The following is a 57113-nucleotide window of genomic DNA, read 5'->3' as shown; positions in this document are numbered from 1 at the left end:
CGCAGCCGTTTCTTCGATGGCCGGCCGGTGCTGCGCGGTCAAGGCGACAAGCTCCCGGACATCGTCTGGCTGAACGTCGATGGCCGGGAAATGCTGCCCGACGACTGGGACAGCGGGTTCGGGCGCACCATCGGAGTCTTCTTCAACGGTGACTCCATCAGCGGCGTGGACCGGCGGGGTCACCAAATCACGGATGTGAATTTCCTGCTCTACTTCAATGCCCATGACGATGTGGTGGAACTGACGCTCCCGTCGAAGGATTACGCTCCTAAATGGGACGTCGTGATCGACACCGCTGGAGTCCATGCCGATGATGCCGTGACGTTGGGCAGCTCCGCCAAGATCGCTATCGAAGCCAAGGCTCTGATGGTGCTTCGGGCACATTCCGCGCAGGAGGAAGAGCCGGACCATTCAGTGGCCGCTTCATTGGCCGAACGCGTCAGCCCCATGCCGGGATTGAGCAGCGAACTCTAGAGCCGTGTCCCGCGTCTTGCGTCAAGGCAACGCAAGGCGCGGGACGCCGTTGTGCAGCCATTACGGAGGAACCCGCAGATGAAAACACCCGCTTCCACCTACCGACTCCAGATCCACGACGGATTCACGCTGTGGGATGCCGCCGGGCAGGTGGATTACGTGGCCCGGTTGGGCGCGGACTGGCTCTACCTGTCCCCCCTGCTGAAGGCGGAGGCCGGATCGAACCACGGCTACGACGTCGTCGACCCTTCGCTGCTGGATCCGGCGCGCGGCGGCGAGGACGCGCTGGCCGCACTGGCTGCCAAGGCGCATGCGGCGGGGATGGGAATCCTGCTGGACATTGTGCCCAACCATATGGGCGTGGCCACGCCGGCTGCGAACCCCTGGTGGTGGTCGTTGCTCAAGGAGGGCCGGGAGTCCCGCTATGCGGAGGCGTTCGACGTTGACTGGGATGCCGGTGGCGGCCGGATCAGGCTGCCGGTGCTGGGCTCGGCGGCGGATCTGGACGCGCTTGAGGTGCACGGCTCCGAGCTGCACTATCACGAGCACCGTTTTCCGCTGGCGGACAGAAGCTGGGGAACGGTCGACGGCGCTGAACCAGACGGCGCTGAACCGGACGACGGCGCCCGCGTTCCCACCGTCGCTCAGGCCCGAGCGGTACACGACCGGCAGCACTACGAGCTGGTCGACTGGCGCCGCGCCGACCACGATCTGAACTACCGGCGGTTTTTCGCCGTCAATTCGCTTGCCGGCATCCGGGTCGAGGTTCCCTGGGTTTTCGACGAATCCCACGCCCGGATCCTGCATTGGGTCCGACAGGGCTGGGTAGACGGGCTGCGGGTGGACCACCCGGACGGCCTGGCCGATCCGGCCGGATACCTGCGGCGACTCAAGGACGCCACGGACGGCGCTTACCTGCTGATCGAGAAGATCCTCGAGCCAGGGGAAACGCTGCCGGACTCTTTGCGCTGCGAGGGAACCACCGGCTACGACGCGCTGGCGCAGCTGGACCGGATCTTTGTGGACTCGGAAGGCGAGGCACCCTTAAGCATGCTGGATGCCCGGCTGCGCGGCGAAGAATGCGGTTACGCGGAACTGATCCACGGGACCAAACGGGCAGTGACCGACGGCATGCTGAACTCGGAAATCCGCCGGCTGGCCCGTCTGGTTCCTCCGGGCAGCCCGCTGTCCGCTGCGGATGCCGAGGATGCGCTGGCGGAAATGATTGGTAATTTCGACGTCTACCGGACTTATCTGCCGATCGGTCTCGAGCGTCTGGAACGCGCCGCCGGCCGGGCCCGCACGCGGCGCCCGGAGCTGGGGCCGGCATTGGATATTCTGCTGCCGCTGCTGGGTGGCCGACCCGGAGCCGCGCCCGATGCGGCCGCGGAGGGAACGCGGACCGGGGATCAATTGGCCATCCGTTTTCAGCAGACCTCCGGAATGGTGATGGCTAAGGGTGTGGAAGACTGCGCGTTCTACCAATACACGCGGCTGACCTCGTTGACGGAGGTCGGTGCGGACCCGGCCGTCTGGTCCGTCGGAACGGACGAGTTCCACCACTTCATGGCTGCCCGGCACGGTCGGGAGCCGCTGGGCATGAATGCGCTGAGCACCCACGACACGAAACGCGGTGAGGACACCCGCGCGCGGATTTCCGTGCTTTCAGAGCTACCGGCGGAGTGGGAACAGCTGCTGGAACGGCTCCGGGAGCTGGCCCCGCTCCCGGATGGACCGCTGGAGAATCTGCTCTGGCAGTCGGCGGTCGGCGCCTGGCCGCTCAGCCGTGACCGGCTGCAAGGGTACGCGCAGAAGGCGGCCCGGGAGGCCGGGAATTCCACCACCTGGACTGCTCCGGATGAGGCCTTTGAACGGCAGCTGGCATCGCTCGTGGATGCGGCCTATGACAATCCGGAGGTGACGGCGCTGATCGACGGCTTCGTGGACCGGATCCGGCCGTACTTCCACGCGAATGCCCTCGGTGCCAAACTGCTGCAGCTGATGATTCCCGGGGTCCCGGATGTGTACCAGGGCAGCGAGTTGTACGAGCAGTCCCTGACCGACCCGGACAATCGCCGGCCAATCGATTTTGACGAAAGACGGCGGCGGCTGGCAGCGCTGGACGCCCGCACCGCGGGTGCCGGCAACGGTGAAAGCAGCGGTGACGGCGCCGGCGTTTTCGATGCAACTGCCGACGGGTCTGGCGGCCTCGACACCGGGATGGCCAAACTGCTGGTGACCTCGCGTGCGCTGCGCCTGCGCCGGGATCGGCCGGAACTGTTCACCGGCTACACACCGGTGCAGGCCAACGGCCCTGCCGCGGGCCACCTGCTGGCGTTTGATACCGGCGCGGCGATCGCTGTGGCTACCCGGCTGTCCCGCGGGCTGGAGGCCGACGGCGGCTGGCGGGGGACCGCCGTCGTGCTTCCCTACGGGTGCACCGATCTGCTGACTGGGCGCACTCACCCGGCGGAGCCGGTACCCGTGGCGGAAATTCTCACCGACTTTCCGGTGGCGCTGCTGGCGCGGACCGGCGACTAAACCACAACGACCGAGGAGAACCATGATCGACCGGGACACCGCCAGCACGCGTTTTGATCTTTGGGCACCCGATGCCGAATCCGTCACCCTGCTGGCCGAGGGCCAGCGGCTGCCGATGACGCGCAGCGCGGACGGCTGGTGGGCCGCTGCCGGCGCGCCCCGCGGTGCCGACGTGGATTACGGCTACCTGCTCAACGGCGAGGACACGCCGCTGCCGGATCCGCGCTCGCGGCGCCAGCCGGGCGGCGTGCACGAGCTGTCCCGGACCTTCGACGCCGGAGGCTACCTGTGGGGCGACGGCGCGTGGACCGGGCGTCCGCTGGCCGGCGGGGTGATCTACGAACTGCACATCGGCACGTTCACGCCGGAGGGCACGCTCGATGCCGCCATCGCCAAACTGGATTATCTGGTCGACCTGGGTGTGGACTTCGTCGAGCTGCTGCCGGTCAATGCGTTCAATGGCACGCACAACTGGGGATACGACGGCGTGCTGTGGTACGCGGTGCACGAAGTCTACGGCGGGCCGGAGGCCTACCAGCGGTTCGTCGATGCCTGCCACCGGCGCGGGCTGGGCGTGATCCAAGACGTGGTCTATAACCATCTGGGGCCCAGCGGCAATTATCTTCCGCGGTTCGGCCCGTACCTGGCGCAAGGCTCCTCCAACACCTGGGGAGACACCGTGAACCTCGACGAGCCGGGCTCCGATGAGGTGCGCCGGTACATCGTGGAAAACATGCTGATGTGGTTCCGTGACTATCATGTGGACGGGCTGCGGCTGGATGCGGTGCACGCGCTCCAGGACAGTCGGGCGGTGCACATTCTGGAGGAACTGGCCGTGCGCGCCGACGCGGCATCCGTGGCGCTCAGCCGGCCGCTGTCCCTGATCGCGGAATCCGATCTCAATGACCCCCGCCTGATTTACCCCCGCGCGGCCCATGGCGACGGGCTGACCGGGCAGTGGAGCGACGACTTCCACCACGCCGTGCATGTGAACATCACCGGTGAAACCGATGGCTACTACGCGGATTTTGCCTCCGTCGGGGCGTTGGCCAAGGTTCTCGCCAACGGGTTCTTCCACGACGGCACGTACTCAAGCTTCCGGGGCCGGCACCACGGCAGGGTGGTTGACCCGCGGGCCGCCGCACCCTGGCAGCTGGTGGTCTGCATTCAAAACCACGACCAGATCGGCAACCGCGCCATCGGAGACCGGCTCGGCGCCGCCGTCGGCTTTGACCTGCTGGCCGTGGCAGCGGTGCTGAATCTGGCCTCCCCCTTCACCCCGATGCTTTTCATGGGCGAGGAGTACGGGGCCGGGACGCCGTGGCAGTTCTTCACCTCGCACCCGGAAGCGGAGCTGGGAAAGGCGACGGCGGAAGGCCGGATCCGCGAATTTGAGCGGATGGGATGGGATCCGGCCGCGGTGCCGGACCCGCAGGACCCGCAGACGTTTGCCCGCTCCAAGCTCGACTGGGACGAGGCCGCCGGCGGCGCGCACGCATACCTGCTGGAGCAGTACCGGCAGCTGATCGCCCTGCGCCGAAGCACTCCGGCCCTGACCGACCCGACGCCGGGCGCAACGCGGGTGGACTTCAGCGAGGCGGACCGGTGGCTGCTGATACACCGCGGCAGCGGTCCGGAGGCGGTGAGCGTCGCGGTGAACCTCGCCGACGAACCGTGCGCCATTCCGAACTCTGCCGGCGTTGCGCAGATTCTCTTCAGCACCCGGGACGGCGCGGTGCTCTCCGCCGGGCAGCTGGAACTGCCGGGCCGCAGCGCCGTGGTCTTCCGCAGGGTTGGTGGCATGATGAAGGCATGACCTATTCCGCTGCCGAAGATCGTTATGGATGGATGCCGTACCGCCGCGTGGGGAAGAGCGGGCTGAAGCTGCCCGCCATCTCCCTGGGACTGTGGCACAACTTCGGCGATGACAAGGGCTTTCAGGAGCAGCGGGCCATCCTGCGCCGTGCCTTCGATCTGGGCGTCACACACTTCGACCTGGCCAACAATTACGGGCCGCCGGACGGATCCGCGGAGACCAACTTCGGCCGGCACCTGGCGGATGACTTCACGCCGTACCGCGATGAGCTGGTCATCTCGACCAAGGCCGGCTACTACATGTGGCCGGGGCCGTACGGCGAATGGGGATCCCGGAAGTACCTGCTCTCCAGCCTTGACGCGTCGTTGCAGCGGATGAGCCTTGACTACGTGGACATCTTCTACAGCCACCGGCCGGACCCCGACACCCCGATGGAGGAAACCATGGGCGCGCTGGACACCGCGGTGCGCTCCGGTAAGGCCCTGTACGCGGGTATCTCCTCCTATACGCCTGAGCAGACCCTGGAAGCGGCCCGGATCCTCAAGGATCTGGGCACCCCGCTGCTGATCCACCAGCCCTCCTATTCTCTGCTCAACCGCTGGACCGAAGACGGGACCCCGAACCTGTACGAGGCATTGGACCAGGTCGGCGCCGGCTCGATCGCCTTCTCGCCGCTGGCCCAGGGCATGCTCACGGACCGCTACCTCGACGGGATTCCGGCCGACTCCCGGGCCGCGAAGGAGCGTTTTCTGTCCGGGGAGGCCCTCACCGAAGACAAGATGACGCGCGTGCGGGAGCTCAACAGGATCGCCGGCGGACGGGGCCAGTCGCTGGCGCAGATGGCGATCGCCTGGGTTCTGCGGGACCAGCCCAAGGGGTCGCCCGTCACGTCGGCACTGGTCGGCGCTTCGAGCGTTCGGCAGCTGGAAAACAATCTGGCCGCCGTGCAGAACCTGCAATTCAGCACGGATGAGTTAACTGCCATTGACGAGTTCGCCGTCGAGTCCGCCATCAACCTGTGGGCCCAGCGGTAAGCCAGCCTCACGTTTTAGGATGCCCGCCCGGGGGTGTTTATCAGGACAGGGAACAACTTCAGCCGGTTCCCTGTTGGAATATAATGATCAGGCGCCTCTGGACGCCGCCCCGCCTTGCCCCGCCAACAGCTGCGGCCGCAGCGGGCCAGGTCTGTTGCACCATTGAATTGCAGAATATGAATTGCAAAATTAATAAGGAGTTCCGTGTCTTCTCATCCAATTCGGGTAGCCATTGTCGGAGTCGGAAACTGCGCCTCGTCACTGGTGCAGGGCGTGCAGTATTACCAGCACGCGGACCCCGCCGCCGCTGTGCCCGGTCTGATGCATGTGGAGTTCGGCCCGTATCACGTCAATGACGTGCACTTTGTGGCCGCTTTCGATGTCGATTCAAAAAAGGTGGGACTGGACCTTTCCGAGGCCATCGGCGCGAGCGAAAACAACACCATCAAGCTCGCCGATGTGCCCAACTTGGACGTGCCGGTGCGCCGCGGACCGACGCTGGACGGGCTTGGAAAGTACTACCGCGAGACGATCGTGGAATCCGATGAGGAAGCCGTCGACGTGGTCGCGGTTTTGCACGAGGTGCAGGCCGATGTCCTGGTTTGCTACCTGCCCGTCGGTTCCGACGCCGCCGCCAAACACTACGCACAGTGCGCCATTGATGCCGGCGTGGCCTTTGTCAATGCGCTGCCCGTCTTCATCGCCGGAACAAAGGAATGGGCAGACAAGTTCACCGCGGCCGGGGTGCCCATCGTCGGTGACGACATCAAGAGCCAGATCGGCGCCACCATCACTCACCGTGTGATGGCAAAACTGTTCGAGGACCGCGGTGTGGTGCTGGACCGGACGTACCAGCTCAACGTGGGCGGAAACATGGACTTCAAGAACATGCTGGAGCGCGACCGGCTGGAATCCAAGAAGATCTCCAAAACGCAGGCCGTCACGTCCAACACCTCCGCCGTACTGGCGGCAGACGACGTGCACATCGGCCCGAGCGACTACGTGGCGTGGCTCGATGACCGCAAATGGGCCTTCGTCCGGCTCGAAGGCCGCAACTTCGGGGATGCACCGGTGTCGCTGGAATACAAGCTTGAGGTCTGGGATTCACCGAACTCGGCCGGTGTGATCATTGACGCCATCCGGGCCGCCAAGATTGCCCTGGACAGGGGCATCGGCGGGCCCCTCCTCTCCGCCTCCAGCTACTTCATGAAGTCCCCGCCGGAGCAGTATGCCGATGACCTCGCCCACGAAAAGGTCGAGGCCTTTATCCGCGGAGACGTGGACCGTTAGTCGTTCGTGATCGTGCTGCGCCCGTTCCCGCAGGGAACGGGCGCAGACTTATCTGCGTCCAGGGAGTGGACCCGTCGAAACCGGGTTACGGGGCCAGCCAGAGAGTGGTTTCGGCCGGGATGCAGGCGCCGGCAGCCCACGGGGCGCCGCTGCTGAGCACCACCGTGGCGGAGTCGACGCCGGCAGGCAACGGTGTGGGAGCGTCGCCGAAGTTGGTGAGCACCTCCCAGCCGTTGGGGCGGCGGTAATGCGTCAACGTATCGCGGGGCGCGGAAAGCCATGCCAACGACTCGTCGCATTGCAGTTTGCGGCGCCAGCGCAGCGCGACACGGTACAACTCCAGGGTGGACCCGGCCACGCCGTCCTGGACAGTGACGGCATTGTCCGCGAACCAGGCGGGTTGGGGCAGCCACGGGGTGCCGCCAAACCCGAAGTTCTCAGCAGTGGCATCCCACGGCAGCGGGACCCGGCAGCCGTCGCGGCCCTTCACCTTGTGCTTTGTCCGGAACCAGGTGGGGTCCTGCAGGGAGGCCTGCGGCAGGTCGGCCACCTCGAACAGGCCCAATTCCTCACCCTGGTACAGGTAGGCGGAACCTGGCAGCCCAAGCATGAACAGCGTGGCAGCGCGCGCCCGGCGCAGGCCACGAGCCAAATCGGCAGCAGGTGCCTCGCCGTCGGCCAGCAGCCAGGCTTCCAGGTCGTCCTCCGTGCTGCCGTCGGGCAGGGCGTAGCGGGACGGGTGCCGGATCACGTCATGGTTGGAGAACACCCAAGTGGAGGACGCGCCGGAACCTGCCGCCTCCGCCAGGCATTTCTGCACGATGGCACGGAATTCGGCGGCGACGAACGGGGCCTGCAGCAGGTCAAAGTTGAACGCCTGGCCCAGCCCGGTGGGCTGGGCATATTTGAGCCGCCGGTCGGTGAACGGCACCCACGCCTCGGCCACGGCTGTGCGCGGCGGATTGTATTCATTCAGGACCGCCCGCCAGCCTGCAAACACTTCATGGACCGCATCACGGTCGAAGAGCGGGTCGGTGCCGTCATCCACCAGGACTGCCAGCGCCGGTTTCGACCGCAGCGGCAACGACATGTCCTTGACCAGGGCGTGGGCCACATCTACCCGGAACCCATCCACGCCGCGGTCGGCCCAGAAGCGCAGCGTGGTGTGGAAGTCCGCACGCACCTCGGGGTGATCCCAATTGAAGTCCGGCTGCTCCGGGGCGAACAGGTGCAGATACCACTGCCCCGGTTTACCCGCATTGGGGCCGGCCTGTTCCACCACCCGGGTCCAGGCACCCCCGCCAAAGTGGGACGGCCAATCGGAAGGCGGCCGGGCGCCGTCGTCCCCCAACCCGTCAAGGAAGTGATAGCGCGCCCGCGCGGCAGACCCGGGCGCGGACGCGAGGGCCTCCTGGAACCAGACATGCCGGTTGGAGCTGTGATTGGGCACGATGTCCACGATGATGCGGATATCGGCGGCATGCGCGGACGCCACCATGGCGTCAAAGTCCGCAAGGCTGCCCAGCCGCGGGTCCACGTTGCGGTGGTCGTCCACGTCATATCCGCCGTCAGCCAGCGCCGACGGGTAGAACGGGCTCAGCCAAATGGCGTCGATGCCCAGCTCCGAGAGGTACCCCATGCGGGAGGTCACGCCGGGCAGATCGCCGAGGCCGTCCCGGTTGGCGTCGGCGAAACTGCGCGGATAGATCTGGTAAACCGCCGCCTGCCGCCACCAATTGGCGTCCGGATGCAGGGCAGGAGTTTCGATGCTCATTATTTGATGGATCCTCTCATGACGCCGGAGATAACCCAGCGTTGGGCGATTAGGACACGCGGCAGGAGGAAATCGTTCCAGGCTCACATGCACGTGAGAATGCCTACCGTGGCGTTCATCGGCGTGAGCAGCGGGAAGATGACTTGTCGGAACGTGGTCCAGACGCTGGCGCCGTCCATGATCGCCGCCTCTTCCAGCTCGGCCGGAATGGACTTGATGAACGCCGTGTAGACGAACACATTGAAGCTCAGACCATAAACTGCGTACAGCAAAAACAAGCCTACCGGGTTGCCCAGCCCCAGCAGAGCCGTTCCTTGGCGACCGGCAGCACCTCATGGGGAGGCCGCTAAACGGTTCGGCGGCAGCGACCAGCTTAGAGGCGACTTCTCGTAGATATATGCGCTGTTATCGGCGTTCGGATGGTGCTCGGTGTTTATGTCGACTCATCTCGGTCCCCAAGGCCAAGGAGTCCGGCGCTGGGGACTTCGGAAGGTGACACCGGTCACGGTGTCGCAGGTATTCTTGATGGATGAGTGCCACAGCCTTATCAAGCGTTACTTTTTACGGTCGCTTTGCTCGGGAGTTTGCGGAGATGGCCCTTCCTTGGCGGGCGGAGGAGGGTCCGGACCCGCGACTGCTCGTGCTCAACGAGCCGCTGGCCACCGAGCTGGGTCTGGACGCCGCCTCCCTGCGGAGTTCTGGGGGCGTACGTTTGCTGATCGGTAACCTGGTCCCCAGTGGCGCGACTCCGGTGGCGCAGGCCTACGCCGGCCACCAGTTCGGCTGGTTCGCCCCCCGTCTCGGCGACGGGCGCGCACTCCTGCTCGGTGAGATAGCCGACGCGGACGGCCACCTTCGCGACGTCCACCTTAAGGGCTCCGGGCGCACACCGTTCGCTCGCGGTGGCGACGGCCTGGCCGCGGTCGGTCCGATGCTGCGCGAGTACGTCGTGAGTGAGGCGATGCACGCCTTGGGTATACCCACGACACGATCCCTCGCCGTGGTGGCGACCGGGCGTTCGGTGCGGCGCGAGACCCTGCTGCCAGGAGCAGTGCTCACACGGGTCGCGAGCAGCCATCTGCGCGTGGGCAGCTTCCAGTACGCCCGGGCCACGGGCGACATCAACCTCCTGCGCCGCCTCGCCGATCATGCGATCAGCCGTCACCACGCCGGCGCCGCGGAGGCCGAGCACCCCTATCTCGCACTATTCCAGGCGGTGATAGCCGCCCAGGCGTCGCTGGTGGCGCAGTGGATGCTCGTGGGTTTCGTCCACGGGGTCATGAACACCGACAACATGACAATCTCGGGCGAGACCATCGACTACGGGCCGTGCGCATTTATGGAGGCCTTCGACCCGGCCACGGTCTACAGTTCTATCGACGAGGGCGGACGCTACGCCTACGGCAACCAGCCGGTCATGGCGGAGTGGAACCTCGCCCGGCTCGCAGAGGCTCTCCTACCCCTCTTCCACGACGAGCAGGAGCAAGCGGCTGCACTCGCGGTGGAGTCACTAGGCGCATTCCGCCGGCAGTACAGCGCCGCCTGGTCGGCCGGTATGAAGACCAAGCTCGGTCTGCGCGACGGCCTCGGGGACGAAGTGACCTCGCCGCTGGTGCACGAGCTGCTCACCTTGCTTCAGGAGGGCCATGTCGACCACACATCATTCTTCCGGAGCCTCGGCACGGCCGTCCGCGGCCACACTGAACCCGCGCGGGGCCTGTTCCTCGAACCGGCGGCGTTCGATGCCTGGGCGGAGCGCTGGCGCGCCTTGGGTCCGGACGCCGACGTGATGGACCGGGTCAACCCCGTCTACATCCCGCGCAACCATCTCGTTGAGGAGGCCCTCGCCTCTGCGACCGGGGGCGACCTGGATCCGCTCAAACGGCTCCTGGACGCGGTGACTACCCCCTACGACGAGCGCCCAGATCTCGAGCGCTACGCGGCCGCCGCCCGGAAAACTTCGGCGCCTACCGGACCTTCTGCGGAACCTGAGCCTGGGTTTGAGCTGAACCGCCACGCGACCATGCCTAGCGGACTACCGACTCTTATTTATAGGCGGATGTGCATCCAGTGAGGCTTCGCCTTGACCGCCGAGGTGGTTGGTTGGCTATCGGACGATGACGTCCGGTCCGCTGCGGTGCATTCTGGAAGTATCGTACCGTTCATGTCTATGCATTCGAATGATCGGATGCCTTCTCCGGCGATCATGGAAAAGATCGGAACAGCCTTTAAGGAGGTTTGAGCCCTGAGCCATTGTCGTGGCCCTGAAACGGACTGAGTACTTCGCGGTGCGGCCGCCGTCGCCCTCCAGAATTTGGCCTTTGTGTGTCTGACTACCGCCCGGCTACGGCACTTCGGCCGGCGAGCGCGCGGTCGTAGCTGGCGATGGTGAGCTCGGCGGTGTGCTGCCAGCCGAAGGTTTCGGCGTAGACAGAAGCGGCCCGCCCCATGTCCTCCCGGGTCTGCGGGAAATCATAGAGGGACTCCAACGCAGCGGCCCAAGGCTCCGGGTCCCGGCCGGCAACCAGCAGCCCGGTGCGGCCGTCACTGACAGCGCGGGGAAGGCCGCCGACGTCGGTCGCGACCACGGGCGTGCCGCAGGCCTGGGCTTCCAGTGCCACCAGGCCGAAGGATTCGCTTGACGACGGCATCGCGACCACGTCGGCGGAACGGTACCAGTCTGCCAGCTCCACCGCCGCCACGGCCGGCTTCAGGGTGACCACATCGTCGAGGCCTTGGCTGGAGATCAGCCGGGCAAGATTGTAATGGTCGGAACCGCTGGGCGATCCGATGACGGTGACCTGGAGGCTGATGTCGGGCCGGAGCCGGTGCAGCACCCCGGCGGCCTTGATCAGCACGTGTGGTCCCTTCAGCCGCTGCAGCCTGCCCGCAAACACCACATGGAACGTCTCCGGCGCTATTCCCAGTTGGCGGCGTGACCTGTCCCGGAAGGCGGGCTTGAAGATTTTCAGATCCACACCCGGGGCCACCACATCGATTCTGCTCTCACACCCGTTGTAATGGCGCTCCAGCTCCGCCGCTTCGGCCGTGGTGTTGGCGATCAGCCGGGTGGCACGGCGGACGATCTGCTGCTCGCCCTCCTCGCGCAGACTGGGTTCGGCGCTCTGCCCCGGTGGCAGGTGCTGGTTCTTGACCCGGGCCATCGTGTGCATGGTGTGCACCAGCGGCAGCCCCCACTGGCCGGCCAGCAGCAGGCCGGCCATGCCGGAGACCCAATAGTGCGAGTGGATGACATCGAAGCCGACGCCGCCGCCCTCCTGGCGCACTCCGGCGACGGCGCCGGCCAGGTCCGGCACCAGCGCTGGCAGCTTTTCCTTGGGGACTTTGTGCAGCGGGCCGGCCGCGACGTGACGGACCACGACGCCCTCTGCGAGCGGAACCCGGGCAGGCTGTTCCGCGGATGTCTGCCGGGTGAAAATCTCCACCTCGACGCCGGCCGCCGCCAGTTCAAGAGCCAAAGAGCGGACGTAGACATTCATGCCCCCGGCATCGCCGACGCCGGGCTGGTCCAGCACGGAGGTGTGCAGTGACAGCATGGCCACGCGCCGGACGGTATGCATGAGACGCTCCTCTTGGCAGCCTGATTCTGCCTTTTTTGTTCCTTAGCGACGGTGTGCGATGCGCTTGGGCGCATTCTGCGGTTGAATCTAGTGTGCAGTCGAATCCATGACGGACCAACCGTTGTGTGGGCCGGCGCTTGTGCGGGCCCACGGTAGTGCGGACACTGTACTGCAAAGGGAAGAAGGTGAATCCTCATGGCCGGCAAACTCGTCCGCCGCGAGGCAGGAATCGGATACCTTCTTCTGGCTCCAAGCTTATTCGGCATCCTGGCATTCCTTGTCTTTCCCATTCTGGTGGTGATCTGGCTGTCGGTGAACAGCTGGGATCTGCTCAGTCCGGCAAAATTTGTTGGGCTGGAGAACTTTGCGGACGTCTTCAGCGACACCGCTTTCCGCGGGTCGCTGCTGGTGACGTTGCTCTTTGTGCTCATGGTCATTCCGCTGCAGACAGTTCTGGGTTTGTTCTGCGCCACCCTGCTGTCCCGCGCTCTGCCCGGCTCGGGTCTGTTCCGGGTGGTCTATGTGGTGCCATGGATCTGTGCCCCGCTGGCGCTCGGCGTGGTCTGGAAGTGGATCTTCGCTCCCACCGGCGGCGCGCTGAACGCGATGCTCGGAGGGCAGACGGCGTGGCTGTCGGACCCCGTGCTGGCGCTCCCTGCCGTCGCCAGCGTGAGCATCTGGTCCCAGGTGGGCTACGTGACGCTGTTCTTTATGGCCGGGTTGGCCGCCATTCCGATGCAGCTGGTGGACGCGGCCCGGGTGGACGGGGCCAATGCCTGGCAGACGTTCTGGCAGGTCAAGCTGCCACTGCTGCGGCCCACCATGTTCTTTGTGTTGGTCACCGGGGTGATCAGCAGCTTCCAGGCCTTTGACACCATTTATGCGCTCACCCCGAATGGCGGCCCGCGGGGCAGCACCGACGTCATCGCCACGCGGATTTACGGCGAAGCGTTCCAGACCTTCAACCTGGGCCGGGCGTCTGTGATGGCGCTGGTGCTGTTTGTGGTTCTGGTGGCCGTGACGCTGGCACAGCAGTTCTATTTCCGCAAAAGGATCACCTATGACCTCGCCTAAGAACCGACCCTTTCCGTTCCGATCCTCTTCATCCAGGTCCCTTCCTTCGGGGGACGGAACGACGACGGCGAAACGCGGCACGGCCCGTCGTCAGACGCCGCGCAGCCCGGGTGCCCCGCGGCCGGTCCCGAGCGGTCTGGTCCCGCGCCGGCCGGAGCCGGCCGTGCTGGGCCTTAACGTGCTCAGCTACCTCATTCTGGGCCTGGGCCTGGTGATCACGCTGGCGCCGTTTGTCCTGAGCCTGATGACCGCATTCAAAACGCCCGGCCAGTTCGCCGCGCAGCCGGCCCTGAACCTGCCGTCGCCGGCGACGGGTGAGAACTTCCTGACGCTCTTTTCCGGCGACCGGGACTTCTGGGCCCCCATCGCCGTGACGGCGCAATTGGTGCTGATCGTCGTCGTCGGACAGCTGGGCTTCTCCGTGCTGGCCGCCTACGCCTTCGCGCGCATCGAATTCCCGTTCCGCGATGCCTTGTTCTGGCTCTACCTGGGGACGCTGATGGTGCCGCAGGTGGTGACGGTCATCCCGCTGTACACCATGTTCTCCGAGCTGGGTCTGCGCAACACGTTCTGGGGGCTGGTGCTGCCGTTCGTCTTCGGATCGCCGTATGCGATTTTCCTGCTCCGGGAGTATTTCCGCTCCATTCCGCAGGATTTGATCAGCGCAGCGCGGCTGGACGGCGCCGGAACCCTGCGCATCCTGTGGAGCATTGTGCTGCCGCTGAGCCGGCCCATCCTAGCCACGCTGACGATCATCACCGTGGTGAGCCATTGGAACAATTTCCTCTGGCCGCTGATCATCACCAGTGGAAAGACCTGGCAGACGGTGACGGTGGCCACCGCCGGCCTGCAGTCGCAGTACAACGGAAACTGGACCCTGGTGATGGCGGCCACCACCGTGGCCATGGCGCCGCTGCTGGTGCTGTTCGCCATTTTCCAAAAGCACATTATTTCCTCCCTCGCGATTACCGGATTCAAATAGAGAGTCCGCGCGGCCCGCGCGGACGGATAAGGACAGGACAATGAAAAACATATGGCGCAAGGGGGCAACGGCCGTGGCCGGTGCCGCCGTGCTGGCAATGGCGGCCACGGGCTGCTCGCCGGCGGCTGAAAATAATAACAACAACAAATCCGGCTCCGCGGCGACCGTCACCGTCAGGCTCTGGGACGAACAGGTGCAAAAGGCCTACGACGCGTCCTTTAAGGAATTCGAATCCCAGAATCCCGGCATCACCGTCAAAACCACGCTGGAGCCTTACAACACCTACTTCGACAAGCTGCGCACGGACGTATCCGGCGGCAATGCGGATGACATTTTCTGGATCAGCGGATCTTACTTTGCCCCGTATGCGGACAATTCCAACCTGCTTCAGATCGGCTCTGAGTTCGACGGCGAGAAGAGTGGCTGGATGCCGGCCGCCGTCGACCAATACACCCGCAACGCCAAGCTGTGGGGCGTTCCGCAGCTCACCGACGGCGGCATCGCCGTCTACTATAACAAGGCCATGCTGGCCAAGGCGGGCGTGGACCCGGCGAACCTGAGCTGGGACCCGACCGATCCGTCCAGGGACACCTTTTTGAAGGCCGCGCAGAAGCTGACCCTGGATGCGAACGGCAAGAGCGCCGATGATCCCGCCTTCGACAAGGACCACATTGTCCAGTACGGCTACAACGCCAGCCAGGACCTGCAGGCCATCTACTACAACTTCATCGGCTCCAACGGCGGCGCATTCCAAGACGGGGAGAAGTTCGTCTTCGCCTCGGACAAGAGTGCCCAGGCGTTCCAGTACATCGTGGATCTGATCAATAAGTACCATGTCTCGCCCGGTGCCGCCGACACCAATGACAACGGAGACTTCCTGCGGGACGCGTTCATCCAGGGCAAGGTGGCCATGTTCCAGTCCGGGACCTATAACCTCAAGAACGTGGCCGACGGCGCCAAATTCGACTGGGCGGTTGCGCCGATTCCTGCCGGTCCCGAAGGCCGGGTATCGGTGGTGAACAACATTGTTGCCGCCGGCAACGCGAAAACCAAGAACGCGGACGCCACGGTGAAGGTACTCAAGTGGCTCGGTTCGGCGGACGGTTCCAAGTTCATCGGCGCCGAGGGTGCCGCCGTTCCCGCCGTGACGGGCGCGCAGAGCTCCTACCAGCAATTCTGGCAGGGCAAGAACATCGATGCAGGCCAGTTCGCCAAGGCGGCGGAGGGCAAGACCGTCAGCGCGCCGATCGGCTCCAACTATTCGGCGGCGTTCAACGCTTGGAAGCCCATCTTCAATGAGATCTTCCTGGGCCGGACGCCGGTGAAGGAGGGGCTGCAACAGGCGCAGGACGCGGCGAACAAGGCCATGGGCCAGTAGCCGGTACCGGTGCTGGTCGGGTTTGGGGCCACTCGGCGGTGCCGACGGGGGTCGCGGCGTGCAGGAATCCTGCGGCGAACGTTCCCCGACTGGGAATTGTGTGTATGGTGTTGTGTATGGCTCGATTGAATGTGCATGTGCCTGACGAACTCGCTGGGCGCGCCCGTGCACGTGGATTGAATGTCTCCGCACTGACCCAGGCCGCGATTGCCGCGGAGCTGAAACGCTGCGACACCGATGCCTGGCTGGACAACCTACCCGTCCGGGAAAAGGTGGTCCCACACGACGCGGCTCTGGGGGCGTTGGACGCCGCCCGTGCCGAATTCGGCCATACCGATGATTGACGCAGCCGAGATCGTGGTGGTCGACGCGTCAGTGCTGGTGGACTTGCTGGCGGGTACGGATTATGCGGCCGCTGCTGCCACCCGTTTGCGGGGCACTGTTCTTCATGCCCCGGCCCATCTCGACGCCGAAGTTCTCTCCGCGCTCGGCCAGCTGCATCGCGCGGGAGAGCTTTCCGATGCCGACATCCGCGGTGCCTTGGAGTGGCTGGAGACTCTCCCTCTGACGCGTCACCTGCTGGGAGATCTGCTGACCGGGGCTTGGGAGTACCGCGATAATATCCGTCTGGCGGATGCACTTTACGTGCGGCTCGCCAGCAGGATGGACGTACCACTGCTGACCACCGACAGGCGCTTAGCCCGTGCTTGCCCTATTGCGGAGGCCATCAGCCGCTGACCGCAGTTGGTCGCCACCCTCCGTCAGCGCCACATCCGGCCGAGCGCGGGGAAGGCCCTTTCGTAGCCGTCCAGCAGCGCCCGGGCCAGTTCGGCGCCGTCCACCAGCGGGTGAAGGGTGAAGGCGCGCAGCGCGGCGTCCCGGCTTCCTTCCGTGGAGGCCTGCACGACGGCGGTTTCCACGGCTTTGAGCGTCAGCATCAGTCCCAGCTGATGCAGGTCCGGAGTGGACTGCGTCAAAGGCCGGGCACCGCCGCCGTCCACCCGCGCGGGAACCTCGATGATGGCGTCGTCGGGCAGGGCGGCAACGGCGCCGTCGTTGCGGACGTTGAGGATCAGTTCCGCGGGCGTTCCGGTGAGCAGGGCGTGCATGGCATCCAGGGCCACCTGCTCGTAGCCGCCGCCGGCCAGATCCTCGGAATCGCGGTGCGTGGTAGCGCCGGAAGTATCCCCGGTCGCGGAGGCGCCGGAGGCATCGGAGGCACCGGAGGCGTTGCGGGCCTCGGCCAGATAGCCTTCTTCCCGTGCGGTGCGGGCGGCGTCCCACAGCGCGAAGGCCTCCGGACCTGCGGCGCCAAGCTGCGGATACAGCAGCGCCTGCGCCCGGTCAATGGATTCGCCGCGCGTCTGCCCGGCGGCCAGGATGCCGGCCAGCGCCTGCCGCCGGCGGTAATAGTAGAACAGGTACTCGTTGGGAATGCAGCCCAGCAGCCGCAGCAGGTCCGCGCCGAACAGCCGGCCTTCCTCGAACCCGGCAAGCTTGCCCGGGTGTGCCAACAGCGCCGGCAGGTAATCCTTGCCGTCCCGGGTGAGGCCGCGCAGCCAACCCATGTGGTTCAGGCCCACGTAGTCGACTCCGGTCAGCGTGCCACCGGACCCCTTGGAACCGGACCCCTTGGAACCGGAGCCCGGGGACCGGCCGGCCTCCGGACCGCTAGACAAGCTGAACCCGGCGGCGCCGCCTGCGCGCCGCACCAGGCCTATCGGGGAATCGCAGATCCCCAGCACCCGTGGGCCCAGGACCGGTTCCAGCGCCTGGGTCACCATGCCGGCGGGATTCGTGAAGTTCACCAGCCACGCGCCCGGACAAATCCGCGTCATGGCATGCGCCACCGCGAGCATCTGCGGAATCGAACGCAGCGCGTAGGAGATGCCGCCCGCGCCGGTGGTTTCCTGTCCCAGCAGCCCCAAGTCCAGGGCCACCTTCTCATCCACTATCCGGCCGGCGGTGGACCCGGGCCGGATGGCGGCAAACACCACGTCCGCCCCGTTCAGGGCTTGTTCCAGCGCGGTGCACAGCTGCAGCCGCGGCGGATTCTTCAGGCCGGGCATGGTCTCCAACACGCGCCGGATGGCCTGCAGCCGTTCCGGATCCGGATCGTAAAGCGCCAGGTCCGTGATCAGTCCCGCATACCGTGGTCCGGACAGGGCGCGGTAGACCAGCGGCACGCGGAAGCCGCCACCGCCAATAACCGCCAGCCGCGCACCGGTCGCCCGGATGTGCTGAGCCGCGGCGCCGTCCGGCCCTCTCGGCGCTGAAGCTGTGTCGTCCGTTCCGGGAGCCCGCATACATTTATTGTGCCGTACAGTAGGGTGCCGTACATGGGTACCAGCCAGTTTCCAGAAGGTGTTCGATCCCTTCGAGCGCCAGACCTGCGGAATCCGTCCCTCGGTGCTCCGCCCCCGCGGGTTTCCCCGCCCGCGGCTCCGGTTTCCGGCATCCGTCCCGCCGGCGCACCGGTCCCTGACATAGGGCTCGCCGGCGCACCGGCTCCCGACTCCGGCCCCTCCGGAGCCGCGTGCCGTCAAAACCCGGTGCACCACCGGTTCGATCCGCTGGCCGTCCAACGCGCTACGCAGCGGGAACGCTTTGATCTGATCCTGACCGGCTCGGTGTTCTGGGACATCATCTTCACCGGTCTTCAGGAGCTCCCGTCGCCGGGCACCGAGCTCTGGTCCGAGGGGATGGGATCGTGCCCCGGGGGAGTGGCCAACCAGGCCATAGCCGCCAGCCGGCTGGGACTGAATGTCACGCTGGCCGCCGCGTTTGGTGATGATGGCTACGGGGACTTCAACTGGAACATCCTCTCCGCCCGCGAGCACGTGGACCTGTCATCGTCACGCCGCTTTCCCGGCTGGCATTCACCGGTCACCATCTCGCTCTCGGTCCTCAAGGACCGCTCCATGGTGACCCACGGGCACCCTTCCCCGCTGTCCGCCTCCGAGCTCATCGGCGACCCGCCACCCACAGCCCGGGCCGCCGTCGTGCCCCTGGAGGAGGAGTTGGCGCCGTGGGCGCTCGCAGCTGCGCGGGACGGCACCAAACTCTTTGGCGCCGTCGGCTGGGATCCCAGCGGTCGCTGGCCCGGGGGCATGCTGGCGAATCTGAAGCATTTCCACGCGTTTATGCCCAACTCGGTGGAGGCCATGGCGCTGACCCGTACGGATGACCCCTGGGCCGCCTTGTACTCCTTAGCGGACCAGGTCCCGCTGGCGGTGGTTACAGCGGGCGGCCAAGGGGCGCTGGCGGTGGACTCCATCACCGGGGAGGAGGAATGGGTGCCGGCGCTGCCGGTGAATGCCTTTGACCCGACCGGCGCGGGTGACTGTTTCGGGGCGGCTTTCGTGGTCGGTTGCCTGGCAGGCTGGAAGCTGGCGGACCGGCTGAGCTTCGCGAACCTGTGCGCAGCGCTCTCGGTGCAGCAAGTGGGCGGGTCGCTGGCGGCGCCCGGGTGGGGCGACATTGCGGACTGGTGGCGCCGGATGAACATGTCCCGCGAAGGTATGCGGAAACAGTGGCTGCGCCGCTACTCGTTCCTTGAGGATGTGCTGTTGGACGTGCCGGCGGAGGCGGTGCGCCGCGCCTCGGCGACCATTGCCCATCAATCTGATGCCTAAAATGGAAGGGTGATTCCAACCGAAGCGCCTGCCTTTTCCGAACGCCGGGCCGAGATCGATCTCGGCGCGATCCGGCACAATGTACGACAGCTGTGCGACGTCATTTCCCCGGCCAGACTGATGGCGGTGGTCAAGGCCGATGCCTACGGCCACGGCATGGTTCCGGTGGCCAGGGCCGCATTGGAAGCGGGCGCCAGCTGGCTGGGAGTGGCTCACATCTCCGAGGCCCTGAAGCTGCGCGGGGCCGGCATCGACGCCCCCGTGCTGGCGTGGCTGCACACCCCGGCCAGCGAATTCGGAGCTGCGCTGGAGGCCGGCATCGACGTGGGCTGCTCGGGCTGGGAACTGGAGTACATTGTTGCTGCCGCCCGCGACCGGCAGCGGCCGGCCAGGGTGCACCTAAAAATCGACACGGGTTTGGGCCGCAACGGCAGCACAGCCGCACTCTGGGACTCGTTGGTCGGTGAGGCGATGGACTACCAGGAACAGGGCCTGCTGCGCGTGGTGGGGGTGTTCACTCACTTCGCCGTGGCGGACGAGCCCGACCGCGTCGAAACGGACGAACAGCTGCAGCGGTTCCGGGAGGCGGTCGCCGTCGCGGAGGACGCCGGCGCGGACCTGGAGGTCCGGCACCTGGCCAACACCCCGGCCATTCTTTCCCGGCCGGACGCGCATTTTGATCTGGTCCGCGCCGGACTGGGCATCTATGGGCTCTCGCCCTTCGAAAACCAGACCTCGGCGGAGCTGGGTCTGCGCCCGGCCATGACCGTCAAGACTCTCGTCGCGTCCTGCAAGGATGTGCCGGCTCATCAGGGCGTCTCCTACGGCCTGAACTATGTGACGGACCGGCCGAGCACCCTGGCCCTGATCCCGCTGGGATACGGAGACGGCATCCCCCGGGTGGCCACCGGCGGTCCGGTGCGGATCAATGGAAAGACATATCCTGTAGTGGGTCGTGTGGCGATGGACCAGATGGTGGTGGATCTGGGGCCGGACGCATCGGTCGCGGGGGGTGCATCGGTGCTGGGCGCGGAAGCCGAGCTCTTCGGAACGGGCGACGGCGGCGGCCCCACCGCGGACGACTGGGCGGCCGCTGCGGGCACCATCAACTACGAAATCATTACCCGGATCGGGCCCCGCGTGCCGCGGGTCTATCTCAACGAAGCCCGCGGGCGTGCTCTTCCCAGTGGTTCAATTCACGCTGCCTCAACCGGGGCGGCAGCCGGGAACGCGGCCACGAAAGCGCAGCGAGCCTGATGCGGCGGATCGTTCAGCGCGGAGTTGGCCCCGGCGTTGGCGCACGGTGCGTTCCTGTGTGCCTGGAGCCCATACGTGTGCGCCACTTGCGACAGGCGGCCGCGGCTGCAGGGTGGATTTCGGCTTGGCGGGCCGAATGAGCAGGATGTGGGAATTTCGGGTAACAACCACGGAGGCGACCCAGGCAATCGCCGAACGGCTGGGTGCGTTGCTCGCCACGGGGGACCTGCTGGTCCTCAGCGGGGAGCTCGGTGCAGGAAAGACGACCTTCACCCAGGGACTGGGCCGGGGACTGGGAGTCCGCCCAGGCATCATCTCGCCCACGTTCGTGCTGGTGAGGATCCATCCCAACCTCACCGATGGGCCCAACCCGGGAGGTCCGGACCTGGTGCACGTGGACGCGTACCGACTGGAATCCGCCGGGGAAGTCGACGACATAGACCTGGAGAATACGATGGATTCCGCCGTCACGGTGGTGGAATGGGGCGCGGGCCGAGTGGAACACCTGACCGAGAGCCGGCTGGAAATCCACCTGTTGCGGGCCACCGGGGCAGGCGAAGGCGGAGCAGCACCGAACGAAGGCGGCGCGGACGACGGCGCGGACGACGGCGAGGACGAGCCGAGACTGCTGCGGATCAGCGCCATCGGTCCCCGGTGGAACGGAGCCGATCTATCCGATCTTTCCCCCTCCGGCTCAGACTCCCGCTCCGGCACCGGCTTCGCGTCCGGCACCGGCCGGATGCCACCGCCCGGCGCAGAACCGATGGACTAGGTTGGGTTAGTGCTGATTCTCTCCATTGATACCTCCGCCATCGCCAGCGCGGCGCTGATCAGGACGACGGCAGCCGGCGGCTCCCGCCCGGCCGGCGCCGCCGTCGTTGCCAGCTTTGCCACCGAGGATACCCGCAGCCATGCGGAGGTGCTGGTGCCGGGCATTGAATCGCTGTTCGGTGACCCGGTCACCGAGGGGGCGGCCCTGGACGCCATCGTCGTCGGCGTTGGGCCCGGTCCGTTCACCGGGCTCCGTTCGGGCATCGCGGTGGCACGGATGCTCAGCTACGTCTGGGATGTTCCGCTGCATGGCGTGATGAGCCTGAACGCGCTGGCTTGGGACGTCGTCTTCGGTACGGGATACCGGGCCGACGACCCTGCAAAGGGACCCCCGCAGCCGGAACGGGATTTTGTCATCGCCACCGACGCACGCCGAAAGGAAGTGTACTGGGCCCGATATTCCCGGGATGCAACGTTGCTGGAGGGGCCCCACGTCGGGCCCGCGGCGGATCTGCCGGCGCTGCCCGTCCTCGGTGCGGGTGCCGGTCTCTACCGTGACGTTCTCGAGCGCGGCGGGTGCACCGTGCCCCAGGCTCTGGCCCAGGCCCAGCCCACGGCGGCATCGCTGGGACGCTATGCCGCCGTCGAACTTCAAAAGGCTGACGAACGTCAAAAGGCTGACGAACTCCAAGAGGCTGACTATGCCAAGGGCGGCCCGCTGCTGCCGAGCACCCCGCTGTACCTGCGGGAGTCGGACGCCAAGGTCCCCGGGCCGCGGAAGCGTGCGCTGTGATCGGGCAGGGAGGGTGCGGGGAGCCGTCGGCCGCGGGGGACTTCACGGGCCCCGGCGACGACCAGATTCGGGGCCATCGCAAGGCTCCGGAGCACCAGCTGCGGGACATGAGGGCCGCGGATATTGACACGGTCTGCGGGCTGGAGGTTTCGCTTTTCCCGGTGGACTTCTGGCCGCGGCAGATGTTCGAGGACGAACTCGCCCAGCCGCAGACGCGGCGCTATCTGGTGGCCGAGCTGGCAGGCCGGATTGTCGGCTACGCCGGACTGATGTGCATCCTGCCCATTGCCGACGTGCAGACCATCGCCGTGCAGCCTGAGTGCGAGGGCCGGGGGATCGGACGTGCGCTGCTGACCGAACTGCTGGCTGAGGCGAGCCGCCGCGGGGCTGCCGATGTCCTGCTGGAGGTCCGTGCGGACAATCCGCGGGCCCAGCAGCTCTACCTGCGCTTCGGTTTTGAGCAGATCCACACCCGACCCCGCTATTACCGGGACGGAACGGATGCCCTGATTATGCGGCTCCGGCTGACGGCAACTGATGAGGTAACGGCATGAACCGGACCGAACCCCTGATTTTGGGCATCGAATCCTCCTGCGATGAGACCGGCGTGGGTATAGTCCGCGGAACCCAGCTGCTCGCCAACACGGTGTCCTCCTCGATGGAGGAGCACGTCCGTTTCGGTGGCGTGATTCCGGAAATCGCCTCCCGGGCCCATCTGGACGCCATGATTCCTACGCTCCACCAGGCCCTCGCGGCTGCCGGCGTTGCGCTCGCAGACGTGGACGCGATCGCCGTCACCAGCGGCCCGGGGCTCGCGGGCGCGCTCATGGTGGGCGTCTGCGCGGCCAAAGCACTGGCGCTGGCAACAGGCAAACCGCTGTACGCTATCAACCACCTGGTGGCGCATGTGGGCGTGGCGCTGCTGGACGAAGCAGTCCCGGCTCCGTCCGGTGCCGGGGAGCTAAGGAACGGAAGCCTGGAGAACATCGGTGCACTGCTGGTCTCCGGCGGGCACACGGAAATCCTGCGCGTTGGCAGCATCGCCGAGGACGTTGAACTGCTGGGCGCGACGATCGACGACGCGGCCGGTGAAGCCTTCGACAAGGTGGCGCGCTTGCTGGGACTGACCTACCCCGGCGGTCCGGCCATCGATGCGCTGGCGAAGACCGGGAACCCCGGCGCCATCCCATTCCCGCGCGGGCTCACCGCGCCCAAATATATGGGGACCACCGAGGCGCCGGGTCCGCACCGCTATGATTTCTCCTTCTCCGGTCTCAAGACGGCGGTCGCACGGTGCGTGGAAACCTTCGAAGCGCAGGGCCGGCAGCCGCCGCTGGCGGATATCGCGGCCAGTTTCCAGGAAGCAGTGCTGGACGTCATTACCGCCAAGGCCGTGCTGTCCTGCCGCGAACGGGGGATCAGCACGCTGCTGCTGGGCGGCGGGGTGGCAGCGAACAGCAGGCTCCGTGAGCTTGCTCAGGAACGCACCACCGCCGCCGGAATCAGGTTGCTGGTACCGCGGCTGGCTCTGTGCACGGATAACGGCGCCATGGTGGCCGCGCTAGGCGCCCAACTGGTGATGCACGGGGTCCGTCCCAGCGGCATCTCCTTCGCCCCGGACTCGTCCATGCCGGTCGGCAGCATCAGCCTCTAACCGCATCCAGCCTGTAACCGCATCCAGCCTGTAACCTCGGCGGCACCCGGCGTCCCTCCGCTGAGTGGGTGCGTCTGCCCTGAAAGAGCGCGTTTTGGGGGCAGATCTGTCCACTCGACGGTCGTCTGAGGAGCGGACCGGGTCAGCGTGCGGCGGGGCCGGAGCGCAGCCGCTGGATCAGGTCGTCGACGACGGCGTGCAGGTCGCCGCCGTGCGCGTTGGCCACCGCCCGCTGACGCTGGTAGCCGGCGCCGCGGCGGATAATCTTCTCCACATCGGCGAGCTCGTCCGCGCAATTGAGGCGTTTGGCTACCGGTTCCAGCTTGTTCAGCAGTTCCAGCGTGTCCTCCGTCACGAGCCGTTCGTTACCGGCGGCATCGAGGATGATGATGGCGTCCAAGCCGTAGCGGGCCGCACGCCATTTGTTTTCCTGTACGTGCCACGGCGGCATCGTCGGGATGCTGCCGCCGTCGTCGAGGGTGCGGGAAAAGTCGTCCACCAGGCACTGCGTGAGCGCGGCGATGGCGCCCACTTCCTCCAGCGTTGACAGGCCGTCGCAGACGCGCATTTCAACGGTCCCCAATCCGGGTACCGGGCGGATGTCCCAGCGGATTTCGCTGATCGAATCGATGACACCGGTGGTGAACATGTCCTGCACATACGCCTCGTACTCGGCCCAGGTGGCGAACTGGAACGGCAGACCGGCGGTTGGCAGCTGCTGGAACATCAGCGCGCGCTGGGAGGCATAACCGGTGTCCTCACCGTTCCAAAAGGGCGACGAAGCGGAGAGTGCCTGAAAGTGCGGAAAGTAGTTGACCAGGCCGTCCAGCACCGGCATGGCCTTGTGGACGCTGTCCAGACCCACGTGGACGTGGACGCCGTAGATCACCATTTGGCTGCCCCACCACTGGGTGCGGTCGATCAGTTTGGCGTACCGTTCCTTATCCGTGACCGCCTGGCGGCTGGTCTGGCTGAACGGGTGCGAGCCGGAGCAGAGCAGCTCAACCCCCAGCGGATCTGTGGCTTCGCGCAGCGTCGCCAGGGTCCGGGACAAATCGGCTTTGGCCTCGGCCACCGTATGGCACACGCCCGTGACAAGCTCCACGGTGTTCAGCAGCAGCTCTTGTTTGATGTGCGGATGTTCCTCGTCCGCACTCAGCTCGGGGTGGGCACGGCCCACGGCGGCAAGCACCTTGTCGGCGACCGGAACCAGCTCGCCCGTCCCGGAATCCACCAGCGCCAGTTCCCATTCCACGCCCAATGTGGACTGTGCCGATGAGGCGAAATCGATCTTCATATGTTCTCCTCACATCGTCTCCGGGACCGGAGTAGGCGGCCCGAATGCCGCACGAATACTGGCCTATTCTAGTGCAGGGGGGCGCCGGACCGGGTGCCGCAGCAGCCGATGTGACGCTCATCCCATGGCGGAAAGCTGGGCCCGGATGCCGCCGCCGGACGCGCTCGGAACAAATCCTTTGCCCGGAGTGTGTTGCCGGCAGAGTGTTGCCGGGAGAGTGGAACGGGAGGTGCAGAATGGGAGGGTGCCTATCTTGAACAAAGACATGACCCTGTGCATTTCATTGGCAGCGCGGCCGAGCAACATCGGGACCCGCTTCCACAACTATCTCTACGACGAGCTGGGCCTGAACTTTGTCTACAAGGCCTTCGCCCCGACTGATATTGCGGCGGCGGTGGCCGGGATCCGGGGCCTGCCGATCCGTGGGGCTGCGGTGTCGATGCCCTACAAGGAGGCCGTCATTGGGCTGGTGGACCGGATGGACCCGTCGGCCGAGGCCATTGCATCGGTGAACACGATAGTGAACGACGGCGGCGTCCTCACGGCGTACAACACGGATTACCTCGCGATTGCGCGGCTGTTGAAGGACCACGCCGTGCCCGCGGCTTACTCCGTGCTCCTGCGCGGTTCCGGAGGCATGGCCAAGGCCGTGGCGGCGGCGGCGCGCGATGCCGGCTTCACTGCGGTTACCGTCATTGCCCGCAATGAAACAACCGGCCGCGCACTTGCGGACCTCTACGGCTTCGGCTGGCTACCGGAGGTGGGAGGAACGACGGCGGACCTCATCATTAACGTCACACCTCTTGGCATGAGGGGGAGTATGAGGGGTGAAGACGAAAGGGTGCAGTCGTTCGACGACGACGCCGTGACTGCCGCGCGGGTGGTGTTCGACGTCGTCGCCCTGCCGTCCGAAACACCACTCATTAGCGCCGCCCGCAGTGCCGGCAAGCAGGTTATTACCGGTGCCGAGGTCATTGCGATTCAGGCGGAGGAGCAGTTTGTGCTGTACACCGGCGTGCGTCCAAGCCCGGAGCAGGTTCGCGCGGCGTCGGAATTTTCCCGCGCCTAAAATGTGCTGGCCTTCGTCGCCGCGCAGGGGAGCCGGCCCTCTGAGGTGGTCGTTGAGCTGAAAACCGGCGTCCGACGCGTGCACGATCACGGCGCCGTCGGCACGCAGTCGCGGGTCAGTGACGCCACAACTCAGGGCCCCATCCCGCAACTGTGCGCGCCACGCGGCGACCTCGGCCCAAGTGGCCCGTCGGCCGCTCACTATCGTCTCGGACATGGCTCAAGTATCAGTGTTTGACCTGGAATCTCCGAGGGTCCTGACATGCGCCCGAGCCGGGAGCAGGTCCGCGCCGCGTGGAGATCCAGCCCACGCTATTCCTCGTCGCCACGCAAGGGCGCCAAGGCGAATTCCCGCATCCCCTCATCGAAGCCCACGAGCGGGCGCCATCGAAGCTCCTTCTTGATCAGCTCCGACGAGGCGGTGATATGCCGGACGTCGCCGAGCCGGAACTTCCCCGTCACAACGGGTGCTGGCGCGTGGCTGAAAGTGCTGAGCGCCCGCGCCACATCTCCGATGGTCTGCGGGGCATCGGCACCGACGTTGTACGCTCCGAACTGGCGCCCGTACCCGTCCTGGAGTGCCTCAAGGGCGAAGATGTTCGCCGAGGCGATGTCGCGGACGTGGATGAAGCTGCGGCGCTGAAGGCCGTCCTCAAACACCTGCGGGGCCTCACCCCTGCTGATCGCGGAACGGAAAAGCGACGCAACCCCGGCATACGGAGTGTTTTTGGGCATCATCGGTCCGTAGACGTTGTGGTAGCGCAGTGCTATCGCCTCGCCACCAACGGCGCGCGCCCAGGAGGACACGAGGTGTTCCTGGCTGACCTTGGAGGCGGCGTAGACATTGCGGGGATCCAACCGGGCGGCCTCGGTGACCATGGCGGGGATGAGCGGTTCTGCCGTGGATGGGTTCCTCGGATCGAACATACCTGCTTTCAGATCCGCCACGAGCCGGGGACCGGGGCGAACCGGCTGTCCCGAGACCGGATCCAGATATGCTCCTTCACCGTAAACGACCATCGACGAGGCAAGGACCAGTTTCCTTATCCCCGACTGTTCCATTGCGGCCAGCAGGACGGCGGTGGCGAAATCGTTGTTCCTGACATAATCGGGCGCGTCGGCAAAGCTCACGCCGAGACCCACCTTTGCGCTCTGATGGCAGACGGCGTCGATCCCCATGAGCGCCCCGCGGACCGCGGCTGGGTCCGCCGTGTCCCCGACGGTCAGCTCGACGCGGGGATCAAGCCGGGGCGGCTGCGGGTGGATCTGCGGGTCCAGGGAGTCCAGGACCCGCACGTCCCAGCCCTTTGCCAGTGCCGCCTCGACGACGACGGATCCGATGAAGCCCGCACCTCCGGTGACCAGCAGTCTCATCGGCTGGCCGCCGGGCTGAGAACCGGCTGTTCCATGATGATCCGGACCGCCTCAGCATCCATCAGCTGCGGAGCACGGTAGCCGTCAGCAAAGCTGCCGACTGCCGCTTCGAGGACCGCGAAAATGTGCGGCTGGGCGCTCGTCAGACGGTCAAAGACAGCCTCGGCCGTGACCGGAGCCGAACCATCGTGGCCGGTGTCGGAGTCGGTGACGTAGGCGAGGTTCGCGAAGCCCATGTTGAGCTCGGCCGCCAACACGGGTTCCGGATACTGGGTCATGCTGATGATGTCCGCACCGCCGGAAACATACCAGGCGGATTCGGCCCGGGTCGAAAAACGCGGCCCGTTGATGACGACCACGGTGCCCGCGTCGCGGAACTGCAGGCCACGCGCCAGCAGCGCGTCGCGCAGATGCCCGCGGAGCGTGCCGCAGAACGGGTCGGCGGCCGGCAGGTGGCGCACGCCGGTCGGCAGCACGCCGTCGAAATAGGTGTCCCGCCGGCCGCCGGTCCGGTCGATCAGCTGATCGGTGAGGACAAAGGTTTCCGGGGCATAACCAGGGCGCAGCCCACCCACCGCCGAGGACGAAATGATTGCTTCCGCGCCCAGTTTTTTGAGCGCCCAAAGGTTGGCCCGGTAGTTGATCTGTTGCGGCGGCAGCGAATGGCCGGCACCGTGCCGGGCGAGGAAAGCGACGGGCCGCCCCGCCACCGAGGCCAGCGTGACGGGGCCGGAAGTGGGACCGTAGGGGGTATCGGGCGTGATGACGTCCAGCACCTGGGCCCCGAGGAGACGCGCCGTCCCCGAGCCGCCGATAATGCCGATACGCGCCGGAGCGAGGCCGTGGTCCTGTAGTTGCATAGCGTCTATCCTGCCATCTCGGGCGTAGTCTCCAGGCCATGGCGGGCACAGTCCAGGTGGGATGCCAGACGGCGGCGCCAGGCGCCCACGGCGATGGCCGCGGCCGCGGCGGCAAGGCTGCCGCGGTTGACGGGGCCGCTGAACACCGGATCCCCCGGCAGCAGGTAGATGATGTTCAGCGCGATCATGACGCCGATGTACTCCCAGTACCTGCTCAGAATGACGAAGGGCAACAGCATGAGGGCATACCAGGGATAGTTCGGGCTGATGATCAGCAAGGCCAGCCCGATCATCTGCGTCTGCTGTTCCCACACGTTGTGCGCCGTCGTCCTGCGCAGCACCGTCAGCGCCAGCGCCAGCAGCGCCGCCGCGCTGAGCAGCATCGGCCAGGGTCCGCCGGAGACGAATTGGGCCAGCGCGAAGCGGATGCCAATCTGGTCGCTGTAGCCCTCTTCCTTGAGATACCCGGGAAGAAAGCCGATGACGCTCCAGCCCGCCGTCAGCACATACGGTGTATACAGCAGGGCGAAGGTGGCCAGCGCCGCACCGATGAACCTGACCGGCCGCCGGAACAGCAGCGCCGGGGCTGCAATGGCGGGAATGAGTTTGGTGGCCACCGCTGCACCGAACATCGCTCCGGAGCGCAACGGTTTAACCGTCTTTCCCGCGGTCAGCAGCAGCCCGGACGCGAGCAGCAGGGCCCCGCCGAGCAGATCGACATGGGCATTGTTGACCCCTTCGATCAGCACCAATGGGCTCCAGGCCCACACAGCCGCCACATAGCGCGGCAGCCCAAGACGGGGGAGGGCCGCCAGCAGCAGGAGCGTCACGGCCAAACTCACCAGCAGCCCGCCGACCTGGAACGCCAGGTAGCCCACGGCATCTGGCACCGCGAGCCTGATGCCGAGAAAGTACAGTTCCGCCGTCGGCGGGTAAATGGTCGGCACGTTGGGCCGGTTGATGGCGGTGCACAGCGGTTCCCCGGACGGTGATCCGCGGGTGGGAACCGGGGCGGTGGCAAACAGATCCGGCGCGCAGCGGGTTTCGCCCTTCGCCGCGGCGGTGCCGGGAGCGAACAGCCACGAGGGACGAAGCACAACCAGGGACTCGTCCAGGGGCACGTGCGCGTAGGGAGAGATCCCTGCGTTCTGTACGATGCCGTCCCACGCGTAGCGGGCCGAATCGTTGCTGGTGGCCGGCGGCGCGCTCAGTGCGGCCAGGCCCAGGAGCAGGGAACCGGCAATAACGACGGCGCCGACAGTCATGGGTTTGGTCCTGGCGGGCCGGATCCGGCGCAGTGCCCGTACGGCGGCTGCCAGCAGCAGCCAGGAAACGAGGTTGCCGGCCAGCACTGCCAACGGAAAAGGGTTGTGCGGCTGCACCGTCCACCATAAGACGGCCGCCATCAGCAAAAGCAGCAGCGCCAGCACCGGCGCCGCTTTTGGGCGCCCGGCGCCGCCGTCGTCTAGTGTGTTCTTGGGTGCATCCACCCTTCGATCCTGCCCTATCCGCCGGGAATCGGGCACCAATCTGGCGTCTCGTGCGTTTCGGGTACGAGCAGACTTGTCCTTCCACCGATCGGTAGTGAGAACCCCCGCATGAACAGGCTTACCGATGCGCTCGCTGCCAAATTCGCCTCCCCGGTGCGCAGTACCAGGCTGACCGTGGTGCTGGGCCGGTGGCTGGGGATCTGTTTCACGGTGTGCTTCGCTACAGGCCTGTTCAGTCACGGCTTGCAGAACCCGCCGTCCTGGATGTTGTTCCCCACCCGGCCGGTCGGGATTTACCAGCTGACCCAGGGGCTGCACATCACCTCCGGAATCGCCTCCATCCCGCTGCTGCTGGCCAAACTGTGGTCCGTCTACCCGGAACTGCTCAAATGGCCTCCGGTGCGTTCCGTGGTCCACGCCTTGGAGCGCGGGTCCATTGCCCTGCTTGTCGCGTCGTCGCTGGTCCAGGTGGTGACGGGGCTGATCAACACCTACAAGTGGTACCCGTGGCCCTTCCCGTTCCGCGAGACGCACTACTGGCTGTCCTGGGTGGTCTGGGGATCGCTGCTGCTGCACATCGCCGTCAAGCTTCCGCTGATCGCCGGACACTGGCGGCGGGCACGGCGGCCCCGGGAAGCAGAAGTGACGACGGCGGCAGAAGTGATGACGACGGCGGCGGGCCCGGGCGGACGTCAGCCCCCGGCCGTGGCCGGGCGCTGGTCCCGGCGCGGCTTTCTGGCAGCGGTAGGCGTGACCACGGGTGCGGTGGTGCTCGGCACCGCCGGCCAGTCCTTCGCCTGGCTTTCACCGGCCAACTTCTTCGCTCCACGGAAGATGGGTACGGGTCCGCAGGGCGTTCCGGTGAACCGCACGGCAGCCGATGCCAAGGTTGGTCCGCTGGCGCAGAATCCCGGCTGGAAGCTGAACATCAGTTACCGCGGGCAGAGCCGCAGCTACACCTTGGGAGAGCTGGGCGCCCTGCCGCAGGCGGAGCATGACCTCCCGATAGCGTGCGTCGAGGGGTGGAGCCAAACCGTGCGGTGGCGGGGTGTTCGCATCCGGGACCTGGTGCAGGCCATGGGGGCGGCGCCGGAATCGGATCTGCTGGTGACAAGCCTGGAACCAGAGGGCGCCTACCGTTTTATGAGCATGCCCGCCGTGTATACGGCGGACGAACAGACGCTGGTGGCCCTGGAGCTCAACGGCGGGGTGCTGGAGCTGGACCATGGCTATCCGGCACGGATTATTGCCCCGGGCCGCCCGGGCGTCCTGCAGACCAAATGGCTGCAGAGTCTGGAGATATTGTGAGCACGCCGGTACAACAATCCACGCCCGCGGTACCGAACCCGAAGACCGGAACCGGCCTTCATGTGATCCGCCTGGTCCTGGGACTGGTGGGTGCGGGCATTGCCGCCTATGGGCTCCTAGGCCTGCCCTCGCAGCTGGGCGTGGCCCAGCTGGTGGGCCTGCTGTTCTGGCTGGCCTGCGCGGTACTGCTCCATGACGGGCTCCTGGTCCCACTGACCAGCTTGGTAGGTGCCGCCCTGAACCGATTCACCTTCGGGCTGGGGAGCTCCTCGGCTGCCGTCCTGCGGAGCGCGCTCATGACCGGTGCGGTGCTGACTCTGCTGACGGTCACGCTGGTCCGGGCCCAATCCGTGGCCCGGAACACCAGCGTGCTGGAAGCGGACTACGCTGCCCATCTTGCCTGGCTCTGGCTGGCGCTCGCCATCGCCGCCGCTGCCGTGATCTACCTGCTGGAACGGCGAACCGGGCGACGGTTCAGGCGGCAGAAAACCCGTCCCTGAATCCGCTGGGTTGTCGTTACCTGCCAACCGCTGGACTCAGCCTTCGCCGTCAGGGACGTGAGACCGGCACGGGCCCAGCGGAACGGTTCGCTGAAGTTCGCGTCGTCGTCCTCCATTACAGCGTGGAAGGCTGCGTCAACGCTGTCATTCGCATCGGTCTCCACCAGCAGGGTTCCGTCCGCGGCCAAAATCTGTCCGCAGCGGCGCAGCAGGGCGCTGACGTCCCCGCCGATGCCGATATTTCCGTCCAGCAGCAACCCCGCGCTCCACCGGCCGGCGTGCGGGACGGGAGCAAAGACCGACTGCCGTACAGCCCGTGTTCCCCGGTTGAGGGCGCGATGAACTGCCGGGGCGCTGGTGTCCAGCCCGAGTGCGGTTATCCCCAGCGACTGGGACGCGGCCAGGAGCCGGCCCGGGCCGCAGCCGATGTCCAGCAGGGGCCCGTCGAGGCTGCCCAACAGGGCGCGCTCCAGCGCCGTGGCGGGCGCGCACCAGCTGTGCACGTTGAAAACAACAGGTTCCAGCCCGTCGCCGGGGTTCAACGGCCACAGCGTCAGCGATCCCTTACCCTGATCCAACGCTCGGGCGTACGGCTCGGCCGAGCCTTGCCCGAAATGCGGCATCGTGCCGGTATGTTCTGCCGGACCCCCCGGGTAGCCGGCGGCGGGGCGGAGGCTGTGGGCGAGCGTCGCCTGGCTCATGACCGCCCGCCCGCCAGTACGTTATCGGCCACGAATCCGACGGCGGCAGCGAACGAGGTCCCAGCCGCTTGGGCCGCGACCTCGACCGCATCGGGGAAAGTGTCCACGTCCTGAAGACAAGGCAGAAGGCCGACGCTGAGCCCGGCGGCAGTCAACCGGGCGAGCTGTACGGTACCCGTGCTGGCGGTGGACATCGGAACGCCCCGGATGAGGTCGCCCCGGGGCTCACGCATGGCCAGGGCCCAGAATCCGCCATCAGCCGCCAAGCCCAGCCAAGCGTCGTGCACGGGCGCCCCCGTGGACCAATCTTCGAGCAGCCCCTGCAGATGGAACCGGGTCAGCTGGGGGGTGTCCATGCCGATGATCAACAGCGGTCCCACGGCATCGTCGCAGATCGCGGCCAGCCGCTGATCCAGGCCACCGTCCGCCTGCGGGACCACCCGGAATCCGACGGAATCCCGTGCTTGCGGGCGTCCGTCCAGTACCAGCAGCCGTTCGGCTGAGGGGACTCCCCGGACTGTTTGAAGCGTCTGGCTCAGGCTGGCCCGGGCAATGCTGGCTGCCTGTTCCGCCGTCAGAGGCGGACACAGACGGGTCTTGACCTTGCCGGGGAGGCACTCTTTGGCGATGACTGCAATGGTCAGATTAATTTCACGTATCACTCCTCTTCTTCGTTCCCGCGGACACTTTGGACGGGTGCCGCCGAACTGAGAAGCCGGGCGCTTCGCAGCTGGGCGGACATGTCCATAACAGCTGTCAGGGTACCTCGGACCGTTCCGGTGACCTTGGACTTACCCGTCCGCGGCGAGTAGTTGATCGGCAGCTCGCTGATCCTCCAATGGCGCTGGCTGGCCTTGAGGAACATTTCCAACGGATAGCCACTGCGCCGGTCCAGCAGATTCAGCGAGAGAAGGGCCTCGCGGCCTGCACAGCGCATCGGGCCCAGATCAGTCACTTTTTCTCCGGTGAGTCGGCGCAGACGCCAGGCCAACACCAGATTGGCTATCCGGGCGTGCAGTGGCCAGGATCGGCGCTTTGGCCGCCGGCTGCCCATCACCAGATCGGCAGTTCCGTCCAGAACCAGGGCCATCAGCCCGGGCAACGCGGCCGGATCCATGGAACCATCGCAATCGCAGAAAGCCACGTAATCCGCCGTTGCTGCCCGCAGCCCGGCATGGGCTGCAGAGCCGAAACCTCGGACCGGTTCACGAATCACCATCGCCCCCAGCTCGGCGGCGACGTCCGCCGATCCGTCGGTTGAGCCGTTGTCCACAACGATGGCCCGGTACCCCTGCGGCAGCCGGGACAACACCCACGGCAGGGCGTCCCGCTCGTCAAGGCAGGGAAGGATCACGTCAACTATTACGGGCACTTCTGATTTGCTCACAGTTCAACCCTATGCCGTTGCGCCGGCCAGGACCGGCGCCCGCCACGTTGGCGTGGCTGCTTGTTGTCAAACCACATTCACAGGGAAGGGCGAAGACACCCTGGGGCCTTGTCGCCACTCGCATCAGCGCGGGACCATGAGATCAGCGGGCCTCGAAAGCGGAATGGATGCAGCTATGAACCGGTTCAGGACCAATGGGTATTACAGCATCGGCCTGGCCATCGCCTGGGCGGTTGTTCTGACGCTCGTACGGACGATCCGCGGTCCTGCGGGTGTGCAGCCGTTCCTGTTGATCTTTGCTGACTACTGCATCGGATGGGTGTCGACCACGATTGCTCACCGAGTCGTGACGGATCGCCACGGCCCGAGAGCACCCGTTCGCAGGGGGCCTTCTTGGCGACATCGCCCTAGATCATTTCCTGGTACAAATTCGAAGATTTCGTCCGGGGGTCCGCTATCATGCTGAACGTCTCCGGATCCTAATTCTTCGTTGTTTCCGTGGCCTGTCTACCTCTGTCGATGAGCTTCGTCCGTCGCCCGCCGGCTCTCCATCTCCCAGCCGGAGGTCCACCGGATCCTGCGGAAGATTGAGAACTTCCCGGACATGCTCAAGCGGACGCCGCGTGAGGTCATCCTTGATTTCCATGCACAACGCATCAGCCACGACGCAATGATGCAGCAGCTGAAGACGTGGCCTTACACCTTCTCTGCAGGCGCTGAACCAGGCAATCCGCTCGGTGCCCTGACTGGCGGGAGCTGGATGACATCACCGACGCCGTTCATCGGGATCTGATCGACATGGAAGACTACGAGGCGATCTTGCAGGCCGTCCACCCGACGGCCGCATAGGTGGAAGACACAGTCCCGCGGCGGCCCCACCGGGAGCCGGCAAGTCGACGCTCCTGCGGAAACTGGAACTTGGCGGTCCGGGATGGCGGATCATCGACGCCGACGCGATCAAGCTCAAGCTCCTGAATGCCGCCGTTCAGGACGGCACCTTTGATTAAATCTTTCGCGCAGCATCTAGAGGACGGGTACCACTCATGCCCAAAGAAGTGTCATCCCTAGTCCACAACGAGTCCGTGTACCTCGCTGACCGCCTGACCGAACGCTGCCTCGAGGCCCGGGACAACGTAGTAATTGAGGGGACCCTGTCCTGGAGCGGGCTTCCGTCCCGCTATTTTTCACTGCTCGAACTGAACGACTACAGCAGAGTGACTCTCCTGGATGTGTAGGTTGATCAGGAGACGGCGCTCGAACACGCCTACACCCGGTGGGCGGAGGGGCGGGCGGCTGCCATCAACGGCGCACTCAACGGCGGCGGGAGGTTTACCCCAAGGGATGCTATCACCTCGATCTACGACCCGACGGGCAGGTACAGCGCATGCAATCGGAACGCAGTCGATTTCTTCAACAGCCCCGGCGCTTCCGGCTTCGACGCCCTGGAGCTTCTCATATCCTTGCCGAGTGGAACCGCCTCCTCGCGAAAAAAGAATCTGATGCACTCCGGGGCCGGTGGCTTTATCCAGTCTGCCTTGGCTTTTTTACCTGCCTTTATACTCGTAGGCGAAACGAATGTTCTTCCGACGCTAGGTCCCTTGATGTGGATTGGGATCGTCCTTTTTGCCGGGCTTGGGATTATGCGCCCTTCGACACAGAGCGCAGGCTTCGTGGAATCAGAGCCCTGAAAGGGGAACTTGCAACCCGTGTGCCTCAAGATCCGTAGATTCACGCCCAGGTTACGTCCCAACAAAGGATCCTTTGATAAGACGATACTAAGGCGTGTATCTGCGGACTTGAAAAGCGATCTTGTCTACTTCAAGACCAAAAGTGTGGGTGCTTGTGGCCAACACCAACGACATTGGGGCAGCGTCGCTAGTGTTGGGCGAGGTCTTCGCGTGGGTTCGCTTTCGAAACTAATTGTGGTTGTAGCCCGAACCCTGGGGTGGCCGCCGCGGTGGAGCGTACCCGGTTTGATGGACGGGGTGGGGGTTGGTCCGGGTTCCCGACTGTAGGAGACTACTTTTATGGGTTCCACTCGCAGGAGCTTCACTGATGAATATAAGCGTGACGCGGTAGCGTTGGTTATTGAGGGTGGGCATTCCGTGCCCGAGGTTGCCAAGAAACTCGCTATTAGCGAAACGACTATTAGGAAGTGGATGAAGAAGATTCAACCGGACTCGATTGTGGCTACTGAGAAACCGTTGACCGAGTCAGAGAGGATGGAGCTGCAGCGTTTACGCACGGAAAACGCGAAACTTGAAATGCAGCTCGACTTCGCAAAAAAAGTTTCGACCTGGTTCGCGAAAGGCCAGTAGTGATCTTCGCTGCTATTGCGGACTGGGCTGATTCAAATACGTACGACGTTTCGTTCATGTGCGCCGAGCTCGGCGTCTCCACCTCTGGCTACTACGCTTGGCGCAACCGCGGCCCCAGTGTCCGGCAGGTCGAGGACGAGACCTTGCTGGAGGTCATCAAGGCCGAACATAAGGACCTTGACGGCAACCCCGGGGTGCGTCGGACCTGGGCGGAATTAACCGCTCAGGGGTGGCGGATCAGCGCCAAACGCGTGCACCGGCTGATGCGGGTCGCCGGGCTGCAAGGCCGTCATCCCAAAGCGTAGAAGGTCACCACCGTTCCCGGTGAGGAGAAGGTCAACGCACCCGATCTGATCAAACGCAACTTCACCGCCGCCGAGCCCAATACGGCCTGGTGCGGGGATATCACCTACATCAAGACCTGGGACGGGTGGGCCTACCTCGCCACCGTAATCGATCTGCATTCGCGCGCCCTGGTCGGCTGGGCCCTGGACACCCACATGCGCACGTCTCTGGTCACCGATGCCCTGGATATGGCCATCACCCGCCGCCAACCGCCGGCACCGGTAATCTTCCATTCAGACCGCGGCACGCAATACGGCTCTTCCGAATTGAGAGTGTAGTCGGGGCTGCAGTGTGAGGAGCCTGGGGTCGGCAAGTTGTTTCAGCTGAGGTGAGGGCCTTGGGAGAGAATCAGATTATCTAGATCGTGATTCCTCTACCGCAAGGCCCTCGTGTTCCACGCTACCTTTCACAGCCCTGACCTGACCACATTCTGCCGCCTTGATGAGCTCGGACTTGAGGTGACCGGTCAGTACCTGCGCCCAGATCGTGCCGTCCTGGCCTGCCGCGTCACCGAGGCCGATGACTGGTGTTCCCGGTGCGGATGCCAGGGAGTCCCACGGGACACGGTGACTCGTCGGCTGGGCCATGAACCCTTCGGATGGCGCCCGACCACACTGCTGGTGAGTATCCGCCGCTACCGCTGCACCGGGTGCGGGCACGTGTGGCGGCAGAACACCTCCATGGCCGCGGAGCAGCGGGCGAAACTTTCCCGCCGCGGGCTGCGCTGGGCACTGGAAGGGATCGTATGCCAACACCTCACGGTCGCCCGTGTTGCCGAGGGCCTGGGCGTGACCTGGAACACCGCGAACAAGGCTGTCCTGGCCGAGGGCAGGCGTGTGTTGATTGATGATCAACACCGCTTCGACGGTGTGAAGGTCATCGGTGTTGACGAGCATGTTTGGCGGCACACCCGCCGCGGGGACAAGTACGTCACCGTGATCATTGATCTGACTCCGATCAGGGACGGCACCGGCCCATCGAGGCTCCTGGACATGGTCGAAGGCCGCTCCAAACAAGTCTTCGTCACTTGGCTGAAGGCACGCCCACAGCAGTGGCGGGACGGGGTTGAAGTGGTCGCCATGGACGGGTTTTCCGGGTTCAAGAGTGCCGCCACCGAGGAACTCCCTGATGCCGTTCCGGTGATGGATCCATTTCATGTGGTCCGCTTGGCTGGGGAGGCGCTGGATTCGTGCCGGCGGCGAGTTCAGCAGCAGACGCGCGGGCACCGCGGAAGGGCCGGAGACCCGTTGTATTCAGCTAGGTGCATGGGTCGGTAGTGGTTTTAGCCGTTTGATGTTCGGCGGCGTGGCAGCCGATGAATCCTGATGCCGGTAATAATTTCCTTTGAAGGAGGCGCCCCCGCCCCGAGGGATCGTTCAGCGAGGTGTGAAGAGCCGCCGTTGGCGTCCCGGGGCTGCCCCGTTGCCGGCCCCCGTTCTACATCCGCGCCAGGGAGGCCGCCCGGGTGCGGTGGCTGAAGAGCTTCATTAGGTTGTGGCACCCTGCCAGCAACTCCCACTCACGCGCTGCCTTCTCCATGCCGCGCAGGAGCACGTTTTTGCCCTGCCGGGTCTTGATCTGGCCGAAGACCGGTTCAACGATCGCTTTGCGCCGGGCATAAATTTTCTTGCCCTTCTTGGTTTTGAGTTTCCGTCCCATCCGTTCTGCCAGGCTCGCGTTGGCCGGGATCCTGCCCCGGGGCGACTCGGGAATCGGCGTACCGTGTTTCATGCGTCGGGTGGAGATGAAGAACTCGGTTGAATGAGCCGTTTCAACGTCTTTGACGTGCTCGAGGTTGGCTGCCGAGCAATACCCGGCGTCGGCACTCCACGTCGTGGGCATTGCACCTACAGAGACAGCCGTGTGTTCGATCATGGGGGCCAGCTGCTGCACATCCACGGCCACGTTGTTCAATCTGGTGGCAACAATTACCTGGTGGTCAGCATCCACGACGGCCTGGCCGTTGTAGCAGTAATGGTATGAACCATCCGCGGTTTTCATGATCCGCGCGTCCGGGTCCGTGAAGTTCCGTTGCGCCGTGGGCTTCGGCTCGGCCTTCGCAGCGGCAGTGTCGCCGGCAGCGGTGATGTCCTCGTCATCATCGCCGCGGGACCGGGCCTTCTCTTCCGCGAGCTGGCGGGCCTTGGCAGCGGCTTCTTCCTCCAGTGAGGCACGGGCCGTGGCCATCGCCGCGGCCCGGGCCCGCCTGTTCGCCAGCTCCGCGGGGAGTTCGTCCCCGCGAGTGCCCGGCCCGAAGCGGGCGTCCTCGGCCGCGTCGACGGTCTTCGCCTCTTCCATCAGGTCGCTGATCTCATCGGCCAGGACCTTCTGCTTCGCGCTCAACCGGGCATAGCTCATGGCCTTGTGCCGGGACGCGTTGGCCCGCACCTTCGTCCCGTCCAGGGCCACCCTGCCCAGGGAGACCATACCCGCGGCCCGGCACAGTTCCAGGGCCTGGAGGAACACGTTCGCCAGGGCCGCGAGGTGGCGTTCGCGGAAACGGGCGATCGAGCGGAAATCAGGGGCCTGCTGCGCGGCCAGCCACCGGAACGCGACCACATCCGTACATGCCCGCTCCAACTCCCGCGAGGAGCGGACCCCGACACAATATCCGTACAGGACGATGCGCAGCATCAGGCGCGGATCATACGGCGGCTGGCCCTTGGCCTTCGCATAGGACTTGTAGAAGCGGGCCAGGTCCAGCTCCGTGTCCACCATTTCGGCAATGAACCGGGCCAGATGGTTTTGCGGCAGCCACTCATCCAGTGACGGCGGGACCAGCATCACCGCCTCGGGTTCAAACCCCCGGAACCGCTTCCTGGCCCCGCCGTTGGCATCCATCGGCTCATCAACGGCCGGAGGCACGAGGGGCCCCACGAGCGACTCGGCGAACAAACCATCCTGGGAACCGGCATCCATACCCCAATTCTCCCAGCCCCACATCCGGCAGCCCGGCTAATCCGCCGGCGTTTTAAATAATTCGCCGGCGTTTTAAAACTAGGACGGACTACTGACCCACGCACCTAGGCGGACGCTGCATACTGGGGCGGATCTGCTTACCGAAAAGCAACGCGACCGCCTTGAAACCTTGTTCTCCACCGATACGCATGTCGAAGTCGAGGCGAGCTGGGGCCTCTACCAACGCATGATCGCCGCGTACCGGGAACCGGACCGCTCCCGCGGACAGGAGATGATGCAAGCCGTGATCGACTCCCTCAGCGCCGGCGTCCCCAGCGCGCTCACCGAGCTCAGAACCCTTGGCCGCACGCTCAAACGCCGAGCCGTCGATGTGCTCGCCTACTTTGAGCGGCCTGGCACTTCCAATGGCCCAACTGAGGCGATAAATGGCCGTCTTGAACACCTTCGTGGTTCCGCTCTCGGGTTCCGTAACATCACCAATTACATCGCCAGATCGCTGCTGGAATCCGGCGGATTCAGACCCCGACTACACTCTCAATTCTGAAGAGCCCGCAATACACTTCAAATGAATTCGCCACATATTGTGTGAATAACAAAATTATACGCTCTCTCGGACGGACCGGGACATGTTACGACAACGCCGTATCCGAGTCATTTTTCGCGACCTACAAGAAAGAACTCATTCACACTAAACCATGGCCGGACCTGAAACGCCTCCGTAGAGAAACATTCCTCTGGATCGAAGGCTACTACAACACGCGGCGCCGTCATTCAGCTAACGGCTATTTGACACCGCTCGAATATGAGTTAGGCTATAAATCAATTCACGAACTCGCGGCTTAATCTCGAGTCCACAAAAGCGGGAACACTCCACGGTCCGCTTCCCAGTGCTCCAGAGAGGGTGTACCAGGACTTCCTCATAGATGGTGGCCGTTAGCCGGGGAGCCCGTGGTTGAACTGTTTCTTGAAATGCTTTTCCGAGCCTCGTGGAGATTGTCTAGCTCGTTGACATAGTGAATTTCGCACGGTTGTATGAAGCCATGGAGCCTTCGGCGCGGGACAAGCGATTCCGGATTGCTTCCGGGCTGGCGATGACGGCCTTAGGGATGCTCGCCATGGTGCTGGTCGTGTTTTCTCGTCGGGACCGCGGCATTGACATTGCCATGGATATTCTTTTCGGCCTTCAGTCCGTCTTTACCCTGGCCTTGGGAATTTATCTTGCCTCGGCCCGGGGCAAGGCGCGGGCATTGGTTCCGGTTTCGGGCCGTTGGAAGAAGGTAATGCTCGTCATTGTCACCGTTATTGGGATTACTGCTGTTGGGTGGTCGGTGATTTTTGAGGCAAGCCAAGTGGCTGGTACCGCACTCTGGCCAAACATGGTGGCCCTGTGGGTCTTTCTGCTGTTTGGACCGGCCGTGGAGCGCTTCGCGCTCAACGAACACTGGACTTCGGGGCTCACAAGCAGGCAGGCCCTGGACACTCTGGCCCAATCTTTCCACGTGCCCGGTTTGAGCGCGGACATCGTAGGTCAGGATGTTTGGGTCAAGATCGATCGAGAGTGGTCCGCCGGGACCTGGTCCCACCGGGACGCGGGACGGTACATGAAGTCTCAGCCCAGCCTCCGCTTCCAGGTCGACGACACCGAGGGGAAACCAGAGTTACCGCATACAGCCGTGACAGGACGGTGGCCGGTATGTATGACGTGCTCCGGCTCGCAGATGAGATGAGCGCAACCGTTGTGGAGCTGGGCAGGGGTGCAACGGCTCAAACCCAACTGGAGAAATAACCCAGCCTAGAAGAGGTGCCGAGGCCACAATCAGCATGCCAGCTGCCGGCAATTAGATTCCTAAAAACCCAACAACGTCCGAGCGACTCCAATAATCTCCTCTGTTTGCTGACACCATGCTCGGTCTAGCATGCAACCATGCTTTTGCGAGAACCTTGACCTTGACCTCTTCAAGACTGCCCGGCCTGATGACCTGCGACCCGGCCAAACTATCAAGCGTGCTCGTACTTGGTTGCGTGGCAAGGCGAAGATGATGGAGGCTCGTGCTGCGAGGTGCAAGGCCATGGCGCCGACACGGCCCCGCGGGGACCGCACAAAATGCCGCGTAAGCCGCCGGCCAAACTGGAGGCGTCTTGTCTAAGGAACCATTGACCGGAGCACGAGCCGCCACCTTCTGCGCCTCGAGTTTGCGGCGTGTCTGCACCTCGGGAAGTCTCAACAATGTGTCTCATCCTTATATTCTCATCATCACAGGAAAGTAGTCTTTGATGGGACGTTGGAGGGGAAGACACATTACACGTCTGGGATATGCCCGGGTCAGTACCGCGGACCAAGACACCGAGCTGCAGATCAGGGAGCTGGAAGCTGCAGGCTGTGAACGCATCTACCGCGACCATGGGATCAGCGGGACCAAAACCAGCCGTCCCGAACTGGACAAGATGCTGGAGCGCCTCAGCCGCGGCGATGAAGTCGTCGTCTGGAAACCGGACCGCGTCGGACGCCGCACCCGCCACCTGCTCGAACTCCTCGACGACTTCAAGGCAGACGGCATCAAGTTCCGCTCGCTGCGCGACGGCATCGCCACAGACCCAGGACTCCTGACCTAGCGCTTTATTCGCTGAGCGACGTTTCGCGTTTCTTTGTCTCGAATCGCAGGATCCGGTCCGTGCCTGGGTAACGGGTTTCGGTGCTGGTGAGGTGGTCGCAGAGTTCGGCGATCGCGGCCGTGGCCCGTTTGGTGGGGAGGGGGTCGAGGCGGATGGTGAGGTAGCCGTCCCGGCCGGGGTCGATGTCGCCGCTGGTCGTGAGAGCCTGCCGGATCAGGGCGTGGGCTTCGTCGTCGGCGCGGGCGTAGCCGGTGTTGGTGCGGATCTCCCTGGCCAGGGTGGTGGCGGTGTTGAACGCGGCCATCCGGATCGCGTGGGTGAGCAGTTTCGTCTCGGTGTCCAGGACCTGCTGGCCCGGGGCGATGTCACCAAGGGGTACCCGGGCCGGGATCTCCTTATGCACCGCCTGCGCCTCCTCGAAGACGGTTTGGGCGGTGAAAAGGTCCGCGGTGATCGCGTTGTGCCCGGCATTGGTGATCAGGACCGTGGCCGTTCCCGGCGCCGGGGTCCGGGCCGCCAGCAACGCGGCATCGGTGTCGGCGAGGGCCTTCCCGTACCGGGTTTTGGCGGTAAGTACGTTCTGGTAGGCCTTGCGTTTGGCCGGGTTCGGCACCGACCGTTCCGGATCATCATCGGTACTGGTGTAGGCGTCGTGGGAATCCAGGGCGAAGCGGATCCTGGCGTAGCGGAAGTAGTTTTCCTGCCGCCACCTGGCACCCATACGGTAAATCGCTTCCCCGGTAGCGAGGTTTGTGTCGGTGGTGAGGATGTGGATCTGCCGTAACCCGCCTGCCGGGACCTTGACCTTGCGGCTGATCTGGCGCATCGACAACACTTCCCCGGTAGTTCCGACAGGCACCTCGACCCGGATGTCGGCCGCGGCCCAGGTCCGGGTTTGTCCGTGTTCGTCGGTGTGCGTGACCTCGCTGAAGAGGGAGTCGTCGATGTCCCCGGTGGTGCCCTTGCGCCAGGTCAGCACATCGAAGCCTTGCCCGCTCATGTGTTGGAACAGGGCCGGGGACCAGCCGCCCCGGTCGAAACCGACCAGCACCCTGCGGTCATCGCCGATAATCAATCGCAGGGTCGGCAGGAGCCGGCGCAGTTCCCCGGTCAGCGCGGCCCCGGGTTCGGCCATGACCACCAGCACCGGGGACCCGTGTCCGTCGGCGACCCAGGTCTCCTCGGTCGCCGGGACCGGGAACTTCAACCTCGTGGAATGGACCTTCCCGATCTTCCTCGTGCCCTGATAGGCGCGGACATGCCCGTCAACGTAGAGCACCGCGGCCAGACCCCCGCCCTCCTCGTCACCGCTGCCGTTCAGGTGTCTGGTTGCCATCGCGGTCAGCAGTTCCCCGGCCCTGCCGGTCCCGGCCAGGGCCGCGGTTTTGCGGCGGAGGGTTTTCACTTCCGGCGCCCGGTCCAGACCCAGCACCCGTCCCATCGCGACCGGGTCGATCCGGGTTATCCCCTCGGCCCGGGGTTCCCCGGCCAGGGCCTGAAACACCGCCCCGGTGAGGATGGTGTCCAGACCGTAAAACCCGTTCGGCAACGCCCCGAAGACATCCTTCGCACACTCCAGCAATCCGGTGTTCACCAGGGCGGGCAGGGCCAGGAACAGCCCGGCCAACGGCACCCGGGCCGCCGGGGCGAACACCGGGGCCGCGCATTCCAGCAGCCCGGTCCGGGCCCAGGCCCGTTCCCCGGACCGGTCCGCCGCAGCCGGCAGAACCGGCAGCCCTTCCGCCGGTTCGGTGATGACGGGACCGGCTTCCGGGTCCTGCCGGGACGGGTGCGCAGTGGCCGGTTCCTGTGCGGCGGTTTCCATGGCCAATGTCCGCCGGACGGTGAATTCGGAGACACCCACTTTCGCACCGACTGCGCGCAGTGGCAGGCCGGTGGAGCGCAAGGCGCGGATCTCGGACATCATGGATTCCGTCAGCCGGCTGGGCCCCCTCGGGCCCGGCTTTTCCGGGGCCAGACCCAACACCCCATCCATGGCCAGGATCTGGCGCCAGCGCCACAACGTGCCCGGATCCACACCGAAAGCGGCAGAAATCTCCGCCACCGACGCGGCCTTAATGTCCGCCAGTTTCGCCGCCGTGAACCGGCGCGTCGCGGTTTCCCCGACATCCCAGGCGTAAGAGAGTTCCCCATGAACAAAAGCCCTGCCACCCGTCTCATCCTCGACCAGCGACACCGCCAGACCAATCGGGACGGCACCGGCGTCCATGGCCATCGGAAGGGGCAGTTGAGATGTCATCACGCCCATCATCCACCCCTCCCGAAGCCGCCGATTATCTTGCTTAGATTCTATCGCGTCTGAGGGAAAATTAACAGCCGACCACTCAACAAAAACACCGGAATCACACGGAAGCCATCGCGACAGTCACGCCCTATGTCCAGAGTCCTGAGACCCCGCCAGTGAACCGGGCCGGGCCATGGCCCAAGCCATGGTCACCATCATCTCCGCCTCGCCCAGCTCGAACGCGACCAACTCTCCGAACGCACCAAGGCCGGCATGGCCGTCGCCGCCTCCCACGGCCGCAAGGCAGGGCGCCAGGAAATCACCGCCAACCACCCCAACGTCAAGCGGGCCCGCGATTTGAAAACCCAGGGTCTAAAACCGGCCGACATCGGAATGATCATCGGCACAAGCCGGGCCACCGTCTACCGCTACCTCAGCATGGAATCTGGCTGACGACAGCAAAGCCTGGAATCACCGGACCAGGAACACGGCAATACAAATGAAAGCGCCGGGAGATCCCATTTTAAGCTCTCGCCCAGCTCGGGCTGTTAGCTGAGTCGTTCGAGCTCTCTGGCGACTGCCGGGACTTCGTGGTCGTGGAAGCGACGACCGATTACTTGGGTGCCGATTGGCAAAGGCAAAAGGCCGCCTGCGCGGGAAACAACCCAAGCTCTCACAGAAAAAGGAAGCCCCCCTGGTCTCGGTTCACCGGGCCGGGACACACGACGGCGGAACTTGCCGAACTCTTCGCAGTAGCGCGTTCAACGGTCTACCGTGCCATCAAACGCGCAGACGAGTCCGCATGACCACTTAGCGCGAGTTTAATTACCGATCCTCCCCAGACTCCGATTCGGCGTCGCTTCTGCGAATGACATCTTGAACAGCCACCACGGCCATAGGTCCACTAACGCGCCATCATCTCGATGTCATCGACTACTTAACGGATCTCGCCGGAAGTTAAGATCCGGAGATGCCGTTCCCGCCTCCACTGCATCTCGAATGCATCACGATTTGCTATCCGTAGCGAGGCAGACAGAGGCCATCCCGCCCGTCATGGATATTGTCCAGAACAGAATCGCCCCGCCCTCACGGCCTTGAACAAGCGGGACTAAAGATATCGACCGGTATTGACGTCCCGTTGTGCCAGCCAGCGGCCGGTCTCCGGGCAGAAGTGCGGGGCGGCTTGAAAGGGCTGTTTCTCTTGCCATGGCCGGAGTGTCCTTGGGATGCAGCGAATGCCTGATGAAGGGACTGGCTTACGGGCGGCTTAGCCCCGCAGAACCTTTTTCGAGCTGGTCAACGTTGGCGCTCGCCATTGCAGATAATTGCGGCCTTCGGGAGCGTTTCGATGAAGTCGGCCACCGGCATGCCGGCTTTGCTGGCGGCGTCCATGAGGGTCCTGGTTTGAGGTCCTTCGGTCTGGTCGGTGTATACCAGGAATTCGACCGCCTTGGACGGAGATCAGGTCGAGGGTTTCGTTCAATACCAGCGGGGGAGTCGTTAGCACCGTGAACCCCGCGCGCTGGCTAAGGCGCCCAGCAGTCCCGCAACAATGGCCGGTAACCGGTGAGGTTGGCAACGAAGGTGCGACTGAGTGTGCCCTGTTCGAAATCCCTGCCATGCTCCTACCGCTGTGGCGCACCGGCGATGCGGTATGACTCCTCCAAAGGTTCTTGGAGTTCCTCGGACGCAATCTTGTCGAGATGGATGAGGACAAGGATGGGTGAACGTTGGTGGTGGGGAGTCCAGAAGTAGATATCCGGGGCGATGCCTGCGAGGGCGTCTCGCTCCTGGCTCTTCACCGTAAGTACGCCTTCCTCCCACATCCGGGCCATCAGGGTGCGGGCGAACCAGGCGGGCTGTCCCCAACTTGGTCGTTCGCAGACGCCGGGAAGGGAAAAGCATATGCGCCGGACGTCCTCTTCGTTGGCCATCGCATCAGGATGGCATCCGATCCACCAGCCGTCCACTAGCTGGGATGACAGGGTGCTGATCGAGGGCAGCCGTAGGTTGCTCCAACTTTACGAATGCCACAATGACTCGCACCGCGTAATCTCACCTTCGACGAGAGCCATGCCGTGGCCGGAACCCTGACTTCGTTGTGGTTCCCCCGGACTACGGCCGTGTGACCTGGCCTACTCGGCTCCGCAGTGCACCCCGTGGCGCTCCCAGTCGCCCGCAAACATGCCCGTCATCTGGAAATTGTCCTTTCAGAAACCGTCTGTGGCTGGTGTGGATCCGGGTGTCGGGTCGGTCGTCACGGTTCTGCGCGAGAGCCACAGGGATCAGATTAAAGCAACCCCCCCAGATCAGAAACAAGGGTCCCATAGCCAGGCGTGGCCCATCGTTGCCGTGGCGTCGTAACCGCCCTCCGGACGGATCACCCCCAGCAAGACGGCGACGCTGGTCACCGTGCTGATGCCGCCGTAGACGACGAGCAGCAGGCCACCGGTCCAACTCACAGCGCGCCAAAACCGTCCCCAGGGCACTCTGCGGATCCGAGGCGCCGAGCCCAGCGGCCGGATCGAGTGGGGCGAACGGGTCCGTCTGCGACGGCTACATCCGGTGGCCTGACGGTAACGGGACGGTAACGGTTAATAGCTGACCCATCCGCTCCCGCTGCCGCCGCGAAGTACCTGTGACAGGCCAGCCGGTGGATAGACACCTTCGGCAACGGACACCAATCACACAGTTAGGGATTATTTATCATGCGTAAATCAATTTTTACCACAGTCGGCGCGGTTGCAGCATCCGGAGCACTCCTGTTCTCGCTGGCAGCGTGCAGCAGTACCGATACGGCCGTCTCCAGCAAAACGACGAGTGCGTCCTCGAGCTCATCGGCGATGACGTCGACGCCCAAGCCGTTGGCCTCCATTCCGGCCCTGACAGGCACCACCACCGCGGTTAAGCTCGACGCTTCCTTCGGCGCTGCGCTGAAGACCCTGGGCCTGACCCCGGGAGTCATCGGGACCGCGCAGCTGACCGACGGTTCATTGATCTTCCCGATCACGGGCGGCAAGGTTGATTACTATGATCCGGCAGAGGCCTATCGCCCGTTTGTGCAGGGTCTGATCAGCCACGCCGGTTCAGGCTTCTCCTTGACGGCCGGGGACACCAAGGTGGACCTGACCAACTTCACCATTGACCCGGGCACCTCCAAGCTCTATGGCGATGTGGCAGTCAACGGGACCGTCGCGGCGAAGCAGGCGTACATCTTCAACCTTGACGGTTCCACCCTGATGCCGCTCAAGACCGAGGGCGACACCGCGATCCTGCAGGGTACCGAGGTGAAGATCTCCGACGTCGCGGCCGGTCTGCTGAACAAGACGTTCAAGACGGACGCTGTGAAGGAAGGCATGCTGGTCGGCGTCGCCACCATCACCGTGAACACCAAGTAGCACCTGCACCGCACGCTCTGTACTCCGGCTCCTCATCAGCTTTCTTGAGGAGCCGGAGTACAGGAGTTTAAGGCCAGTTGAGGGGCGTCATTTTCGAAGTCGTCTGCGCAAAATGTCAGAAGTCCTTTGCACACCGAGGCATCAGGATGGGCGCCTCGTAAAGGCAGATCTTCTGGAAGCCGGCGTGCGGCGATACGGCCGCGGCGCTGGCCCTTGCAGGCGTGGCCTTGGCCAGCCGTTCTCAACGGCGATATGCGTCGGCGGACCGAGGTCTCAAGGGGAGGACCGACCGAAAGGACCAGTGGTGGCAGCGAGCGAAATGGGCTCTTGACTACACCTTGAGCGATGATGACCGGGTTACCGGGTTCCGGGACGGGCGGAGAGCGAGGCTGCGACCAGTGCCCGCGTTGCCGCTGATAGAAGCGCGGACTTGAGCCAGAGCCGTGGATAACTGCTCTGTCCGAAGGAAAGTTTGAATTGGCCAGTACACTACGAGACGGTCCCCCGCGGAAGCCATTCCTAAGGTTCTGGGCACTTCCCGATAGCACAGGATAAAGCCCTGCGCCCTTGTGACCGGGTCGAGATTCCGCTCTCAAGTCTGGGGTTGGAGGTTGGGGAAAAGTTTCTTTGGGCCGAGAAAAAGGGCAAAAAGGACGGCGTGCGCACCTCGCGCGACTGTTCGCTCGCACGCTACAGCTGAAGTGTGCAGGAGACGTCGAAAAACGGCACGGGTCACAGCCAGTTATCGGTCACAGCGCACGCGGCAGTGCAGGGTGAGTGACGGGCTCGACGACGATCGCGACCCGGTCAGCACCGATCCGGGTCAGGACCAGGGTTGCGGTGTTAATGGCGTCCTTCCGCCGCTTGCCCGCACCGGGGAGCAACTGCTTGCGCAGTTCCTCCGGGGTGACCGCCATGCCGCGCTTCTTGATGTCCAGCACCCCGATCCGGTTGGCCTGCACCCAGCTCTTCAGAGCCCGGACGTTGTAGGGTTTCACCTCAAGCACGCGGTAGGCCCTAGCAAACGGCGTGTCCCGCAGCTCCGCTGCGCAGATGTAGGCAATATGGGGATCGAGCAGATGCCCGTCAATGGTCCTGGCCAGATCCGCAACCAGACCGGCACGGATGACCGCTCCATCGGGCTCATAGAGGTAGCCTTCCGCCGGACCCGTTTCAACGTCCTGCGCTGAAGGATCGTAGGGTACCGCGCTGGTCAGCTCCGCGGACCCCCGCGCCCCGATCACCAGCGCCGCGCGGTTCACCTCCGGCCGGGCGAGCGCGTTGAACCACAGGGCCGCCTCCACAACGTCGCCGTCGACAGAGACCCATTGCGCTTCGCAGCCCGCCGGGAGGGATTCGTGCGGTATACCGGGGCCCAGTTTGACGCCCACGGCCAGGCCCCGCGCAGCCAGGGTTTCGACGAAGGACAGTGGCGGCGAAAAAGCCTCCGGATCAAACAACCTGGTGGTCCCCGACGTCGTGGTCGTCCGCCGGGCCGGGTCAAGCCAGACGCCGTCAACTCCGGTCAGATCCACCGTGGTGGCGTCCGCCTGGATCACCGTGGCGGACGGGAAGGGCATCAGGTTCAAGGTGGCGCAGGCCGCGGTGGTCTCGTCCAGCTCCACGGCGGTCACCGCAATGTCCAGGCTCGAGAGCGCCAGCGAATCGGCCCCGATCCCGCAGCCCAGATCAGCCACGTGCGCCACCTTGGCGGAGATGAAGCGTTCCGCGTGCCGCGCCGCCACGTTGAGCCGCGTGGCCTGCTCCAGCCCGGCCCGCGTGAAAATCATCTGGCGGGCGAACTCGCCGAACTTGGCCTCGGCCTTGGTCCGCAGCCGGGACTGTGTCAGTACGGCGGAGACAAGTTCGGCGGAGTGCCCTGCAGTGCGCAGCCGGGAGTTGAGCGCGAGGGCATCCTTTTCGGCGTACGGGCCCAGCGAGTTCAGCAGCTCCCAGCCTTCGGAGGTGAAAAGGGGTGAAATCTGTTCCTGGGCCATGTAAAGAAGCCTATCCGGTGCAATGAGCGCAGGGCGGGCCCCGCCGGATGCGGTGGTGCCTATCCTGCGCACCACCGGGTTTCGCCGCTGTGCGAGCGCCGCGGACCGGGCAGCCACGACGCCCACACCGTTTTCCGCTGACGGCGGACACGAAGCGAAAACTGGCACTCACCTTGACCGAGTGCCAGCCAAACCATAGAGTCGGGGTTAGCACTCTCACCCGTAGGGTGCTAATTGAAGATGAGTGCGGCAAACGGTCTTGCCACCGGCACCGCGACGACGGCTGGCAGTACCAACGTTGACGCATTCATTGCAATCATCCGCAGATTTTACTCATGTGAAGGGGAGGTCCGAGTGTCGGTCTCTATTAAGCCTCTTGAGGATCGTATTGTTGTCCGTCAGCTGGAAGCCGAGCAGACTACTGCTTCCGGCCTGGTGATCCCGGACACCGCCAAGGAAAAGCCTCAGGAAGGTGAAGTTGTCGCAGTCGGCCCAGGCCGCATTGATGACAACGGCAACCGCGTCCCGATTGATGTAGCCGTCGGCGACGTCGTCATCTACTCCAAGTACGGTGGAACCGAAGTCAAGACGGGCGGCGAGGAACTGTTGGTGCTGTCCGCCCGCGACGTTCTCGCCATCGTAGTTAAGTAGCACCTAGCTAACTAACAGCTAAGTAGCTTCCTGAAGCACATATCGCTTTGACGGATCCCCGCACCGCCGCTCCCTTCCGGGATCCAGGGTGCGGGGTTTCGCCTTGAAAGGACACAGAATTATGGCAAAGCAGCTGGAATTCAACGACGCTGCCCGCCGTTCCCTGGAAGCCGGCATCGATAAGCTGGCGAACACCGTCAAGGTGACCCTGGGGCCGCGCGGCCGCAACGTTGTGCTGGATAAGAAGTGGGGTGCCCCCACCATCACGAACGACGGCGTTACGATCGCCCGTGAGGTGGAGCTCGAGGACCCGTACGAGAACCTTGGTGCGCAGCTGGCAAAGGAAGTTGCGACCAAGACCAACGACGTGGCCGGCGATGGAACGACGACGGCGACGGTCTTGGCGCAGGCTCTGGTCAAGGAAGGCCTGCGCAACGTTGCCGCGGGCGCCGCTCCCGGAGACCTGAAGCGCGGCATCGAGGTATCGGTGGACGCGATCGCCAAGCGTCTGTTGGAGAATGCCCGCGAGGTCCAGGGACGTCAGGTGGCGGAAGTTGCCGCCATCTCGGCCCAGAGCCCGGAAATCGGCGAACTGCTCGCCGAGGCATTCGACAAGGTCGGCAAGGATGGTGTGATCACCATTGAGGAATCCTCCACCACGGCAACCGAGCTGGTGCTCACCGAAGGTATGCAGTTCGACAAGGGCTACCTCTCGCCGTACTTCGTCACCGACGCCGAGCGCCAGGAAGCGGTGCTGGAAGATGCGCTGATCCTGATCAACCAGGGCAAGATCTCCTCCATCCAGGATTTCCTGCCCCTGCTGGAGAAGGCTCTGCAGGCCGCCAAGCCGCTGTTCATCATTGCCGAGGACGTCGACGGCGAGGCTCTGTCCACGCTGATCGTCAACAAAATCCGCGGCACGCTGAACGTGGTTGCCGTCAAGGCACCGGGCTTCGGCGACCGCCGCAAGGCGATGCTGCAGGACATCGCGACCCTGACCGGTGCGCAGGTGGTCTCCCCGGAGATCGGCCTGAGCCTGGACCAGGTCGGCCTCGAGGTGCTCGGCACCGCACGCCGGATCACCGTCACCAAGGACACCACCACCATTGTCGACGGCGCCGGCTCGTCCGAGGACGTCGCGGACCGCGTCAAGCAGATCCGCGCCGAACTCGAGCGCACCGATTCCGATTGGGACAAAGAGAAGCTGCAGGAGCGTCTGGCCAAGCTGGCCGGAGGCATCGGCGTGATCAAGGTCGGCGCAGCCACCGAGGTCGAGCTCAAGGAGAAGAAACACCGCATCGAGGATGCCGTTTCCTCCACCCGCGCCGCGCTCGAAGAGGGCATCGTGGCTGGTGGCGGTTCCGCACTGGTCCAGGCCGCCAAGGCCCTGGACGATGATCCTTACGTCTCCAAGCTCGACGGCGACGCCGCGACCGCCGTCGGACTTGTCCGCCGCGCCATTGCCCAGCCGCTGCGCTGGATTGCCCAGAACGCCGGGCATGACGGCTATGTGGTGGTCAACAAGGTTGGCGAACTCCCCGATGGCCACGGCTTCAACGCCGCCACCGGCGAGTACGGCGACCTGATTGCAGCCGGCATCATCGACCCGGTGAAGGTCACGCGTTCCGCGCTGCGTAACGCTGCTTCCATCGCCGCACTGGTCCTCACCACCGAGGCCCTGGTGACGGAAAAGCCGGCCGACGACGATGACGAATCAGGTAATCAGCACTAGAATTCCCGCTGGTACCACTGCCCCGCATCGGCTGCACGTAAACCCCGGTTTGCGCGCAGCTGCTGCGGGGCAGTTCTGTTGCTGCCGCAAAAGTGGCAAGAAACACTAACGTGGCAGCGGAAGGTCACGTTCAGGTAACGTGGAAGGTTGAGTTCCCGCTGCCGCGGAATGGACTTTTGCTGAACGTTAGGTGATTAACGAGTGACAACCGGGACCATGGCCAGGCCCACGGGCTCCGGGAGGTCGTCCGCGGCAGGGTCCGCGAACGGTGGACCCCACAACCGGAAGTTCCTGCCGGAGGTTCAGGGGCTGCGTTCACTGGCCGTGCTGATGGTGGTCATCTACCATGTCTGGCTGGGCCGGGTGTCCGGCGGGGTGGACATATTCCTGCTGGTATCCGCCTTCCTGATGACCCGCCAGTTCGTCGGCAGGGTGGAGCGGGGGACGCCGCTGGACCTGCTCAAGCACTGGCTGCACCTGTTCAAGCGGCTGCTGCCCGCCGTCGTCGTTGTCCTGCTTTCGGTGCTGGCGGCGACCTACCTGTGGCTGCCGCAGACGCGATGGAAAGACATCTTCGCTCAAACGTGGGCGTCCGCGTTCTACTTTGAAAACTGGGCACTGACGTCCAACTCGGTGGATTACTATGCGGCGGATCACAGCCTGGCGAGTCCGCTGCAGCATTTCTGGTCGCTGTCCATCCAAGGACAAGTGTTTATTTTGTGGCCCCTGATCTTTGCGGCCGCGGCGCTGCTGGCCAGGACGTTCCGGCTGCGCTACCGGGTGCTGCTGACCTACATTTTCGGCCTGATCTTCATCCTTTCGCTGCTCGTTTCCATCCGCGAGACCGGCAGCAACCAGGCGTTCGCATATTTTGATACCCGCGCCCGGCTCTGGGAATTTGCCCTCGGCTCGCTGCTTGCGCTGTTGCTGCCCTACCTGAACCTTCCACACCGCGTTCGGGTCCTGCTGGGCTGGCTTGGCGTCGTGGCCATGATCAGCTGTGGCATCGTTCTCGACATAGAGCAACAGTTTCCCGGTTTCATTGCCCTCTGGCCCACGCTCGCAGCCGCACTGATCATCATCGCCGGCCGGTCGGACAGCAGGTTCGGCATGGACCGTTTCCTCAGTTCCAGACCGTTGGTCTTCATGGGCGGCAATTCCTACGCCCTGTACCTGTGGCATTGGCCGCTGCTGATCATCTACCTGATGGTCTTCGACAAGGAAAAGGCGGGCTGGCTCTCGGGCACCGTGGTGATCGTGGCGGCCCTGGTGCTGTCCATCCTGACCACCCGGTTCGTGGAGAAGCCGGTCCGGGACTGGAAATGGGCCGGGTCCAGCAAGCTGCGCGCCGCGGCCGTCATGGCGGTCTCGCTGGCGCTGATCGCTGTTCCGCTGGGTGGCCTGCAGCTGCACATTCAGGCCGTCAGCCCGAAGGCCGGGGTCGGGTCCACACCCGAAAACCCGGGAGCGGCGGCCCTGTTTGCCGGCTATACGCCGGCCGCCGGCTCGCGGACCGCTCCGCTGGTTCCCGCCCTGACGGATATTGCCGATGAATGGCCGCAATGGGACGGCGGCTGCACGGTGCTGGATGAATCCGACGTGTCCCGGACCCGGTGCGACAACGGAAACGATGCCAACCCGGCCAGGACGGTCGTGGTGGTGGGCAGTTCCCACGCCCTGATGTGGAGCACGCCGCTGCTGGATATTGCCAGGAAATACAACTGGCGGGTGATTGCCTTCACGGCGGGGTTCTGTCCCCTGACGGACGGCGCGGACGGCACCGTCCCGGCGGGCTGTAACCGGTTCGTCAGCAGTTCGGTGCAGGCCGCGCTGGAGCTCAAGCCGGATGCTGTGCTGACCACCAGCACCCGTGCGGCGTACAACTTCACGACCAGCGAATACCTGGACCCGTCGTGGGCCGGCGTTGTCCGAGAGTTCGCCGCCGCCCGGATTCCCGTCCTCGCCATCAGGGATACGCCCCGCTTCGACCAGACACCGCTGGCGTCAGGCCCGGACTGCGTGGCCAAGAATCCCAAGGATTACTCGGTCTGCGCCACTGCCCAGGACCAGAACTTCGCGGACATATCGCCGACGGATGCGTTGCGGGAGAGCCTCCCCGGAGTGAATTTCCTGGATTTCACACCGTATTTCTGCGTCGATGAGAGCTGTCCGGCCGTGATTGGAAACGTCATGGTCTACAAGGACGGCAGCCATGTGACACGAACGTATATGAAAACGCTGACTCCCGTTGTGGAGCAGGCTGTCTTCGCCGCAACCGGTTGGGAGGAGGGAAAATAATGGTTTCCGGACAGAATAATCCCGCGCCGGCTGCCGAAGGACTGCCGACGGCCGTTTCAGATGCGCGGGCCAAGCCAAGTCCTCGGGCCGGAGGCAGGCCCGCGGCGGCGAAGAAGGGGTTCCGCCCGGAGGTCCAGGGTCTGCGCGCCCTGGCCGTGCTGATGGTGGTTGCCTATCACGTCTGGCTGGGGCGGGTCTCCGGCGGCGTGGACATCTTTCTCCTGATTTCCGCATTCCTGATGACCCTGCAGTTCGCCCGAAAGGTGGAGCGGGGGGAGCCGCTTCGGCTGGTCCGGCACTGGCTTCACCTGTTTAAGCGGCTGCTGCCGGCCGCGGTCGTCGTACTCGTGGCGGTGCTGGCCGGAACTTGGGCGGTGCTGCCACCGCGGCGCTGGCCGGACGTCCTGCAGCAGGCCTGGGCATCATTGCTGTACTTCCAAAACTGGGTTCTCGCGGACACCTCGGTGGACTACTACGCGGTCGATCATTCCGGGGCCAGCCCGTTGCAGCACTTCTGGTCGCTCTCCATTCAGGGACAGGTTTTCATTCTCTGGCCGCTGATTTTTGCCGCCGCGGCACTGATTCAGCGGCTGCTCAAGCGCACCGGCCTGACGTCGAGGTATCCGGCGGCGGAAAAATGGCTTAGTTACCGAGCCCTGCTGGCCGCCGCGTTTGGACTGGTGTTCGCCTTCTCGCTGGCTTTTTCGGTGCGCGAGACCGCAGCCAACCAGGCCTACGCATACTTTGACACCCGGGCCAGGCTGTGGGAATTCGCGCTCGGCTCCCTGCTGGCACTGGCGCTGCCGTACCTGAGTTTCCCGCGCGGGCTGCGCGTCCTGATGGGCTGGCTCGGCGTCGCGGGGATGCTCAGCTGCGGACTGATTCTGGTGGTGGACCAGCAGTTTCCCGGCTATGTCGCGCTCTGGCCCACCCTCTCGGCAGCCCTGATCATTGTGGCCGGCCAGACCGGCAGCCCGCTGGGCGCTGACCGGATCCTTTCCGCCCGGCCGCTGGTGGGGATGGGGAATATTTCCTACGCGCTGTACCTGTGGCACTGGCCCGTGCTGGTCATTTTCCTGGTCGCGGCGGGGCAGCGCGGGGCCAACGTGTGGCAGGGGTTGGCGATTATCGGCTCATCCATCCTGCTGGCGTTCCTGACCACCAAATTCGTCGAGACTCCGCTGCGCTGCTGGAACTGGCCCGAGCACCATGTCTGGCGTGCCGCCGTCGTCCTCGTGGCCTGCGGCGCCCTGCTGGCCGGTCCGGTGGCCCTCTGGCAGAACCGCATTACCGCTTACGACGCCGCCGCCGCCGCGCAGCCTGCTTCCGACAATCCCGGCGCTGCCGCGCTGGAACCGGGCTACGCCGGAACGTCGTCGCCCAGTGCCAAGGTGATTCCGGCCCCGGCCGAGCTCAAGAACGAATTCGCCACCATCGAAGGTGACTGCACGGGACGGCTGGTCCCGGCGTCGCCGGTGCTGGCGCAGATCTGCCACGCCAATCAGCCGGTGGGAACGCCTGCCAAGACCATCGTGGTGCTGGGTGACTCGCACTCGCAGCAGTGGCTTCCGGACTGGGACACCATCGCTGCGCAGCGTAACTGGCAGATTGTGATGTTGATCAAATCCGGCTGCCGCTACGGTGCCGACGCGCCCTCCCGCGCGGATGACTGCAATGAATTTAATGACCTGGACCGGGGCTATGTCATGTCGCTCAAACCCGATGCGGTCTTCACCTTGGCGTCCCTGACGCTTGAGCAGGCGCCGTTTGAAACGGAGGTGCCGGGCTATCTGGACGGCATCAAGGGGTTTACCGACGCGGGGATTCAGGTGATCGGGATGCGGGATAACCCGCGCTTCACCATCAACATGGCCGACTGTGCGGCCACGAAGGGCGCCGCGGCGCCCGCCTGCAATCCACCGCTGTCCGAGAGCCTGGCCGCGACGGCGCCCATGGATGCCTACCAGGATGTCCCGAACTTCTTCGCCCTGGATCTGAGCGACTACATCTGCGCCAACGGAGTCTGCCCGGCGGTGGTGGGGAATGTCTACGTCTACAAGGACGATAACCATCTGACCAAGACGTATACCCAATCCATGTCGGCCATCTTTGAACAGCGGCTGTTGGCGGAGACCGGCTGGCACTGACGGCGGAGGCCTGCTGGCGTGGCGTGGGGACGCCGGCTGGCGTTGGCGTGGCGGGGCGGCGGCCGGTTGGCGAAGCAAGCGGTGCCCCTGTCACGCAGCCCGGCCCGGGCCCGGAATAGGGCGGCGCACGCTTTCGTTTTAGAATGTATAAAACGCACAGACCAGACCGTAATGACGCCTCTGGCCGTCGGTGCACACCCCACCCGGCACCACCGCTGAGGAGCACTCATGACCGAGCCCGAAATCCATAACCCGTTCGCCCTCATCGGGCTGACCTACGACGACGTGCTGCTGCTGCCCGGCCACACGGACGTGATTCCCTCCGAGGCGGATACCGGGTCGCGTGTCTCCCGGCGCATTACCGTCAACACACCGCTGCTCTCCGCCGCGATGGATACCGTCACCGGATCC

Annotated in this window: 51 protein-coding genes and 4 pseudogenes (2 of these 55 running past the window's edge); 39 read left to right on the top strand and 16 right to left on the bottom strand. The window is 64.9% G+C overall.

Features of this window, described 5'->3' with window-relative positions:
• The 5 genes from glgX to ACLLJI_RS17195 form a co-directional block, all read left to right on the top strand.
• A protein-coding gene (gene glgX, locus ACLLJI_RS17215) for a glycogen debranching protein GlgX (RefSeq protein ID WP_434614825.1) crosses the window boundary here: on the top strand, positions 1-474 show its final stretch. 1719 nt of this gene lie to the left of the window's left edge; 474 of the gene's 2193 nt are visible here — the last part of the coding sequence; its start codon lies beyond the left edge, outside the window; it ends in the stop codon at positions 472-474.
• Positions 475-552: 78 nt separating this feature from the next.
• The gene (treY, locus tag ACLLJI_RS17210; RefSeq protein WP_434614822.1) at positions 553-3015 is read left to right on the top strand and encodes a malto-oligosyltrehalose synthase; all 2463 of its coding nucleotides are present in this window, start codon (positions 553-555) and stop codon (positions 3013-3015) included.
• Positions 3016-3037: 22 nt separating this feature from the next.
• On the top strand, positions 3038-4831 hold the full coding sequence (gene treZ, locus ACLLJI_RS17205) for a malto-oligosyltrehalose trehalohydrolase (protein WP_434614819.1): 1794 nt from the start codon (positions 3038-3040) through the stop codon (positions 4829-4831).
• Positions 4828-5865 (top strand): L-glyceraldehyde 3-phosphate reductase, encoded by a 1038-nt coding sequence (gene mgrA, locus ACLLJI_RS17200; protein ID WP_434614816.1) that lies wholly within the window; start codon positions 4828-4830, stop codon positions 5863-5865. The genes treZ and mgrA overlap by 4 nt, the downstream gene beginning before the upstream one ends.
• A 204-nt stretch (positions 5866-6069) precedes the next feature.
• On the top strand, positions 6070-7155 hold the full coding sequence (locus ACLLJI_RS17195; protein WP_283559701.1) for an inositol-3-phosphate synthase: 1086 nt from the start codon (positions 6070-6072) through the stop codon (positions 7153-7155).
• 85 nt (positions 7156-7240) lie between these two features.
• On the opposite strand, the gene ACLLJI_RS17190 is transcribed toward ACLLJI_RS17195, so the two are convergent.
• Positions 7241-8929: a glycoside hydrolase family 13 protein gene (locus tag ACLLJI_RS17190; protein ID WP_434614813.1), complete on the bottom strand. Its 1689-nt coding sequence runs from the start codon at positions 8927-8929 to the stop codon at positions 7241-7243.
• A gap of 83 nt (positions 8930-9012) precedes the next feature.
• On the bottom strand, positions 9013-9201 hold the full coding sequence (locus ACLLJI_RS17185; protein WP_434614810.1) for an ABC transporter permease subunit: 189 nt from the start codon (positions 9199-9201) through the stop codon (positions 9013-9015).
• A 257-nt stretch (positions 9202-9458) separates the two neighbouring features.
• Between ACLLJI_RS17185 and ACLLJI_RS17180 the strand changes: the two are divergent.
• A pseudogene (locus tag ACLLJI_RS17180) lies at positions 9459-10921 on the top strand (protein adenylyltransferase SelO).
• 341 nt (positions 10922-11262) lie between these two features.
• On the opposite strand, the gene mshA reads toward ACLLJI_RS17180, so the two are convergent.
• Positions 11263-12510 (bottom strand): D-inositol-3-phosphate glycosyltransferase, encoded by a 1248-nt coding sequence (mshA, locus tag ACLLJI_RS17175; protein WP_434614807.1) that lies wholly within the window; start codon positions 12508-12510, stop codon positions 11263-11265.
• A 195-nt stretch (positions 12511-12705) separates the two neighbouring features.
• Here mshA and ACLLJI_RS17170 point away from each other — a divergent pair, with 195 nt between their 5' ends.
• The 5 genes from ACLLJI_RS17170 (at position 12706) to ACLLJI_RS17150 (ending at position 16682) form a co-directional block, all read left to right on the top strand.
• Positions 12706-13584 (top strand): carbohydrate ABC transporter permease, encoded by an 879-nt coding sequence (locus ACLLJI_RS17170; protein WP_283559698.1) that lies wholly within the window; start codon positions 12706-12708, stop codon positions 13582-13584.
• 163 nt (positions 13585-13747) lie between these two features.
• Positions 13748-14566 carry a carbohydrate ABC transporter permease gene (locus ACLLJI_RS17165; protein ID WP_434614803.1) on the top strand — a complete coding sequence of 273 codons (819 nt, stop codon included), beginning with the start codon at positions 13748-13750 and terminating at the stop codon, positions 14564-14566.
• A gap of 40 nt (positions 14567-14606) precedes the next feature.
• Complete coding sequence (locus tag ACLLJI_RS17160) at positions 14607-15944, top strand: ABC transporter substrate-binding protein (protein WP_434614800.1); 1338 nt, start codon at positions 14607-14609, stop codon at positions 15942-15944.
• A 104-nt stretch (positions 15945-16048) separates the two neighbouring features.
• Complete coding sequence (locus tag ACLLJI_RS17155) at positions 16049-16288, top strand: type II toxin-antitoxin system CcdA family antitoxin (RefSeq protein WP_434614797.1); 240 nt, start codon at positions 16049-16051, stop codon at positions 16286-16288.
• The gene (locus ACLLJI_RS17150) at positions 16281-16682 is read left to right on the top strand and encodes a type II toxin-antitoxin system VapC family toxin (RefSeq protein ID WP_434614794.1); all 402 of its coding nucleotides are present in this window, start codon (positions 16281-16283) and stop codon (positions 16680-16682) included. Before ACLLJI_RS17155 ends, ACLLJI_RS17150 begins: the two co-directional genes overlap by 8 nt.
• Positions 16683-16705: 23 nt before the next feature.
• Here ACLLJI_RS17150 and ACLLJI_RS17145 read toward each other — a convergent pair whose 3' ends face one another.
• On the bottom strand, positions 16706-18250 hold the full coding sequence (locus tag ACLLJI_RS17145; RefSeq protein WP_434614791.1) for a 6-phospho-beta-glucosidase: 1545 nt from the start codon (positions 18248-18250) through the stop codon (positions 16706-16708).
• Positions 18251-18496: 246 nt separating this feature from the next.
• On the opposite strand from ACLLJI_RS17145, the gene ACLLJI_RS17140 reads away from it, so the two are divergent.
• The 6 genes from ACLLJI_RS17140 (at position 18497) to tsaD (ending at position 24054) form a co-directional block, all read left to right on the top strand.
• On the top strand, positions 18497-19579 hold the full coding sequence (locus ACLLJI_RS17140; protein WP_434614788.1) for a carbohydrate kinase family protein: 1083 nt from the start codon (positions 18497-18499) through the stop codon (positions 19577-19579).
• A 9-nt stretch (positions 19580-19588) separates the two neighbouring features.
• On the top strand, positions 19589-20836 hold the full coding sequence (gene alr, locus ACLLJI_RS17135; RefSeq protein ID WP_434614785.1) for an alanine racemase: 1248 nt from the start codon (positions 19589-19591) through the stop codon (positions 20834-20836).
• A 136-nt stretch (positions 20837-20972) separates the two neighbouring features.
• Complete coding sequence (gene tsaE / locus ACLLJI_RS17130) at positions 20973-21608, top strand: tRNA (adenosine(37)-N6)-threonylcarbamoyltransferase complex ATPase subunit type 1 TsaE (RefSeq protein WP_434614782.1); 636 nt, start codon at positions 20973-20975, stop codon at positions 21606-21608.
• A gap of 9 nt (positions 21609-21617) precedes the next feature.
• On the top strand, positions 21618-22400 hold the full coding sequence (gene tsaB, locus ACLLJI_RS17125) for a tRNA (adenosine(37)-N6)-threonylcarbamoyltransferase complex dimerization subunit type 1 TsaB (protein WP_434614778.1): 783 nt from the start codon (positions 21618-21620) through the stop codon (positions 22398-22400).
• A gap of 107 nt (positions 22401-22507) precedes the next feature.
• Complete coding sequence (gene rimI / locus ACLLJI_RS17120; protein WP_434621626.1) at positions 22508-22954, top strand: ribosomal protein S18-alanine N-acetyltransferase; 447 nt, start codon at positions 22508-22510, stop codon at positions 22952-22954.
• Positions 22951-24054: a tRNA (adenosine(37)-N6)-threonylcarbamoyltransferase complex transferase subunit TsaD gene (gene tsaD, locus ACLLJI_RS17115; RefSeq protein ID WP_434614775.1), complete on the top strand. Its 1104-nt coding sequence runs from the start codon at positions 22951-22953 to the stop codon at positions 24052-24054. Before rimI ends, tsaD begins: the two co-directional genes overlap by 4 nt.
• 142 nt (positions 24055-24196) lie before the next feature.
• Here tsaD and ACLLJI_RS17110 read toward each other — a convergent pair whose 3' ends face one another.
• Positions 24197-25351, bottom strand: coding sequence for a glutamate--cysteine ligase (locus ACLLJI_RS17110; protein WP_434614772.1), 1155 nt, complete (start codon positions 25349-25351; stop codon positions 24197-24199).
• A 244-nt stretch (positions 25352-25595) separates the two neighbouring features.
• On the opposite strand from ACLLJI_RS17110, the gene ACLLJI_RS17105 reads away from it, so the two are divergent.
• Positions 25596-26420, top strand: coding sequence for a shikimate 5-dehydrogenase (locus ACLLJI_RS17105; protein WP_434614769.1), 825 nt, complete (start codon positions 25596-25598; stop codon positions 26418-26420).
• A gap of 311 nt (positions 26421-26731) precedes the next feature.
• Here ACLLJI_RS17105 and ACLLJI_RS17100 read toward each other — a convergent pair whose 3' ends face one another.
• The 3 genes from ACLLJI_RS17100 to ACLLJI_RS17090 are packed head-to-tail and all read right to left on the bottom strand — an operon-like array spanning position 26732 to position 30143.
• Positions 26732-27793, bottom strand: a complete 1062-nt coding sequence (locus tag ACLLJI_RS17100; RefSeq protein WP_434614766.1) for an NAD-dependent epimerase/dehydratase family protein — start codon at positions 27791-27793, stop codon at positions 26732-26734.
• Positions 27790-28653, bottom strand: coding sequence for an MTAP family purine nucleoside phosphorylase (locus ACLLJI_RS17095; protein ID WP_434614763.1), 864 nt, complete (start codon positions 28651-28653; stop codon positions 27790-27792). Before ACLLJI_RS17095 ends, ACLLJI_RS17100 begins: the two co-directional genes overlap by 4 nt.
• A gap of 5 nt (positions 28654-28658) precedes the next feature.
• Positions 28659-30143 carry a glycosyltransferase family 87 protein gene (locus ACLLJI_RS17090; RefSeq protein ID WP_434614760.1) on the bottom strand — a complete coding sequence of 495 codons (1485 nt, stop codon included), beginning with the start codon at positions 30141-30143 and terminating at the stop codon, positions 28659-28661.
• A gap of 108 nt (positions 30144-30251) precedes the next feature.
• On the opposite strand from ACLLJI_RS17090, the gene ACLLJI_RS17085 reads away from it, so the two are divergent.
• Together ACLLJI_RS17085 and ACLLJI_RS17080 are read left to right on the top strand one after the other, a co-directional pair.
• Positions 30252-31451, top strand: coding sequence for a molybdopterin-dependent oxidoreductase (locus ACLLJI_RS17085; protein ID WP_434614757.1), 1200 nt, complete (start codon positions 30252-30254; stop codon positions 31449-31451).
• The gene (locus ACLLJI_RS17080) at positions 31448-31951 is read left to right on the top strand and encodes a hypothetical protein (protein ID WP_434614754.1); all 504 of its coding nucleotides are present in this window, start codon (positions 31448-31450) and stop codon (positions 31949-31951) included. Before ACLLJI_RS17085 ends, ACLLJI_RS17080 begins: the two co-directional genes overlap by 4 nt.
• Here the strand turns inward: ACLLJI_RS17080 and ACLLJI_RS17075 are convergent.
• The 3 genes from ACLLJI_RS17075 to ACLLJI_RS17065 are packed head-to-tail and all read right to left on the bottom strand — an operon-like array spanning position 31894 to position 34039.
• The gene (locus ACLLJI_RS17075; protein WP_434614752.1) at positions 31894-32652 is read right to left on the bottom strand and encodes a methyltransferase domain-containing protein; all 759 of its coding nucleotides are present in this window, start codon (positions 32650-32652) and stop codon (positions 31894-31896) included. The two genes, ACLLJI_RS17080 and ACLLJI_RS17075, sit on opposite strands and share 58 nt — an antisense overlap.
• Positions 32649-33314: a TIGR04282 family arsenosugar biosynthesis glycosyltransferase gene (locus tag ACLLJI_RS17070; RefSeq protein WP_434614749.1), complete on the bottom strand. Its 666-nt coding sequence runs from the start codon at positions 33312-33314 to the stop codon at positions 32649-32651. Before ACLLJI_RS17070 ends, ACLLJI_RS17075 begins: the two co-directional genes overlap by 4 nt.
• Entirely contained in the window at positions 33311-34039 is a 729-nt protein-coding gene (locus tag ACLLJI_RS17065; protein ID WP_434614746.1) for a glycosyltransferase family 2 protein, read from the bottom strand. Before ACLLJI_RS17065 ends, ACLLJI_RS17070 begins: the two co-directional genes overlap by 4 nt.
• A 604-nt stretch (positions 34040-34643) precedes the next feature.
• On the opposite strand from ACLLJI_RS17065, the gene ACLLJI_RS17060 reads away from it, so the two are divergent.
• The 6 genes and pseudogenes from ACLLJI_RS17060 to ACLLJI_RS17035 form a co-directional block, all read left to right on the top strand.
• A complete protein-coding gene (locus ACLLJI_RS17060; RefSeq protein WP_434614743.1) occupies positions 34644-34832 on the top strand; it encodes a hypothetical protein in 189 nt (62 codons plus the stop codon).
• Between the two features lie 250 nt (positions 34833-35082).
• Positions 35083-35274: a hypothetical protein gene (locus ACLLJI_RS17055; RefSeq protein ID WP_434614739.1), complete on the top strand. Its 192-nt coding sequence runs from the start codon at positions 35083-35085 to the stop codon at positions 35272-35274.
• A 792-nt stretch (positions 35275-36066) separates the two neighbouring features.
• Positions 36067-36357, top strand: coding sequence for a transposase (locus ACLLJI_RS17050; RefSeq protein WP_434614736.1), 291 nt, complete (start codon positions 36067-36069; stop codon positions 36355-36357).
• Positions 36357-36662, top strand: coding sequence for an IS3 family transposase (locus ACLLJI_RS17045; RefSeq protein ID WP_434614733.1), 306 nt, complete (start codon positions 36357-36359; stop codon positions 36660-36662). Before ACLLJI_RS17050 ends, ACLLJI_RS17045 begins: the two co-directional genes overlap by 1 nt.
• A gap of 45 nt (positions 36663-36707) precedes the next feature.
• A complete protein-coding gene (locus tag ACLLJI_RS17040) occupies positions 36708-36980 on the top strand; it encodes a DDE-type integrase/transposase/recombinase (protein WP_434621623.1) in 273 nt (90 codons plus the stop codon).
• Positions 36981-37091: 111 nt separating this feature from the next.
• Positions 37092-37964, top strand: a pseudogene (locus ACLLJI_RS17035) (ISL3 family transposase); the annotation flags it as partial.
• A gap of 175 nt (positions 37965-38139) precedes the next feature.
• On the opposite strand, the gene ACLLJI_RS17030 reads toward ACLLJI_RS17035, so the two are convergent.
• Positions 38140-39543: an IS1182 family transposase gene (locus ACLLJI_RS17030; protein ID WP_434621093.1), complete on the bottom strand. Its 1404-nt coding sequence runs from the start codon at positions 39541-39543 to the stop codon at positions 38140-38142.
• Between the two features lie 184 nt (positions 39544-39727).
• Here ACLLJI_RS17030 and ACLLJI_RS17025 point away from each other — a divergent pair.
• The 5 genes and pseudogenes from ACLLJI_RS17025 to ACLLJI_RS17005 form a co-directional block, all read left to right on the top strand.
• Positions 39728-40165 (top strand): annotated as a pseudogene (locus tag ACLLJI_RS17025) (transposase); the annotation flags it as partial.
• Between the two features lie 41 nt (positions 40166-40206).
• The gene (locus tag ACLLJI_RS17020; protein ID WP_434614730.1) at positions 40207-40464 is read left to right on the top strand and encodes an integrase core domain-containing protein; all 258 of its coding nucleotides are present in this window, start codon (positions 40207-40209) and stop codon (positions 40462-40464) included.
• 170 nt (positions 40465-40634) lie between these two features.
• Entirely contained in the window at positions 40635-41348 is a 714-nt protein-coding gene (locus ACLLJI_RS17015) for a hypothetical protein (protein ID WP_434614727.1), read from the top strand.
• Between the two features lie 189 nt (positions 41349-41537).
• Positions 41538-41768 (top strand): putative immunity protein, encoded by a 231-nt coding sequence (locus tag ACLLJI_RS17010; RefSeq protein ID WP_434614724.1) that lies wholly within the window; start codon positions 41538-41540, stop codon positions 41766-41768.
• Positions 41769-41895: 127 nt separating this feature from the next.
• Entirely contained in the window at positions 41896-42234 is a 339-nt protein-coding gene (locus ACLLJI_RS17005) for a recombinase family protein (protein WP_434614720.1), read from the top strand.
• Positions 42235-42238: 4 nt separating this feature from the next.
• Here ACLLJI_RS17005 and ACLLJI_RS17000 read toward each other — a convergent pair whose 3' ends face one another.
• Complete coding sequence (locus ACLLJI_RS17000) at positions 42239-44506, bottom strand: putative transposase (RefSeq protein ID WP_434614717.1); 2268 nt, start codon at positions 44504-44506, stop codon at positions 42239-42241.
• Between the two features lie 246 nt (positions 44507-44752).
• Between ACLLJI_RS17000 and ACLLJI_RS16995 the strand changes: the two genes are divergently transcribed.
• Together ACLLJI_RS16995 and ACLLJI_RS16990 are read left to right on the top strand one after the other, a co-directional pair.
• A complete protein-coding gene (locus ACLLJI_RS16995) occupies positions 44753-44932 on the top strand; it encodes a hypothetical protein (protein ID WP_434614714.1) in 180 nt (59 codons plus the stop codon).
• 166 nt (positions 44933-45098) lie between these two features.
• A pseudogene (locus ACLLJI_RS16990) lies at positions 45099-45285 on the top strand (helix-turn-helix domain-containing protein); the annotation flags it as partial.
• Positions 45286-46104: 819 nt separating this feature from the next.
• Here ACLLJI_RS16990 and ACLLJI_RS16985 read toward each other — a convergent pair.
• Together ACLLJI_RS16985 and ACLLJI_RS16980 are read right to left on the bottom strand one after the other, a co-directional pair.
• Positions 46105-46413, bottom strand: a complete 309-nt coding sequence (locus tag ACLLJI_RS16985) for an MmcQ/YjbR family DNA-binding protein (RefSeq protein ID WP_434614712.1) — start codon at positions 46411-46413, stop codon at positions 46105-46107.
• Positions 46414-46788: 375 nt separating this feature from the next.
• Positions 46789-46941 (bottom strand): hypothetical protein, encoded by a 153-nt coding sequence (locus ACLLJI_RS16980; protein ID WP_434614709.1) that lies wholly within the window; start codon positions 46939-46941, stop codon positions 46789-46791.
• Positions 46942-47187: 246 nt separating this feature from the next.
• Between ACLLJI_RS16980 and ACLLJI_RS16975 the strand changes: the two genes are divergently transcribed.
• Positions 47188-47877: a hypothetical protein gene (locus ACLLJI_RS16975; protein ID WP_434614706.1), complete on the top strand. Its 690-nt coding sequence runs from the start codon at positions 47188-47190 to the stop codon at positions 47875-47877.
• Between the two features lie 749 nt (positions 47878-48626).
• Here the strand turns inward: ACLLJI_RS16975 and ACLLJI_RS16970 are convergent.
• On the bottom strand, positions 48627-49874 hold the full coding sequence (locus ACLLJI_RS16970) for a THUMP-like domain-containing protein (protein WP_434614704.1): 1248 nt from the start codon (positions 49872-49874) through the stop codon (positions 48627-48629).
• Between the two features lie 354 nt (positions 49875-50228).
• Between ACLLJI_RS16970 and groES the strand changes: the two genes are divergently transcribed.
• From groES to guaB, 5 genes are all read left to right on the top strand, one after another.
• The gene (gene groES, locus ACLLJI_RS16965) at positions 50229-50525 is read left to right on the top strand and encodes a co-chaperone GroES (protein ID WP_283561955.1); all 297 of its coding nucleotides are present in this window, start codon (positions 50229-50231) and stop codon (positions 50523-50525) included.
• A 121-nt stretch (positions 50526-50646) separates the two neighbouring features.
• On the top strand, positions 50647-52257 hold the full coding sequence (gene groL / locus ACLLJI_RS16960; RefSeq protein ID WP_434614701.1) for a chaperonin GroEL: 1611 nt from the start codon (positions 50647-50649) through the stop codon (positions 52255-52257).
• Positions 52258-52458: 201 nt separating this feature from the next.
• A complete protein-coding gene (locus ACLLJI_RS16955) occupies positions 52459-54555 on the top strand; it encodes an acyltransferase family protein (protein ID WP_434614698.1) in 2097 nt (698 codons plus the stop codon).
• Positions 54555-56702 carry an acyltransferase family protein gene (locus ACLLJI_RS16950; protein WP_434614695.1) on the top strand — a complete coding sequence of 716 codons (2148 nt, stop codon included), beginning with the start codon at positions 54555-54557 and terminating at the stop codon, positions 56700-56702. The genes ACLLJI_RS16955 and ACLLJI_RS16950 overlap by 1 nt, the downstream gene beginning before the upstream one ends.
• A 228-nt stretch (positions 56703-56930) precedes the next feature.
• Positions 56931-57113, top strand: partial view of an IMP dehydrogenase gene (gene guaB, locus ACLLJI_RS16945; RefSeq protein ID WP_434614692.1) — the start only. It continues 1332 nt past the right edge of the window; 183 of the gene's 1515 nt are visible here — the first part of the coding sequence; its start codon is at positions 56931-56933; the stop codon falls past the right edge of the window.

This window comes from Arthrobacter sp. A5, assembly GCF_051131705.1.
Classification (GTDB): Bacteria; Actinomycetota; Actinomycetes; order Actinomycetales; family Micrococcaceae; genus Arthrobacter_M.
Note: the sequence above shows the minus strand (reverse complement) of the source record. Positions and strands in the feature narration are given on the sequence as shown.

What these genes read in the sequence shown, in the direction of transcription:
- treZ (WP_434614819.1), top strand. Translation starts at nt 3,038, where the DNA reads ATGATCGACCGGGACACCGCCAGCACGCGTTTTGATCTTTGGGCACCC.
- ACLLJI_RS17100 (WP_434614766.1), bottom strand. Translation starts at nt 27,793, where the DNA reads ATGAGACTGCTGGTCACCGGAGGTGCGGGCTTCATCGGATCCGTCGTC.
- ACLLJI_RS16970 (WP_434614704.1), bottom strand. Translation starts at nt 49,874, where the DNA reads ATGGCCCAGGAACAGATTTCACCCCTTTTCACCTCCGAAGGCTGGGAG.
- ACLLJI_RS17055 (WP_434614739.1), top strand. Translation starts at nt 35,083, where the DNA reads ATGCCCAAAGAAGTGTCATCCCTAGTCCACAACGAGTCCGTGTACCTC.
- ACLLJI_RS17155 (WP_434614797.1), top strand. Translation starts at nt 16,049, where the DNA reads ATGGTGTTGTGTATGGCTCGATTGAATGTGCATGTGCCTGACGAACTC.
- ACLLJI_RS17150 (WP_434614794.1), top strand. Translation starts at nt 16,281, where the DNA reads ATGATTGACGCAGCCGAGATCGTGGTGGTCGACGCGTCAGTGCTGGTG.
- ACLLJI_RS17095 (WP_434614763.1), bottom strand. Translation starts at nt 28,653, where the DNA reads ATGCAACTACAGGACCACGGCCTCGCTCCGGCGCGTATCGGCATTATC.
- ACLLJI_RS17060 (WP_434614743.1), top strand. Translation starts at nt 34,644, where the DNA reads ATGCTCAAGCGGACGCCGCGTGAGGTCATCCTTGATTTCCATGCACAA.
- groL (WP_434614701.1), top strand. Translation starts at nt 50,647, where the DNA reads ATGGCAAAGCAGCTGGAATTCAACGACGCTGCCCGCCGTTCCCTGGAA.
- rimI (WP_434621626.1), top strand. Translation starts at nt 22,508, where the DNA reads ATGAGGGCCGCGGATATTGACACGGTCTGCGGGCTGGAGGTTTCGCTT.
- ACLLJI_RS17085 (WP_434614757.1), top strand. Translation starts at nt 30,252, where the DNA reads ATGAACAGGCTTACCGATGCGCTCGCTGCCAAATTCGCCTCCCCGGTG.
- ACLLJI_RS17170 (WP_283559698.1), top strand. Translation starts at nt 12,706, where the DNA reads ATGGCCGGCAAACTCGTCCGCCGCGAGGCAGGAATCGGATACCTTCTT.
- tsaE (WP_434614782.1), top strand. Translation starts at nt 20,973, where the DNA reads ATGAGCAGGATGTGGGAATTTCGGGTAACAACCACGGAGGCGACCCAG.
- ACLLJI_RS17110 (WP_434614772.1), bottom strand. Translation starts at nt 25,351, where the DNA reads ATGAAGATCGATTTCGCCTCATCGGCACAGTCCACATTGGGCGTGGAA.
- treY (WP_434614822.1), top strand. Translation starts at nt 553, where the DNA reads ATGAAAACACCCGCTTCCACCTACCGACTCCAGATCCACGACGGATTC.
- ACLLJI_RS16995 (WP_434614714.1), top strand. Translation starts at nt 44,753, where the DNA reads ATGGCCGTCGCCGCCTCCCACGGCCGCAAGGCAGGGCGCCAGGAAATC.
- ACLLJI_RS17050 (WP_434614736.1), top strand. Translation starts at nt 36,067, where the DNA reads ATGGGTTCCACTCGCAGGAGCTTCACTGATGAATATAAGCGTGACGCG.
- ACLLJI_RS16985 (WP_434614712.1), bottom strand. Translation starts at nt 46,413, where the DNA reads ATGGCCAACGAAGAGGACGTCCGGCGCATATGCTTTTCCCTTCCCGGC.
- ACLLJI_RS17010 (WP_434614724.1), top strand. Translation starts at nt 41,538, where the DNA reads ATGCAACCATGCTTTTGCGAGAACCTTGACCTTGACCTCTTCAAGACT.
- ACLLJI_RS17190 (WP_434614813.1), bottom strand. Translation starts at nt 8,929, where the DNA reads ATGAGCATCGAAACTCCTGCCCTGCATCCGGACGCCAATTGGTGGCGG.
- ACLLJI_RS17005 (WP_434614720.1), top strand. Translation starts at nt 41,896, where the DNA reads ATGGGACGTTGGAGGGGAAGACACATTACACGTCTGGGATATGCCCGG.
- ACLLJI_RS16975 (WP_434614706.1), top strand. Translation starts at nt 47,188, where the DNA reads ATGCGTAAATCAATTTTTACCACAGTCGGCGCGGTTGCAGCATCCGGA.
- ACLLJI_RS17030 (WP_434621093.1), bottom strand. Translation starts at nt 39,543, where the DNA reads ATGGATGCCAACGGCGGGGCCAGGAAGCGGTTCCGGGGGTTTGAACCC.
- mgrA (WP_434614816.1), top strand. Translation starts at nt 4,828, where the DNA reads ATGACCTATTCCGCTGCCGAAGATCGTTATGGATGGATGCCGTACCGC.
- tsaD (WP_434614775.1), top strand. Translation starts at nt 22,951, where the DNA reads ATGAACCGGACCGAACCCCTGATTTTGGGCATCGAATCCTCCTGCGAT.
- ACLLJI_RS16950 (WP_434614695.1), top strand. Translation starts at nt 54,555, where the DNA reads ATGGTTTCCGGACAGAATAATCCCGCGCCGGCTGCCGAAGGACTGCCG.
- ACLLJI_RS17160 (WP_434614800.1), top strand. Translation starts at nt 14,607, where the DNA reads ATGAAAAACATATGGCGCAAGGGGGCAACGGCCGTGGCCGGTGCCGCC.
- ACLLJI_RS17145 (WP_434614791.1), bottom strand. Translation starts at nt 18,250, where the DNA reads ATGCGGGCTCCCGGAACGGACGACACAGCTTCAGCGCCGAGAGGGCCG.
- mshA (WP_434614807.1), bottom strand. Translation starts at nt 12,510, where the DNA reads ATGCATACCGTCCGGCGCGTGGCCATGCTGTCACTGCACACCTCCGTG.
- ACLLJI_RS17000 (WP_434614717.1), bottom strand. Translation starts at nt 44,506, where the DNA reads ATGATGGGCGTGATGACATCTCAACTGCCCCTTCCGATGGCCATGGAC.
- ACLLJI_RS17075 (WP_434614752.1), bottom strand. Translation starts at nt 32,652, where the DNA reads ATGAGCCAGGCGACGCTCGCCCACAGCCTCCGCCCCGCCGCCGGCTAC.